The following is a 56,748-nucleotide window of genomic DNA, read 5'->3' as shown; positions in this document are numbered from 1 at the left end:
AGAAGAGCAAGCACGTCAACCTGCCCAACACGGTCGGCCGCGTGTTCTTCACGCTGCCCAAGGCCGACCCGCGCAACCCGAAGAACTGGCGCTACTGCTCGGCCAGTTCGGTGCAGAGCAAGTACCGCAACCTCGTGGCGACCTCCGCCCACTGCGTGTACGACACCAAGAAGAACACCTTCTACGACAACTGGATCTTCATCCCGTCCTACTGGGACGGCGACAAGGTCTGGGACGGCAAGGCTCCCTACGGCATCTACGCCGCCAAGACGTTCAACGCGCACGACGACTTCGTGGTGAAGGAGGACTACGACTACGACTACGCGTTCGTCAACGTCTTCAACGGCATCAAGGTCAAGTGGGAGAAGGTCGGCGGCAAGTGGAAGTGGACGGTCAAGAACGTCGGCCGGCTCGGTGACAACGTCGGTGGCCAGGGCTTCACCTGGAACCGGAGCACCAAGCTGAACGTGTTCTCCTTCGGCTACCCGGCGGGCGAGCACCCCGACGGCGACAAGCCGTTCACCGGCCGCACCATGAAGTACTGCTACGGCAAGACCAAGCCGATGCCCGAGGCCAGGAAGTACAACCTGCAGGAGCACATCGGCTTCAAGTGCTCCTTCACCGCCGGCGCGAGCGGCGGGCCGTTCATCTACAACTACAAGAGCGCGTCGCGCACCGGCTACCTGGTGGGCGTCAACAGCGTCGCGTGGGACACCGACGGCAACGACCGCTACGACCACATCTCGTCGCCGTACTTCAACACCGACACCTACAAGGTCTACAAGGCCGCCGCCAACCGCTGGACCGGCAACTGGCGCTGATCGAGCCTGAGCGAGCCTGCACCCGGGCCCCGGTTCCCCAGTGGATCCGGGGCCTTCCCTTGGGCCGGGAATGGGGCAGCGGCAACACAGCGGCAACGCGGCGGCGTCGCGGCGGCAACGTGGTGTGCGCCACTGGAACGATCCTGATCATGGCCGTGAATGCGCGCAATAGCGCGCCCGGACATACACTCAGCAACCCCGTCTGACCTGCTGTTATGCCAACTTGCTAATGATCATTAACGCGTATCGGGAGTGTTCGGCTGACAGTGTCCTTATAGTTCACGATGCACCCTTGATCAGGTAACGAATCTCTATCCAAGCTGCAATACCGTCTGTACATCTGGAAAAATCCACCCTTACGACCCCAAGAAAGGCGTATTTCATGATCCCCCGGGCCCGGCACCTGGCAGCGGCTGCGCTCAGCAGCGCGCTGCTGATGCTGCCCGCCCTCACGGGGACCGCCCACGCCGCCGCGTGGAACGCTCACAGCGCCACAGCAAGCGCCACGGCAAGCGCCGCCGCGCCCACCAGCAAGGTGTACGCCGTCCCGCTGGCCAGGACGCTCGCGGACGTGAAGCGGGTCGCGAACTACTGGAAGCCCGACCGCCTGAAGAAGAGCGACAGCTACACCCCGGCCACTCCCGGCGCCGCGGCCCCGGTGAGCACGTCCGGCGGCGCGGCCGCCCCGGCCACGCCCGTGGCCACCGTGCGGCGCTCGCTCGCCGCCCAGAGCGTCCCGCCCGTGCCGCCGCGCAAGGGCGCCGCGATGACCATGGGCAAGGTCTTCTTCCGGATCGGCGACAAGGAGTACTGGTGCTCCGCCAGCTCGATCGCCGCCAAGAACCGCAGCGTCGTCGCCACGGCCGCGCACTGCGCGTACGACTCGCGCCAGGCCAAGCCGGCCGACTACTGGATCTTCGTCCCCAACCCCGACGCCAACGGCGAGACGCCCGACGGCATCTACGTGGGCGCCTCGATCAGCCTGCACGAAGACTGGATCGGCAAGGCCGACTACGACTACGACTACGCGTTCGTGACCGTGAACCGCGGGTTCACCTGGGTCGCCAAGAACGGCGGCTACGTCATGCAGGACGTCGGCCGGCTCCAGGACAACGTGGGCGGGCTGGGGATCGAGCTGAACAGGAAGCCGGGCTCGTACACGGCCAGGCCCTTCGGCTACCCGGCGGGGGCGCAGCCCGACGGCACGCGCCCGTTCGACGGCAAGACGCTGCTGGAGTGCCCGGAGCGGAGCACCCGCTACACCGTGGCTCCGGGGCTCGACCTGCAGAAGGGCGTCGAGCTCCAGCCGTGCGACTTCAGCCACGGCGCCAGCGGCGGCCCCTGGGTGATCGGCTACGACAAGAACCGCAAGCTCGGCAGTCTGAACGGCGTCAACAGCCTGACCTGGAACAGGGACGCCAGGGACCGCTACGACGCGGTGTCGTCGCCCTACTTCGACACCACGACCGGTGAGGTCTACCGGCGGGCGGCGGCGCAGGCCACCGTGCCAAAAGTGACGTAAGTCATAGCAACCGGCTGATCACTTGGGGTGATCAGCGGCTTCTCCCTCTCGGCGGGATCACGGCCCACGCTCCCACTACTGACACGATCTCCCCGTTTGTCACACGAACCCCAACAACGCTGTAGGTTCCGGGCTGTCCATTTGCTGAATTCCGGAGGTGCACGAGGCGCCTCATGTCAGCGCAACCTGGAGTCACCTTGAAGCGAACCCTTCTTCCCGCCGGCGGCGCCCTCCTGGCGACCGGCCTGCTCGCCGCCGGTCTGTCCGGCACGGCGCAGGCCGGCGGCGGCGTCGCCCACGACCCGATGGCCCGCAACTCCTCCGACGCCGTCTCCGTCGCCTCCTTCTGGCTGGCCTCGAACGGCAAGGCGCTCCGGTCCGCGACGCAGTACACGTGGGACTCGAAAGAAGTGCGGAAGGTCGTCTCCAAGGGCGGCTACACCCCCGACGGCAAGCCCGGCCTCACGGCGCCGACCGGCGAGTCCAGATCCACCGGCTCGGCCCAGAACGTGAACCTGCCCAAGACCGTCGGCAAGGTCTTCTTCGTCGACAGCCACGGCAAGTACCGCTGGTGCTCGGCCACCTCCATCCAGTCGAACTACCGCAACCTGGTCGCCACGGCCGGCCACTGCGTGTACGACACCGACAGCAACGCCTCCACGCTGGACAAGTGGGTCTTCGTCCCCGGTTACTTCCAGGGCAAGACGCCGTGGGGCATCTACGTGGGCAAGCAGGCCTTCACCCACTACGACTTCGACACCTACGAGGACTACGACCGCGACTACGCGTTCGTCACCGTCTACAACGGCATCCAGTTCAACGGCGTCAAGCAGGTGAACCGCAAGGACTACCAGCGGTTCACCGGCCCGAAGCGGTCGTGGGGCGGCCGCCACTACATCCTGCTGTCCAAGGACGCGGGGCGGCTGGGCGACAACGTCGGCGGTCAGGGCTTCGCCTGGAACCAGCCCACGGGCAAGGCGGTGCGCGCGTTCGGCTACCCGTCGGCGCCGCACCCTGACGGCAACCGGCCCTACAGCGGCGTGACGCCGAAGCACTGCTACGGCAAGACCACGGCCAAGGCGGTGGGCGCGTCCTGGCTGAAGATCGAGGAGCACATCGGCCTCAAGTGCGCGGTGACCCCCGGCTTCGACGGCGGGCCCTGGCTGCTCGACTACAGCAACGCCAAGCGCCTCGGTTACGTGAACGGCGTCACGAGCACGTTCGCCGACCAGGACGGCAACGACCGGATCGACTACATCACCTCGCCGTACTTCGACGGTGAGACGGCCGGCGTCTACAACGCGGCCAAGAACGTCTGGTCGGGCAAGATCGTCGGCCCGAACGGGGAGCTGTACAAGTAAGTCACGCGCGCGAGCAGACGAGGGTCTCGGGTCTCACCGAGGCCCTCGTTCGCGTTTCCGGGGGTCCTGGAAGTCCGTGCGGGCCGACGAAAAGCGGCCGCCGGAGCCTGAATCTGAGCGTCTCCGACCGGTTCCTGAAGATCACCTGTGAGGATCGGGCCAACTTAGACGGGGCAGGCCCAAATCTGGTTCCTGTGATCTGAGTCACATACAAGCGATCACGCTGTGCGACGTCCGATTAACGGAACTTTCGTGCCGTAAGCGATAACCCGCTCACACCCTGCGTAAACGTAACTTTCGCATCACAGCGCGCGAAGATCTCTGACTGGTAACGGAAAGGTCACGGCGGTAAGGGGTCCTGCCGGATCCGCCAAAGCGGGTTCCACCTGCGGAGATCACCACGCTATGTTCCTTGCTATCCCTTTACTGACGCATGGGACGCATGTTGCGACCCACGACAGAGCAAGGAGCAGTTCCCTTGAAGCGCATCCTCATCCCCGCCGGTGGCGTGGTTCTGGCCACCGGCCTCCTGGCCGCCGGCCTCGCCGGTACGGCTTCGGCTGACACCGACGTCGCCAAGGACAACATGGCGACGACCGCTGCGAACGCGAAGGCCATCGCGGACTTCTGGGCGGAGAACAACGGCGCTGCCCTCAAGGCCGCCAAGGAGTCCAACGTCTGGGACAGCAAGACCGACGTCGCCAGGCTGCAGAGCAAGGGCGGCTACAGCTCTGACACCAAGCCCGGCACCACGGCGCCGATCGGCGAGGAGAAGAAGAGCACCGCCAAGACGCAGAACGTCAACATGCCGAAGACCATCGGCAAGGTGTTCTTCGTCAACAGCAAGGGCGAGAAGCGGTGGTGCTCCGCCACTTCGATCCAGTCGCAGTACCGCAACCTGGTCGCCACGGCCGGGCACTGCGTCTACGACACCGCCACCAACTCGGACGTCATGTCCAAGTGGGTCTTCGTCCCCGGTTACTACCAGGGCCGTGCTCCTTGGGGCATCTACGTCGGCAAGCAGGCCTTCACCCACTACGACTTCGACGTCTACGAGGACTACGACCGCGACTACGCGTTCGTCACCGTCTACAACGGCGTCAAGGTCGAGGGTGGCAAGGCCAAGCAGGTCTCCAAGGCCGAGTGGGACAAGTACCAGGGCATCAAGGACGCCAAGGACGTCGAGATCAGCCGCGAGGAGTTCCGCGCGGGCAAGCTCGACCCCACCCGGACCGAGGCCTACTGGGCCAAGCGCGGCTCGGCGCCTGAGGCGACCGGTCCCGACTACCCCGGCGCCGTCGTCGGCAAGGTCGAGGTCTCCGAGGGCCGCTACCAGCGCGCTCGCGTCGGCCAGGGCAACGGCCGCAAGTTCGGTGAGCCCATCACCGAGATCGTGACCGCCAACGAGGCCGCCGCCTACAAGGCCAAGCAGCGGGCGGACCGGAAGGAATACCCGGCGAAGGTCGAGAAGGACCGTCGCGGCAACTGGACGATCACCCACTTCTTCGTCCAGCAGTGGTACAAGCCCGGCACGGACACGAAGTTCTTCAAGACCGTCTTCTTCATCGTCGACGGTGCCTCCCTCGACGCTGGTCGCCTCGGCGACAACGTCGGCGGTCAGGGCTTCGCGTACAACCAGCCGACCGGCAAGGACGTCCGCGTGTTCGGCTACCCGGCCGGCGCGCACCCCGACGGCAACAAGAACTACACCGGCATCACGCCCAAGTGGTGCTACGGCAAGACCTCGAAGAAGCTTGTCGGCTCCGCCGCCAAGAAGATCGAGGAGCACGTCGCTCTCAAGTGCGCCATGACCGAGGGCGCCGACGGTGGCCCGTGGCTGTTCAAGTACAGCAACGCCAAGCGTCTCGGCTACGTGAACGGTGTCACCAGCACCTTCAACGACCAGGACAAGAACGGCCGCGTGGACTACATCTCGTCGCCGTACTTCGACGGCGAGACCAACACCGTCTACAAGGCCGCGGCCGCTTCGTGGTCCGGCAAGATCGTCTAAGTAGCGGTTCCGCGACCGGTCCCTGACCGTCCGTATAACTGTTGCGAGCGTGGGGCCCGGCATCCTGCCGGGCCCTTCTGCTTTTCTCCGGCGAAGTGAAGGCGTTTGGACGCATGGGGCGCCCATACGGTGCCATCAACTCGATGTGATCTGCGTCACACCGCTCAGCCGGGACGGATCAACGGGACGTCTCCGCACCCATGGTCACTTTGACAACATCCTTATGTTGATCAGGCCAAATGGTGACAACTGAAGCTTCACCCAGCTCCTGCGCATCAGCCTTTTAAACATCACAGAACGATCACGCCCGGCTTGTCGCGACTTTTCCTTTCAGATCGGCTACCCGAGCTCAAGATCGACACTGTATGTTCCTGGCTATCCCTTTACTGACGCATGGGACGCAAGAGGCGTTCCACGACAGCGCAAGGAGTTACCTTGAAGCGCATCCTCCTCCCGGCCGGTGGCGCCATTCTGGCCACTGGTCTCCTCGCTGCCGGTCTCGCCGGCACGGCGCAGGCTGACAACGTCATCGAGAACGCCGATCTCGCCAAGACGCAGGCCCAGGCCGAAGAGGTCGTGGAGTTCTGGACCAAGTCCAACAACGCCGCCCTCAAGGGCGCCGTGGCTTTCAGCCCCGACGTTCTCGAGGTCGAGAAGATCTCCCGCGGTGGTGGCTACAGCGCGGACACCAAGCCGGGGGTCACCGCGCCCATCGGCGAGGAGAAGAAGACCGCCGCCAAGACCCAGAACGTGAACCTGCCGAAGTCCATCGGTAAGGTCTTCTTCGAGGGTCGTGACGGCAAGCTCTACTGGTGCTCCGGCACCTCCATCCAGTCGCAGTACCGCAACCTGGTCGCCACCGCCGGCCACTGCGTCTACGACATCGCGGCGAACAAGGAAGTCGTGTCCCGCTGGGTCTTCGTGCCCGGCTACTACCAGGGCAAGACCCCGTTCGGTCTGTACGTGGGCAAGCAGGCGTTCACCCACTACGACTTCGAGGTCTACGAGGACTTCGACCGCGACTACGCCTTCGTCACGGTGTACGACGCCCTCGGCGGCTCCCTCAAGGAGCCCAAGAAGGTGTACTGGGACGAGTTCAGGCAGTACCGCGGCGAGAAGTTCGTCAAGGAAGTCCCGGTCAGCCGGGAAGAGGCTCGCAAGCGTCTCGACCCGCACAACAAGGACGTCTACGTCCTCAAGGGTGCGGTTCCGGACGAGGCTGTCGGCCCGAACTACCCCGGCGCCGAGGTCACCAAGGCTGAGGTCACGGGGAGCAAGTACTTCCAGGCTCGTTCCGGCCAGGGCCAGGGCCGCAAGTTCGGCGCCCCCGAGGTCGAGCAGGTCACGTACACCGAGGCCGTCGAGTACCTCAAGGGCCAGGGCTTCGACCCCGAGAAGCCGCTGAGCGACACCAACAAGCCCGTGCCGAACGACAAGTTCCCCGGCACGGTCAAGCTGGACCGTCGCGGCAACTCCACCATCACCCACTACTTCGTGCAGCTGTGGGTGAAGAAGGGCACCGAGCGCGGGTGGATCCGTAAGGACTTCTACACCGTCGTCTCGGGCCTGAAGAGCGGTGGCCGTCTCGGCGACAACGTCGGTGGCCAGGGCTTCGCGTGGAACCAGCCGACCGGCAAGTACGTCCGCACCTTCGGTTACCCGCAGGGTGCGCACCCGGACGGCAACAAGCCCTACACCGGTGTCACGCCGAAGTGGTGCTACGGCAAGACTGGCAAGAACGTCACCAAGGCCCCCGAGTTCAAGGTCGAGGAGCACATCTCCCTGAAGTGCGCCGTGACCGGTGGCTACGCGGGTGGCCCGTGGCTGCTCAAGTACAGCAACGCCAAGCGCCTCGGCTACGTCAACGGTGTGACCAGCCTGGTCATGGACAGCGACAAGAACAAGCGCTACGACACGATCACCTCGCCGTACTTCGACGGTGAGACGGCCGCGATCTACAGCGCTGCGTCCAAGTCGTGGTCCGGCAAGCTCGTCAAGTAGTTCTCAGCAGGACCAGAACGACGACCTAGTCATCGTTCGCATGCTTCACCCGAAGGGCTCGGCTGCCAGCCGGGCCCTTCGGCCTTTCTGCTGGAAATTGCGTGAAACCCCTTACTAGAGTGACCAATGGGTCGATAGGGTTTTTACACCCTTTTTGACAACTGTGGAGTCCTTCCTTGAAGCGCCTGCTCATCCCCCTCGCCGCTGTCGGCCTGAGCGCCGCCGTCCTCGCCCCGCCCGCCAACGCCGCGCCCAACTGGGCGACGGACAACCTCCTTCCGAAGCCGGCCGACGCCTACGGAGCGGCCGCTTTCTGGCTCGACTCGAACGGGGCCGCGCTCAAGAAGGCAACCCAGTACAACCTGGACTCCAAGCAGGTTCCGAAGCTCGTCAGCAGCGGGAGCAAGGGCGCCCCCGACGGCAAGCCCGGCATGACCGGCCCCACCACCACCGCCAAGGCCGGCGCCTCGAAGAACGTCAACCTGCCCAAGACCATCGGCAAGGTCTTCTTCCTCGACTCGAAGGGCCAGTACCGCTGGTGCTCGGCCACCTCGATCCAGTCGCGTAACCGCAACCTGGTGGCCACCGCCGGCCACTGCGTGTACGAGCACGGCGACGACGTCTACCAGAAGTGGATCTTCATCCCCGGCTACTACCAGGGCCGGGCCCCCTGGGGCGTCTATGTCGGCGCCTACGCCTTCACCGCCTACGACCTCGACACCTACGACGACTACGACGGCGACTACGCCTTCGTCGCGGTGCACAACGGCTTCATGCTGGGCGCCGAGAAGGAGGTCTCCTTCAAGGAGTTCAAGGACTTCGCCGGCGACAAGTGGGTCAAGCCGGGCGAGATCAGCGCGAGCGAGTTCCGCAAGTGCGTGCTCAACCTGGGCCAGTGCTGGTCCGTGGGCGCCAAGGACGCGCAGCTGGCCGGGCCCGACCACCCGGACGCCGTGGTGGAGAAGGTCGAGGTCTCCAAGCAGGCCTACGCCGCCGCCAGGACCGGCAGGGGGCAGGGCTTCAAGTTCGGCGAGCCGATCGTGGAGCACCTCACCAAGACGCAGTGGCAGGCTTACAAGGGCCCGGGCGACAAGGGCACCGGCCCTGACAAGCGCGGTAACTACACCGTCATCCACTACTACACCCAGAAGTGGGTGAAGCCGGGCACCGAGCGCAAGTACTACCAGGCTCACTACATCCTCGGCATCGCCAAGGACATGGGCCGGCTCGGCGACGTCGTCGGCGGTCAGGGCTTCTCCTGGAACCAGCCGCTCAACCAGCCGGTCACGGTCTTCGGTTACCCGAGCGCCCCGCACCCCGACGGCGACCGTCCCTTCAGCGGCGTCACGCCGAAGTGGTGCGCGGGCAAGACCGGCACGAAGAGCTGGCAGGTCAACACGTTCAGGGTCGAGACGCACCAGGTGCTCAAGTGCTCGATGACCCCGGGCGCCGACGGCGGCCCGTGGCTGCTCAAGTACAACAACGGCAAGCGCACCGGCTACGTCAACGGCGTGACCAGCATGTTCTACGACAACGACGAGAACGGCCGGATCGACTACATCAGCTCGGCCATCTTCGACGGCGAGACCGCCGACGTCTACAACAAGGCCAACTACGCGGCGACCAAGTCCGTCGTGGGCCCGAACGGCGAACTGCTCAAGTAGAACCGGCAGCTCGCGAGCAAGACCGGCAGGCCCGGGCCATCACGGCCCGGGCCTTTCCGGTTCCCCAGATCGTCCCGTACCACAGGACGCCAAGCCCGATCAGAGACGGCGCTGAGCCCGGTCACACCGCGCTGAGCTGCCGGGCGCGCTCGCGCAGCGCCATCACGGGCCGCTCGTGCTTGTACGGCTCCAGCCGCCGCCGCAGGTCGGCCGCGTAAGACCGCGACCTGGCCGACTGCAGCTCGCCCCCCAGAGCCAGCGCATCGGCCGCGGCCGTGCACGCCTCCTCCAGTTCCCCGCACTGCAGCAGCCCGGCGGCCAGCAGCGACAGGTTGAACATCCGGCCCCGGACGTAACGGGCGTCCATGTCGAGCGAGCGCCGCGCCTGGCGGACCACCCGCTCGCCCTCCCCCAGGTCGCGGAAGCAGTGGGCGAACTTCGCCGACAGGTAGGCCTCGTCGAAGTAGCTGAGCCACTTGGGCTCGTCGTCGGGCCTGCGCACGTCGAAGGCGCGCTCGGCCTCGTGCAGGCTGGCCCCGCAGGAGCGGCCGTCGCCCAGGCCGGCGTGCGCGTGCGCCTCCAGGACGTGCGCGGAGGCGAGGAGGGTGCGCACGCCCGCCTTGCGGGCCGCCATCTGCGCGGCCCTGGCCAGGTCGAGGGCGTGGGCCGGCTGGCCGATGTAGATGGCCTGGTGGGCCATCCCGGCCAGGATCTCGCCGCCCAGGGTCTGGTCGTCGGCGCCTCTGGCCAGGCGCAGGGCCTGGATCAGATAGCGCTGGGCGAGGCCGTGCTGCTCCATGTCATAGGCCATCCAGCCGGCCAGGCGGGTCAGCTCAGCGGCCGCGGAGGCGAGCTGCCTGCCGGTGCTCTGCCCGTACGCGCCGTTCTTGAGCAGCGGGGAGACGGCGGTGTCGAGGTACTTGACCACGGACGACCTGACCCGGCCGCTGCCGAACCGATTGTCGAGCTCACCGAAGGATCGGGTGACCTCGTGGATGGCGGCGACGTCGGCACGGCCCACCCGCCGTGATCCGATACCGCTCGGGCGCCCTTCAGCGGGCGATGTCAGCCAGCGTACGGCTCCGACGGAGCCTGCTCCTATCGCGAACGTCGAATCGATCAGGAATCTGCGTCTCTCTACATCGGCCCGCCACAGCGCCGTCACGGTCGCGATCCCCTCCTGCCACGTGTGCGTGAACTCCTGTCCGAGATCGAGGGGTGTGATGACGGCCGGCATGCCGAGGTCCTCGGCGGAGACCGGCCTGCCCAGACGCAGTGCGAAGATCTCGGTGAGCAGGCATGGCACCGGATCGCGTGGCCTCTGACCTCCGATCCAGCGCAGGACGGAGCTGTGGTCGTATTTGAGGCCTGGCGCGCCGCGTGCGACACCCAGCTCGTTGAGGCGCCTGGCCAATCCCTTATGAGAGAAACCCGCCTCCGCGATGAGGTGCTGCAGCAGTCGATTCGGCTCGCGTTCCATCGCTCTCCTCGTCACAGGAGTCGGCGCCCACATCATTACAGAGAGCTACAGTTATAGCACCTTGCGTAAAGGATTTATGCCAGTTCTCAAAGTCCACCCCAACTCCGTCCCATGCCGCCCGCCGCGCCGAGTATGTACGCACGGCACCTGCGCCCCTGGACGGAGACGTCACCTACCCATGGCCGGGACGGGTATTCCGAAAGCCCCTCAGAGCTGCGGCGAAGCGCGGAAATGGAGGAGCGGAGGCCGAAAGGGCCCCCGCTCATCGGGTGGATCAGGCGCGTGGGATCAGACGCGCGCGACGCCGTCGGCCACGGCCTGGGCGGCCACGGCGGCGATCACGGCGGGCGCCACGCGCTCGTCGAACGGGCTCGGGATGATGTACGTCGGCGAGACGTCGTCACCCACCACGTCCGCGAGCGCGGCGGCCGCGGCCACCTTCATGTTCTCGGTGATCGTGCTCGCCCGCACGTCGAGGGCGCCGCGGAAGACGCCGGGGAAGGCCAGCACGTTGTTGATCTGGTTGGGGAAGTCGGAGCGGCCGGTGGCGACGACGGCGGCGTGCTTGGCGGCCACGTCGGGGTGCACCTCGGGGGTGGGGTTGGACAGCGCGAACACGATGGAGTCGGCCGCCATGGCGGCGATGGCCTCCTCCGACACGGTCGAGCCCGACAGCCCGAGGAACAGGTCGGCGCCGACCAGGGCCTCCTCGGTCGAGCCGGTGTGGCCGGCCCGGTTGGTGTCGCGGGCCAGCGCCTGCTTGACCGGGTTGAGCCCGTCTCTGCCGTCGTAGATCATGCCCTTGGAGTCGGCGACGGCGATGTCGCCGATGCCCGCCTCCAGCAGGATGCGGGTGACGGCGACGCCGGACGCGCCGGCCCCGGCCACGACGGCCCGCAGGTCGCCGAGCGAGCGGCCGGTCACCCGGGCCGCGTTCTGCAGGGCGGCCAGCGCCACGATGGCGGTGCCGTGCTGGTCGTCGTGGAAGACCGGGATGTCGAGCAGGCCGCGCAGCCGCTCCTCGACCTCGAAGCAGCGGGGCGCGCTGATGTCTTCCAGGTTGATGCCGCCGAACGAGGGCGCGAGCCGGACCACGGTCTCGACCAGCGCGTCGACGTCGGTGCAGTCGAGGCAGATGGGGACGGCGTCGACGTTCGCGAACTCCTTGAACAGCAGCGCCTTGCCCTCCATCACGGGCATGGCCGCCGCGGGACCGATGTCGCCGAGGCCGAGCACGGCGGTGCCGTCGGAGACGACGGCGATCACCCTGGAGGCCCAGGTGTAGTCGTCGGCCAGGGCGGGATTGTCGGCGATGGCGGAGCAGACCCGGGCGACGCCGGGCGTGTAGGCGAGGGACAGGTCGTCCGCGTCGCGGACCTGCACGGTGGAGCGGATCTCGATCTTGCCTCCGCGGTGCAGCGCGAAGGCCGGGTCCTGATCGAGCGAATCGACGGAAGCAGAAGCGGGCGTGGCAGCCACAGCGACCCCTGGAGTCATTGGTAGCGGGAAGTAAACCTTCGGCTGACGTGCGCGAGCGGGCTGGCTTCTGTAGCTGCCAGGAACCCCTCGCCGAGCGTCTCGTGAGGGGGTTCGGGGGTCACCCGTCTCCCCATAGTGCCACATGGTGAGATGGTGTCGGGATCGGTGCGGTGTCGGGGCCGACGCCGTTCTGTTGACGCATCGTTAAACGCCCGATGACGGACCGCAGCAAAAGCCATTTAAACTGCACAAAACGCAAGTTTCGTGGCATTTCACTTCGAGGAGGCCGTCCATGGCCCTCAGTCCCCAGGGCCGCCGGGGTTACGCCGTCGGCGCGCTCGCTCTGACGGCTGTTCTCGCCCTGTCCGCGTGCGGCGGCGAGTCCAGCTCCAGCTCCGGCTCCGGCACCACCAGTGCCAGCGCCTCCGCAGCCGGCGGCAGCGGCGCCAAGCTGGTGCAGCCGGGCAAGCTCACGGTCTGCACGAACATCCCGTACGAGCCGTTCCAGTTCAAGGACGCCGACGGCAAGATCGTCGGGTTCGACGTGGACATCGTCGACCTGGCCGCGAAGAAGCTCGGCGTCGAGCAGAACATCGTCGACATCGACTTCGCCGTGATCAAGAGCGGCGCCGCGATGGCGGCCGGCAAGTGCGACGTCGCCGCGGCCGGCATGACCATCACTCCCGACCGGCAGAAGAACATCGACTTCTCCGCCCCCTACTTCGACGCCACGCAGGCCCTGCTGGCCAAGAAGGGCACGGGCGCGTCGTCGCTCGAGGACGTGAAGGCCAAGGGGCTCAAGCTGGGCGCCCAGGCCAGCACGACCGGCCTCGACTACGTCAAGAAGAACGGGTTCGACCCCACCGAGTACGCCGACTCCTCCAAGGAGCTGCTGGCCCTCCAGGCCGGCCAGGCCGACGTGATCGTGCAGGACCTGCCCGTGGTGCTCACCTGGCTGAAGAAGCCCGAGGTCGCCGAGAAGTTCGAGCTGATCGGCAGCCTCGACACCGGCGAGCAGTACGGCATCGGCCTGAAGAAGGGCGCCGACCCCGTCCTGCTGAAGACGATCAACGACGAGATCGCCAAGGCCAAGGCGGACGGCACGTACGAGCAGATCTTCGTGAAGTGGTTCGGCAAGAAGCCAGGCGAGCTGAGCTGACGCATGGCCGACCAGCCGAAGACGGCTGAGCCTGGCCGCGCCAGGCTCAGCCCCCGGAAGAAGCAGCAGGTCACCCGCGGCGTCCAGTACGTCGTGCTGGCCTTGGCGCTCGTGGCCGTCGTCCTGTACGCCGACTGGGGCAGCCTCGCCGAGAACTTCGCCAAGATCGACGTGGCGAAGGAGGCGCTGCCCGACCTGTTCACCGTCGCGTTGCGCAACACGATCATCTACACGGTGGGCGGGTTCCTCTTCGCGTTCGTGTTCGGGCTGCTGCTGGCCCTCATGCGGCTCTCGCAGGTCCTGCCGTACCGGTGGATCGCGGTCGTCTACATCGAGATCTTCCGCGGCCTGCCCGCGCTGCTGATCTTCCTGATGATCACGTTCCTGCCGCTGGCGCTGCCGGGCTTCCAGGTGCCCGGCGGCACGTACGGACAGGGCATACTCGGGCTCGGCCTGGTCGGCGCCGCCTATCAGGCGGAGGTCTTCCGCGCGGGCCTGCAGGCCGTGCCCAAGGGGCAGACGGAGGCCGCCAGGTCCCTGGGCATGTCCGCCACCAGGGCCCAGGTCACCGTGGTGATCCCGCAGGCGATCCGCATGGTCATCCCGCCGACCACCAACCAGTTCGTGTCCCTGCTCAAGGACTCGTCGCTGGTGCTGTTCCTCGGGGTGTCCGGCGAGTACGTCGAGCTGGCCAAGTTCGGCAACGACCTGGCCTCCCAGTTCGCCAACGCCACGCCCATCATGGTCGCCGGCATCACGTACCTGATCGTCACCATCCCGCTGGGTTATCTCGCCTCCCGGCTGGAGGGGCGAAAGGGGAGGACGCGATGACACACGCCATCGAGCTGCGCGACCTGCACAAGTACTTCGGCCAGAACCAGGTGCTCAAGGGCATCGACATGACCGTCGATCCGGGCCAGGTGGTCTGCGTCATCGGCCCCTCGGGGTCGGGCAAGTCCACCCTGCTGCGCTGCGTGAACCTGCTGGAGGAGCCGACCAGGGGCAAGGTGTTCGTCGAGGGCGTCGAGGTCACCGACCCCGACGTGGACATCGACGCCGTACGCCGCCGCATCGGCATGGTCTTCCAGCAGTTCAACCTGTTCCCGCACATGACGGCGCTGGAGAACGTCATGATCGCCCAGCGGCGGGTGCTGAAGCGGGGCAAGAAGGAGTCCGAGGTCGTCGCCAGGGAGAACCTGGCCAAGGTCGGCGTCGGAGCCAAGTGCGACGCCCTGCCCGGCCAGCTCTCGGGCGGCCAGCAGCAGCGCGTGGCGATCGCCAGGGCGCTGGCCATGAACCCCGACCTCATGCTCTTCGACGAGCCCACCTCGGCGCTCGACCCCGAGCTGGTCGGGGACGTGCTCACCGTCATGCGCAAGCTGGCGGAGGAGGGGATGACCATGCTGGTGGTCACCCACGAGATGGGCTTCGCGCGGGAGGTGGCCGACCGGGTGGTGTTCATGGACGGCGGGGTGGTCGTCGAGGACGGCGTGCCCGCCCAGGTGATCGGCGACCCGCGGCATGAGCGCACCCGCGCCTTCCTGCACCGCGTCCTGCATCCCGAGGGCTGAGCGTTCGGCCGGGGCGCCCGCATCGAACGCGGGCGCCCCGGCCGCCGCTCACCGGTATGCCGGAGCCCCGGCCGCCGGTATGCGGGTGTCCCGAGCCTCTGCCGCCTGTTTCGCCGGGCCGCCCCGCCTCTGCTGTAATGGACCGGGATGGACCTCACCTCTTACGCCGAGTGGGCGGTCCGGCTGGCCAACGATCCCGAGCCGCCGCCCGAGCTCAGGCGGCTGCGTGACGAGCTGGCCGGCGTGTTCGACGCGGCCGGCGACGACCGGGCCGTGGCCGCGCTGCTCAACGCGCTGCTCGTGCGCTATCCCGTACGCCACCAGCTCTCCGACCACGACGGCCCCTGGCACCTGCACCTGGCCGACGACCCGGCCGCGACCGCGGTGATGGGCCTGGCCGCGGTCGTCGCCGAGCTGGGCGTGGACCGGCTGGGCCGCTGCCGGGAGCCGCACTGCGGCCTGGCCTTCCTCGACACCTCATCCAACCGTTCCCGCCGCTACTGCTCGGCCCGCTGCGCCAGCCGGGCGAACGTGGCCGCCTTCCGCGCCCGCCGCAGGAACGACGCCCCTTAGCCGGCCCCCTGACGCCCCTCAGCCGATCCTCTGACGCCCCTGGCCGGTCCCCTGACGGTCCGTGGACGATCTCCGGAACCCTCCTGGGCGGCTCCCCGAACGTCCGCACAGGCCGCTCAGCGCTTCTTCCCGCCCCGCCGCCGCAGCGGCCAGTAACGCAGCACCACGCGGCCCACGACGTCCTCGACGGGCCCGAAGTCCCAGCTGTCCCGGCGCCCGCCGGCCCGCTGGTTGTCGCTCTCCAGCCACCACCCCTCCGCCCCGTGCCACCGGGCCCGTTTCACGATGAGCCGATCGGGATCGCCGGGCAGCCGGGCCACCACGACGTCGCCGGGACGCACCGCGGCGCCCCTGCGTACGAGCAGCCAGTCGCCCGGCACCAGCGCCGGGCGCATCGAGTCGCCCTCGACACGCACTCTCATCGGCCGCTACCCCCTAGTCCGCAGGTGTTGAGACACGAGTAAGGTCGGTTGTGGACCAAGATGATTCAGCATCCAGGAAGGATTTTCTGATGCTCGCACGACTGCTACGACCCAAGCATGTCGCTTCCGCCCACTGCGACCTGCCCTGCGGCGTCTACGACCCCGCTCAGGCCCGCATCGAGGCCGAGTCGGTCAAGGCGATCATGGAGAAGTACGCCGGCAACGAGGACCCGGTCTTCCGCGCCCGCGCCATCACCATCAAGGAAGAGCGCGCCGAGCTCGTCAAGCACCACCTCTGGGTGCTGTGGACCGACTACTTCAAGCCGCCGCACCTGGAGCAGTACCCGCAGCTGCACCAGCTCTTCTGGGACGCCACGAAGCTGGCCGGCGCGGCGGGCGCCAAGGGCACCGTCGACGTGGCCAAGGCCGAGGACCTTCTGGGCAAGATCGACGAAATCTCGAAGATCTTCTGGGAGACCAAGGCCGCCTAAAACGGCACATAAGGCTCTGCGTGGCGGCAGGCCGCGCAGAGCCTTTTCCGTTGATGGCGAGTCTGATTAGTCCAAGCACCGCTCAGGGGCGGTAAGTTGCAGTCAGCGTCGGATTCGCGAGGAGGAACGTGACCGAGGAAACCGAGACGCGCGCGGAAGGCGTGGCCGGCATCCGTGACGTGGTGAGCATCAGGCTCCCCGCGGCGAGTGCCTACCTGTCTGTGCTGCGTACGGCTACCGCCGGCCTGGCGGCGCGGCTTGACTTCACCCTGGACGAGATCGAGGACCTGCGGATCGCGGTCGACGAGGCCTGCGCGATGCTGCTCAGCGAGGCGGTGCCCGGCACCGACCTGACCGCGGAGTTCGAGCTCACCGGGCAGGAGATGCAGGTCAGGGTCGAGGTTGCCACCGTCGGCAGCTCCGCGCCCAAGCGTGACGACTTCGCCTGGATGGTGCTGACCGCCCTGGCCGACGACGTGGACGCCGTGACCGACTCTCCTGATCGCATGGCGATCGTCCTGCGTAAGCGCCGAGGCGCGGCCCACAGTGCGGCGGGGCCGGCGTGACGGAAAGGACTGGAGCCATGGCCACGAGCGAACACGCCGTGCCCGACAGGGTTCGCGCCCGCATGCTCTTCGCCGAGCTGGCCGAGCTGGGCCCCGAGGAGCCGCGCCGCCAGCGCATCAGGGATGAGCTGGTCGAGCTTCACCTTCCGCTGGTCGAATACCTGGCTCGCCGCTTCCGCAACAGGGGCGAGTGGCTCGACGACCTCACCCAGGTCGCGACCATCGGCCTGATCAAGTCGATCGACCGGTTCGACCTGGCGCGCGGGGTGGAGTTCTCCACCTACGCCACGCCCACCATCGTCGGTGAGATCAAGCGGCACTTCCGCGACAAGGGCTGGGCGGTCCGCGTGCCGCGCCGGCTCCAGGAGCTGAAGCTCTCGCTGACGAAGGCGATCAGCGACCTCTCGCAGCGCGAGGGCCGCGCGCCGACCGTGTCCGAGCTGGCCGCCTACCTGAAGATGACCGAGGAGGAGGTGCTCGAAGGGCTCGAGTCGGCCAACGCCTACTCCACGGTCTCCCTCGACGCGCCCGACTCCGGCGACGACGACGCCCCCGCGGTGTCCGACTCCCTCGGCATCGTGGACGAGTCGCTCGAAGGCGTCGAATATCGCGAATCGCTCAAACCGCTGCTCGAACGGCTGCCGCCGCGCGAGAAGCGCATCCTGCTGCTGCGGTTCTTCGGCAACATGACGCAGTCGCAGATCGCCACCGAGCTGGGCATCTCGCAGATGCACGTCTCGCGGCTGCTCGCCCGCACGCTGGCCCAGCTGCGCGAGGGCCTGACCGCGGACGACTAACCGTCGCCGTAGAGAGCATGGGTGGTGGGGGGCGCCAGCAGCGTCGCGAGTCCCGCCAGTGCCACCACGATCAGCGGGATGCCGAGCTGCGGCAGGTCCGACGTGATGAGCGTCCCGCCGACGGGGAGCATGAAGATCTGGGTCACCACGGCCGGCGACCTCCCCCACCGCTCCATCATGAACAGCCCGCCCCACGCCACCCAGAGCAGGCCGGCGCCGATCAGCAGCCCGAACACCGCCTCCGCCACGGCGGAGGTCATGTCGTCGGGCGTCCCGGTCAGGGTCTCCACCGCGACGAAGACGCCGAGCCCGAGCGCGACCAGACCCTCCACGGCGACTACCGCGGCGGCGATGAGCAGGGTAAGCGGGCGACCGTTCACGATCCGTACCCTACTCCCCGGGCCTGGCGGCGCGAGAAACGGGACGTTCGGCCGATAAGCCGGACAAGCTCACCGGCTACGCTGGCGATATGCGCGCCATGCTGCTGGTCAACCCCAAGGCCACCACCACGAACGCCCGTACCCGGGACGTGCTGATCCGCGCGCTCGGCGCGGCGGTGCGGCTCGCCGTCGAGGAGACCCGCTACCGCGGCCACGCCGCGGCGCTGGCCGCGACCGCGCGGGCCAAGGGTTACGACGTCGTCGCCGTGCTCGGCGGCGACGGGACGATCAACGAGACCGTCAACGGCCTGCTGAACCCGGTGAACGGCGACGCGACCCCGCTCAGGAACGAGCACGCCGACGACCCGAGCGCGGGCCGGCCGGCGCTCGTGGTCATCCCCGGCGGCAGCGCGAACGTCTTCGCCCGCGCGCTCGGCCTGCCGAACGACCCGACGGAGTCCACCGGAGTCGTGCTGGAGGCGCTCAGGGAGGGCCGACGCAGGACGGTGGGTTTGGGGCAGGCCCTCTGGGAGGACCAGTCACGATATTTCACCTTCTGCTCCGGGATGGGATACGACGCAGAGGTTGTACGGGCCGTGGAGGGCCTGCGGGGCACCGGCCGTAAAGCTACCCCCGCACGGTATGTGAACACGGCCCTGAGGCACTATCTGGCCACGGACAAGCGGCATCCCGCGATGACGGTGACCGGCCCCGGCATCCCGGCGGCCAGAGGCGTCTTCATGGCGATCATCTCCAACACCTCACCGTGGACGTACGTGGGCAGCAAGCCCGTCCGCCCCACCCCCTGGGCCAGCTTCGAGACCGGCCTCGACCTCCTGGGGCTGCGCCGGATGGGCCCGATGACCCTCGCCGGAGTCATCCGTCATATCCTTACGGAGAGTGACATTCTTCCGTCCGGCCGGAACCTCGTGCAGCTCCACGACGAGGCCGAGTTCACGCTCACCGCGGAGCGCCCGGTGGCCTTCCAGCTGGACGGCGACTACCTGGGCGAACGCGAGTCGGTAACTTTCCGGTCTACCCCGAACGCGTTACAAGTGCTGGTCTAGCTGGTTACATTCGGTCATTGTGTGACGCATCCGACATCCATAACCGCCAAAACTTCCCGTCAACCCCCTTGCGTGCACTCTCCGTGGCTGAAAAGCTCAGGGATGTCGGAAGGTAGGACCTTTAACACCCCGAGGTTCGCACCTGACCGTCCACGGGCAAGCCCGGTCCACACACGGAGCCGGGTCATTGTTCGCGCAAGTTAGTGAAACTCTTCACAAAGTAGCCGCGCGGAGCCGACCAGAGGCTCCATCTACTAAGGAGTGGACGCATGGACTGGCGCCACCGAGCTGCCTGCCGTGACGTGGACCCCGAGTTGTTCTTCCCGATCGGCAACACCGGCCCGGCACTCATGCAGATCGACGAGGCCAAGCAGGTCTGTCGTTCCTGCCCGGCCGTGGAAGCCTGCCTCAAGTGGGCGCTGGAGTCCGGTCAGGACGCCGGCGTCTGGGGCGGTCTGAGCGAGGACGAGCGTCGCGCGCTCAAGCGCCGCACCGCTCGCACCCGCGCCCGTCTCACGGCCTGATCCAACCACAACCGAACCGACGCGGGCGCACCGACCAGGCTGAACCGGCCCGGCCGGACGAGCAGCCCGGATCAACCTCTCCCCCGACGTACGGCGGCCCCGCGCGCGTGCGGCGCCGTCAGCCGGCCGGGAGCGGGATCGACAGCACGACCTCCGTGCCGCCCTCCAGGCGCGGCTCAATGGTGAGCCGCCCGGACAGCTCTCCCTCCACCAGCGTCCGCACGATCTGCAGCCCCAGGCTGGTCGAACTGTCGAGGTCGAAGCCGCTGGGCAGGCCGAGCCCGTCGTCCCAGACGGTCACGGTGAGCCGCTCAGCCGTGGGCTCCACCACCACCTCCAGCCGTTTGGGCCGCCCATGCTGCAACGCGTTCTGCAACAGCTCGGTCAGCGCCATCGCCAGCGGTGTGGCGATGAGCGAAGGCAGCACACCGAACACCCCCACCCGCCTGGGCGTCACGGCCACCTCGGGCGACGACACCTCACCGGCCATCGCGATCACGCGGTCGGCGATCTCGTCGAAGTCCACGAACTCCTCGGGCGCGTGAGACAGGGTCTCGTGCACGATGGCGATCGACCCCACCCGGCGTACCGCCTCCTCCAGCGCCTCGCGGCCCTCGGGCACCTGCAGCCGTCTGGCCTGCAGCCTGAGCAGGGCGGCGACGGTCTGCAGGTTGTTCTTGACCCGGTGGTGGATCTCGCGGATCGTGGCGTCCTTCGTCATCAGCTCGCGCTCGCGCCGGCGCAGCTCGGTCACGTCCCTGATGAGCACCAGCGCGCCGATCCGGCCGCCGCCGACGATCAGCGGGATGGCTCTGAGCTGCACGATCGTGCCGCCGGACTCGACCTCGGTCTCCTTGGCCGCGCGGCCACTCGCCACGATCATCAGGTCTTCGTTGATCGGCTCGTCCGAATAGCACAGCGCGGCGGTGACCCGGCCCAGCTCGGCGCCGACCAGGTCGGCGTGCAGTCCGAGCCGCCGGTACGCGGACAGCGCGTTGGGGGAGGCGTACGTCACCCGGCCGGCCCGGTCGAGCCTGAGCAGCCCGTCGCCGACGCGCGGCGAGCGCACCAGGATCGGCTCCTCGCCGGAGAACGGGAAGCGCCCCTCGGCCACCATCTGCGCCAGGTCCGAGGCGCTCTGCAGGTAGGTCAGCTCCAGCCGGGACGGGGTGCGGGCCGAGGACAGGTTGGTGGAGCGCTGGATGACCGCGAGGAAACGGGCCTCGCCGCCCTCGACGGCCCGGCGCACGGGGATCGTCTCCTCCCTGACGGGGACGCCGGTGGACCAGTCGGGATCGCCCTCGCGGCAGATGCGCCGCTCGTTCCAGGCCGTGTCGATGAGCTGGCGCTCGCCCTTGGCGGCCACGCTGCCGACGATGTCGTCGTGGTAGACGGTGGGGCCGGTCGTGGGGCGCATCTGGGCGATCGCGATCCAGCCGTTCTCGCCCAGCAGCGGCGCCCACAGGACGAGGTCGGCGAAGGACAGGTCGGCCAGCAACTGCCAGTCGGAGACCAGCGAGTGCAACCAGTCGAGATCCGCCTCGTCGAGCGCGGTGTGGCGGGCTACGAGGTCGCTGAGAGTCGGCACGACTGCATCATGCGTGCTTTTCCCCGCAACAACCAAACCGGCCCGCGCGTGGACCCCTCTCACCAGGGACGACGCGATCGTCCGGCGTCGCACACCGGCGCGGTGGCATGGTGAGCGCAGATACGACACTGTCCCACCTAGCTGGACTTTTCCCGAAATCTCATAATGTGAGAACCGTCACATCGCCAACGCCGTTCCGCGTCCGGGACGTGACTCTGAGCGGCGAGCCGGAGGTGATCCACACGGGCAGGTGGCCAAGCCGCGACACGACGCGCGAACCGGCCTCGGTTGCGATCGCGCACGCTGCTGTGGATATCCTTCACCATCAACCTGAGCTGCCCGGATCCGCGCGTGCCCGCACCCGTACGCGCACGGCGCCGGTCGGCTGTGCAAGCCCGCGGTTGACCACTCGGGCCAAAGTGAGTTCCGATGATCTCGCGGTGACCAGACACGCCCTCACCGCCGTGGCAGAAGTGAAGGTGAGAGCGTGAGCGACGACAGCCCCCGCGTACCGAAGTACTACGACGTGAAACGGGCCCTGCTCGAACTCACCAAGACCCTTCCGGCCGGCACGGCGCTGCCGCCCGAGCGCACGCTGGCCGTCCGGTTCGAGACCTCGCGCACCACCGTGCGGCAGGCGCTGACCGAGCTCGTGGTCGAGGGGCGGCTGCTGCGCATCCAGGGCAAGGGCACCTTCGTGGCGCAGCCCAAGGTCGCGCAGGTGCTGCAGCTGACGTCGTACATCGGGGATCTGCGCACGGCCGGCCTGGAGCCGGACACCAAGATACTGGAGATCGGCTACCTCACCGCGGACGAGGCGCTGGCGCGCCGCCTGGCCATCAACCCCGGCGGCCGCGTGCTGCGCATCCACCGCCTCAGGCTCGCCAACGGCGAGCCGGTCTCGATCGACACCACCCATCTGTCCGCCCGCCGCTTCCCCCGCCTGCGGCGCGAGCTGGAGGTGCACGCGTCCCTGTACGAGACGCTGCACAACGCCTACAACGTACGGCTGACGGACGCCGAGGAGATCATCGAGACCGTCCTGGCCACCCCCTACGACGCCAAGGCCCTGGGCGTGGACGTGGGCCTGCCGATGCTGCTGCTCACCCGGCATGCCTTCGACGCCGACGGCAACCCCGTCGAGTGGGCCCAGTCGCTCTACCGCGGCGACCGCTACAAGTTCGTCACCCGCCTTCGCCGTCCCTGACCGATCATGCTCCTACGCTGGGCACATGAGCATCATCGTGGTCACGGGCACCGGCGCGGGCGTGGGCAAGACCGTGGTCGCGGCCGCGCTGGCCGCCCTCACGCGGGCCCGCGGGTCCGCGGCGGCCGTGGTCAAACCCGCCCAGACCGGGGCGGCGGCCGGCGCGCCCGGTGACGTGGACGAGGTGATCCGGCTCTCCGGCATCGGCACCACCTTCGAGCTCGGCCGCTTCCCCGGCGCGCTCCCGCCCGCGGCGGCGGCCCGCGTCGCGGGGATCCCGCCGGTCTCGCTCGACGGAGCCGCCGAGCTGGTGCGGGAGCTGGCCGACAGCAACCGCCTGGTGGTCGTGGAGGGCACCGGCGGGCTGCTGGAACGTTACGACGACGACGGCGCCACCGTGGCCGACCTGGCCCGTACGCTGCGGGCGCAGGTGCTGGTCGTGGTGCGCGCGGGCGGCGACACCGTCGGCCACACCGCGCTCACCCTGGAGGCGCTCGCGCACCGGGGGCTCGACCTGGCCGGGATCGTCATCGGGAGCTGGCCTGACACGCCGGGGACGGCCGAGCGCAGCAGCCTGGCCGACCTGGAGATGCTGGCCGCGCGGCCGCTGGCGGGGGCGCTGCGGGAAGGGGCGGGCGGGCTGCGCGACCGGCAGGCGTTCGCCGAGGCGGCCCGCGAGGGGCTGGGGGCCACGCTCGGCGGCGCGTTCGACCCGGCGGCGTTCCGATCCCGCCACAGCCTCTGACCCGACCCCGACCCCGACCTCAACCCCGGAACCCGGAACCCGGAACCCAGAACCCGGAACCCGGAACCCGCGACCCGGAACCCGCGACCCGCGACCCGCGACCCGCGAGGATGGTAGGGCTAGCCCCACCATGGACCAGCACACCAGGCCCATTTCCCGTCCGCGCCCCCGGTCAATACCGTTGACGCCATGAAGGTCCCCCGCCCGTGGTCGGCGCGGGCGTGGCTCGACACGGCCCACGTGATGATCGGCTTCCCGGTCGGCGTGCTGCTCGGCGGGCTGACGCTCATCCTGGCCCCGGTCCCGCCCGTGCTGAAGCGGGCCGTGCCGGTGTTCACCGGCGTGCAGCGTTCCCGGTTCGACGCCTTCCAGCGCGCGCACATCCCGCCCGTGCGCTCCCCCAGGAGCTGGCGCAGCCCGGCCACGTGGCGGCAGATCGGCTACCACCTGCTGTCGCCGTTCGTGAGCCTGGCGGGGGCGTTCCTGGTGGCGGTGGTGTGGGGCGGCGCGATCGTGGGGCTGCTGGCGTTCCTGCCGGCGAAGGTGCAGCGGCCGCCGCTGGAATTCCTCTTCGACCTCAGGGACAACCGGGTCGTGGCCGTCTTCATGGCGATCGGGCTCTTCCTGCTGCTGCTCGCCCCGGTGCTGGCCCGCGGCATGGCGGCGCTCGACCTGTCGGTCGCCCGTACACTGCTCGGTCCCAGCCGCTCCGAGCTGGGGCAGCGGATCGAGACGCTGACCGAGAGCCGGGCCGGCGTCATCGACGCGGCCGACGCCGAACGCCGCAGGATCGAGCGCGACCTGCACGACGGCGCCCAGCAGCGGCTGGTCTCCCTGGCCATGAACCTGGGCCTGGCCAGGGCCACCCTGACCGACCTGCCCGACCCGGCCCGCGAGGCCATCGAGCAGGCCCACGAGGAGGCCAAGCAGGCGCTCAAGGAGCTGCGTGACTTCGTCCGCGGCCTGCATCCCGCCGTACTCAACGACCAGGGCCTGGACGCGGCGCTGTCCGGCGTCGCCGCCCGCGCCCCGTTCCCCGTCAGGCTCCGCGTCGACATCGAGCGGCGGACCACGCCGACCATCGAGGCGGTGGCGTTCTTCACCGTGTCGGAAGCCCTGACCAACATCGCCAAGCACGCGGCGGCCACGAAGGCGGAAGTGAGCGTGCGGCGCGAGCGCGACCGGCTGCACGTGCTCGTCTACGACGACGGCTGCGGCGGGGCCAGAATGGAGGGCGGCACCGGGCTGCGCGGCCTGGCCCAGCGGATCGACGCCGTCGACGGGTCGCTGCGCCTCTCCAGCCCGCTGGGCGGACCGACGACGATCGAGGTGGACTTGCCGTGCGAGTAGTGCTCGCCGAGGATTCCGTGCTGCTGCGCGAGGGCCTGATCCGGCTCCTGGACGCCGCCGGCATGGAGGTGGTCGCGGCCGTGGACGAGGCCGAGGGGCTGCTGAGAGCGGCCGAGGAGCACCGGCCCGAGCTGGTCGTCACCGACGTCAGGATGCCGCCCACGCACACCGACGAGGGCCTGCGGGCCGCGCTCGTGCTGCGCCGCCAGCAGCCGAAGCTGGCCGTCCTCGTGCTCTCCCAGTACGTCGAGGAACGCTACGCGGCCCAGCTGCTCGCCTCGGCCGCCACGGGCGGCGTGGGCTACCTGCTCAAGGACCGGGTGGCCGACGTGGCCGAGTTCATCGACGCGCTGCGCCGGGTGGCCTCGGGCGGCACCGCGCTCGATCCCGAGGTCGTGGCCCAGCTTCTGCTGCGCGGCAACAGCGACCCGCTCGAACGCCTGACGCCGCGGGAGCACGAGGTGCTCAGGCTGATGGCCGAGGGCCGCTCCAACGCCGGCATCGGGCAGGCCCTGGTGCTCAGCGAGGGCGCCGTGGGCAAGCACATCGGCAACATCTTCACCAAGCTCGACCTCCCGCCCGCCGAAGGCGATCACCGGCGGGTCCTGGCCGTGCTGCAGTTCCTCAAGATCAGGAGCCTGCCGTGAGAGCCGCGTGGCTGGCCGGCGGCGCCGTGGCGACCGTGATCGCGCTGGCCGTCTCCACGATCGGCATCTGGAACGGATTCGCCAGGGCCAGGGTGCCGACGGACTTCACCAGCAGGTCCATCCCGTTCGCCGACGGCCAGGTGCACATCAGCACGGGCCGGGGCCAGGTCAACCTGGACATCGTGGCGGGCCAGGCGGGCGAGCTGCGCATCGATCGGGAGCTGCACTGGTCGCGCGAACGGCCGACGGTCAGCGAGGAATGGGACGCGGTGACGGCGACGCTGCGGCTCGACGCCGTCTGCCCCGGCTCCGACCAGCCGGACGGCCCGCTGTGCGTGGCGAACTACATGCTGTCGGTGCCGCCGGAGACCGACGTGGAGGCCCGCACGGCCGGCGGCAGGCTCTCGGTCGACGAGCTGTTCTCCGACGTCCGGGTCACCTCGGTGGCCGGCGACGTCCGGCTCAACGCCATCTCCGGCGACGTCTGGGCCAGGACCGGCACGGGCGACGTCGAGGGCTCCGAGCTGTCCGGCAACACCGCCGACGTGGAGGTCGGCTCGGGCGACGTGCGGCTGATGTTCACCGCCGCGCCGTCGGAGGTCAAGGCCGTGGTGCGGACGAGCGGCGACGTCGCCCTCGACGTGCCCGGAGGCGTCTACGACGTGCAGGCCACCGGCGTCAACACCACGGTCGGCGTCAGGCGGAACCCCGCCGCCAAGAAGAAGATCGTCGCCGGCACGAGCGACGGCATGGTGACCATCTGCTGCCGTAGATGATCTTTACGGTGCTGAAGGTCTGTTTACTCTTGTGACTCATTGGTAAGTTCCCCGGCATGGAGTCTGCGAAGCACGCCGGTGACGCCGCCGTCGCCGTGTCCAAGGCCTATGGCGTCGAGACCATGTTCACCCTGTCGGGAGGGCATGTCTTCCCGCTCTACGACGGCGCGGTGCACGAGGACATGCGCATCCTCGACGTACGCCACGAGCAGAGTGCGGTCTTCGCCGCCGAGGCGACGGCCCGGCTGACCAGGAAACCCGGTCTGGCCGTGCTGACCGCCGGCCCCGGCATCACCAACGGCGTCAGCGGTGTCGCGACCGCCCACTTCAACGGCTCGCCCGTGGTCGTGCTCGGCGGCCGGGCGCCGCAGTCCCGCTGGGGCAGCGGCGCGCTGCAGGAGATGGACCATCCGCCGCTGCTCGACCCGATCACCAAGCTGGCGTTCACGGCGTCCGACGCCGAGTCGGTCGGCCAGGAGGTCGAGGTGGCCTTCCGCACGGCGACCGCCCCCCACCGCGGCCCGGTCTTCCTCGACGTCTACATGGACCACCTGTTCTCGCCGTCGCCGGCGCACGAGGTGCGTACGCAGAGCCCTTCCCCGCTCGAACCCGACCCCGAGTCCCTGGCGAGCATCGCGCGCCTGCTGGCCGAGGCCGAGCGGCCGGTGCTCGTCTACGGCTCCGACGTGTGGATGGACCGCGCCGAGGAGGCCGCCCGCGACTTCGCCGAGACGTGGCGGCTGCCGGTCATCCCCAACGGCCAGGGCCGCGGCATCCTGCCCTCGGGCCACGAGCTGCTCGTCACCAGGGCCCGCGGGCAGGCGTTCGCCCAGGCCGACCTGGTCATCGTGGTCGGCACGCCGCTCGACTTCCGGCTCGGCTACGGCTGGTTCGGCGGCAAGGAGGGCGCGCCGCTGGCCAGGGTGGTGCACATCGCCGACGCGCCCTCGCAGCTGACCACCCACATGCAGCCGGTCGCCTCCGCCGCCGGCGACCTGTCGGTGGTGTTCTGGAGTCTCGGCACGGCCTGCGGCGAGGCCGGGGTCAAGCCCGACGCGTACGCGTCCTGGGTGACGAAGCTGTCCGAGAGCGCGGCCGCGGCCATCGCCGGCGACGCCGACCTGCTCGCAGCCGACACCGACCCGATCCACCCCATGCGGATCTACGGCGAGCTGGGCAAGATCCTGGCCGAGGACGCCGTGGTGATCGGCGACGGCGGCGACTTCGTCTCCTACGCGGGCAAGTACGTCGAGCCGAAGCAGCCGGGCAACTGGCTCGACCCGGGCCCCTACGGCTGCCTCGGCACCGGCCTCGGCTACTCCATCGCCGCCCGCCTGGCCCGGCCGTCCTCGCAGGTGGTGCTGCTGCTCGGCGACGGCGCGGCCGGATTCTCGCTGATGGACGTCGACACCCTCGTCCGCCACCGGCTCCCCGTCGTGATGATCTGCGGCAACAACGGCATGTGGGGCCTGGAGAAGCACCCCATGCAGATGCTGTACGGCTACGACGTCGCGGCCGAGCTGCAGCCCCAGTGCCGCTACGACCAGGTCGTCACGGCCCTGGGCGGCGGGGGCGAGCTGGTCACCAAGCCGTCGGAGATCGGTCCCGCCCTGCGCAGGGCGTTCGACTCTGGCCTGCCGTACATGGTGAACATCGCCACCGACCCGCAGGTCGCCTACCCCCGCAACACGACGGGGGTCTGAGCCGGCCCTACTTGTTGGTGGTGGGCTTCGTCGTGGGCGTCGGGGTGGAGGTCTCCGGGGGCTCGTCCTCGGGGCAGGCGCTGTCGACGAGGAGGATCTCCACCGTCTTGCCCTCCTCCAGCGACACTCCGGCGTTCGGCGTGGTCTTCTGGATCCTGCCGCAGCGCCGGCCGTCGACGGTGGTGGTGCGGTCGTCGGTCCTCGACACGAAGCCCGCCGCCTCGATCATGCTCTGCGCCTCCAGGAAGCGCCTGCCGATCACGTTCGGCACCAGGATCTTCTTGACCGTCGGCGTGGCGCTGGGCGACTTGGAGGGCGACGGGCTGTTCGTCGGCGTCTTCGTCGGCGTCTTCGTCGGCGTCCTGGTCGGCTTGTCGGGCGTCGGCGTGGACCTCGGCGGGGTGCTGTGCCTGATCCGCGTCGGCGTGGGCTCGGGCTCTTCGGTGGGGGGCTTGCTGGGCTTCGGCGACCTGGTGGAGGGCTTCGGGTTGGCGATGTCGATGGTGCTGACGGTCGGCTCGGGAAGCCCCATGTTGGTGATGCCGGTCAGGGCCACCGCGGTGGCGCCGGCGCCGAGCACCACCGCCGCGGCGATGCCCGCGATGAGCCCGGTCCTGCGTGAGCCCTTGACCGCGGCGCGCCTGCTTCCGCCGCGCCGCTCGCTCAGGGTGGTGTCCTCGTGGGCCATCCTGGCGCCGGTCTGGTAGGCCGGATCGTGCGACCGGTCCCCGTGCTGCTGGTGATGCTGCTGGGAGTGCTGGTAGCCGTCGCGGGGCTGCGCCATGGTGGCGCCGGTGGCCGGCGGGGCGGCCGGCAGGTCGGGCACGGCGGGCATCTGCCCGTTGGCGATGGCCCGGGCGGCCTCGCTCATCGCCCTGGCGCTCGGGTAGCGCCTGGCCGGGTCCTTCGACAGGGCGATCTCCACCAGGCCGCGCACCGGCGGCGGGATGTCCTGCGGCAGGGGTGGCGGCGCCTCGCGGATGTGCTTCAGCGCGATCGTGACGGCGCTGTCACCGTCGAAGGGCCGCTGCCCCACGAGGCACTCGTACGCGACCACGCCGAGCGCGTAGATGTCCACCGCGGGCGTCACGGGGGCGCCCTCGGCCTGCTCGGGAGCGCAGTAGGCGGCGGTGCCGAGCACCATGCCGGCGTCCGTGAGCCGGTTGGCCACGTCGGAGCGGGCGATGCCGAAGTCGGTGAGCACGAGCGTGCCGTCGCGCTGCACGAGCAGGTTGCCCGGCTTGACGTCGCGGTGCACGATGCCCTGGTCGTGCACGGCCTGCAGCGCCGACGCGGCCTGCGCGATCAGCTCCATGGCCGGTTGCGGCGGGATGCGGCCGAGCCGGCCGAGCAGCCGGTCGAGCGGTTCGCCGTCGACGAACTTCATCACCAGGTAGACGGTGTCGCCGCTGACGCCGTAGTCGTAGACGTCGACCACGCCGGAGTGGTTGATCGTGGCCATCGCCCGCGCCTCCCCCTGGAAGCGAGCGACGAACCCGGGGTCCTCCATACGGCCTGGGAGCAGCACTTTGACGGCGACGGTGCGCGCGAGCACGATGTCCTCGCCGCGCCACACCTCACCCATGCCACCGGCGCCGATGCGGGTATCCAGTCGATACCGCCCCGCCAGCGTCGTCCCTTGGGCCACCATGATTCCCCCGCTACCCCCCTACGTCCGAAACCTCTCCCACCCCGCCGTTCTCAACAAAGCGAACTTGTGTCGCGGTGAGGTAACACAGTGGTCACGGAACTCAGAGAGTGTACGACTCACCTGTCCCACATGCCACTTAAATGCCTCAAGCCGTACAAAGCCTATCCTGGGGCCTTGGTGCCACACTTGTCCGCGTTTCCGATAAGTCAGCACCCGCCGGATCCGACGGCCCGCACCCTGTCGCCACCATAGGCTGATCCCATGACGCTCGTTCCCGGCCTGCGTGCCCAGCTGCTCATCATGGTCGAGATGGAGGACACCGCCAAGAAGCTCGGCAGCGGCGACGTGCCCGTGCTGGCCACGCCCCGGCTGCTCGCGCTGGCCGAGGCCGCCACCCTGCGGGCGATCGAGCGGCACCTCGCCCCGGGCGAGACGTCCGTCGGCACCCGGGTCGAGCTGGAGCACACCGCCGCCAGCCCGCTCGGCACCCACGTCCAGGTCGGCGTGGAGCTCACGGAGGTCGACGGCCGGCGGCTCGTCTTCGCCTTCGAGGCCCACGACCGGCGGACCGTGGTCGGCAAGGGCACGATGGAACGCGTCGTGGTCGACCGCGCCAGGTTCATGGCCCGCGCTACTCGATGACGGCGATCAGATCACCCTCCTGGATGACATCGCCCTCCGCCACCTTGAGCTGCGCCACCACACCGTCGTCCTCGGCGAGCACCGGGATCTCCATCTTCATGGACTCGAGGATGACCAGCGTGTCGCCGTCGGAGACGGTGTCTCCCTCCTTGACGACGACCTTCCAGACGTTCGCCACCATCTCAGCGCGTACCTCAGCCACCGGGACTCCCCTTCTTTCCGTGGTTCAACGGTCTCATGCGGTCCGGGCGCGCATCCGCGCGACCAGGCCGGTGTCGTAGTCGCCGGTGGTGAACTCCGCGTTCTCCAGCAGCTCGGCGCAGAACGGCAGATTGTTCTTCGGCCCCTCCACCGTGAACTCCGCCACAGCCTTGCGGCCCAGCTCCAGCGCCTCGGCCCGGTCGGAGCCGTAGACGCAGAGCTTGGCCATCAGCGGGTCGTAGAACGGCGTGACGGTGTTACCCGCCACGTAGCCCGAGTCGACCCGCACCCCGTCGCCGGACGGCTCGTCCCAGGCCGTGATCGTGCCCGGCCCCGGGAAGAACCGCTTCGGGTCCTCAGCGTAGACCCGGAACTCGATCGCGTGCCCGCTGGGTTCGGCCCGCACCTCGGGGCTCTCCCCCGCGGCGACCCGCAACTGCAGCTCGACCAGGTCGAGCCCGGTGACCAGCTCCGTGACCGGGTGCTCCACCTGCAGCCTGGTGTTCATCTCCAGGAACACGAAGTCCTGCTTGTCGGCGTCGACCAGGCACTCGACCGTGCCCGCGCCCAGGTAGCCGACGGCCTCGCCGACCCGCACCGCGGCGGCCAGCATGCGCTCGCGCAGCTCGGGGCTGATGCCGGGCGAAGGGGACTCCTCGACGACCTTCTGATGGCGGCGCTGCACCGAGCAGTCACGCTCGCCCAGCGCCACGACCCGGCCGCCGGGCAGGCCGAGGATCTGCACCTCGACGTGGCGGGCTCGCTCGATGTAGCGCTCGAGCAGCACCGCGGGGCCGTCCAGCGCGTCGCCGGAGAACCGCGCCGCCGCCCTGGCCGCCTGCTCGTACGCCTTCTGCAGCCCGTCGTCGTCGTGCGCCACGCTCATCCCGATGCCACCGCCGCCGCCCGCGGTCTTGACCATGACCGGGTAGCCGATGTTCTCGGCGGCCTTCAGCGCCAGCGACAGATCGGTGACCGGCTCGCGGGTGCCCGCGGCGACCGGCACGCCTGCGGCCTCCATCAGGTTCCTGGCGTTGATCTTGTCGCCCATCTTGTCGATGGCCTCGGGCGCCGGCCCGATCCAGACCATCCCGGCGTCGATCACGGCCCTGGCGAACGCGGCGTTCTCGGCGAGGAAGCCGTAACCGGGGTGGATCGCCCGCGCGCCGGTCGCGCGGGCCGCCTCCAGCACCTTCGCGACGTCGAGGTAGCTCTGCGCGGGGTTGGCCGGGCCGATCAGCACGGCCTCGTCGGCCTCGCGCACGAACGGCAGGTCGGCGTCGGCCTCGGAGTGAACCGCGATGGCACGCAGGCCCAGCCGCTTGACCGTACGGATGATCCGCCGCGCGATCTCCCCTCGGTTGGCGATCAGAACGGATCCGAGCGTCTCAGTAAGCACGCCGACCACCCTATGGCCGCCGGAGGCTTGACCCCTTTCCCCCGAAACCACCGATCCGGCGAGTTCGATCTGTAGAAACCCTACAAAGGTGAGCGTCCGTAAACACGACTGTCGCCCCCCGGACTGTAGGACCGGAACGCGCCCACCCCAGCACCGGGCCCGCTTGCGCCGTGGCTCCCGGAGTGTCGGCACCTGTGGTCCCGGGACGCCCGTTGCGCGTCCCGGTGCGCGGGCGTACCTCTCGTACGGCTTCAGACGTACTCGTACAGCCTCAGACTTACTCGTGCGGTCTCAGACGCGACCGCGGTCGATCACCCGGGCGAGCGCCTCGACCGCATGAGCATCGTACGCGCTGCCGGACGACAACCGGATCCGCTCCAGCGCCGCACCCCCGCGGTCGCGGTCGGTCGACGGCCCCACCAGGTCGTCGTAGGCGTTGGCCACCCGGATGATGCGGCTGGACAGCGGCGGGTCGTCGCTGATCGGGTCGCACTGCCGGCTGACCACCTCGGCCACCCGGTCCAGCACCCCGGTCTGCCTGATCACCTCGGCGCCCAGCTCGGCGATGCGGCGGGCCTGCTCGGGGTCGGTCAGCACGGTCGCGCCGCCCGGGATCGGGTCGCGCAGCGAGAGCTGGCCGATGTCGTGCATGAGCGCGGCGTACTCGAGTTCGAGCAGCTCGGGCTCGGCCATGCCCAGCTCTCTGCCGATGGCCACGGCCAGGCGGCTGACCCGGCGCGAGTGCCCCGGCTCGACGTAGCCGCCGACCTCGGTCACCCGCGACAGGGCGCGCACGGTCTGCAGGTAGGTGGCCCTGATGCCGGCGTATTTACGGAAGGCCACCTGCGTGACCAGCAGCGGCGCGGCGAACACCAGCAGCGCCACCAGGTCCATGCTGTGCGTGGCCAGCGCCAGCAGCACGCCGGACGAGGCCACCGCGGCCCCCAGCGGGAAGGCCATGTTGAGCTCGTCGCGTACGGCCACCCTGAACGCCGTGCGCACCTGCTCGGCCCGCAGCAGCGCGGCGATCAGCACGTCGATCAGCAGGGTGACCGCGATGAGCGACACCATCACCGCGAGCGCCGGCCACCACGTGCTGGTCGGCGGCTTGGTCAGCTCGTACAGGGTGCCGGCCAGCGGCCGGAAGGCGAAGGCGAGCAGCGAGCCGGTGAGCAGCCGCCTGGCCATCGCGTCGAGGCGGGGCGGCCGGCCCACCGCCAGGTGCGGCAGGGCGCCCGCGACCATGCCGACCGCGATCACGGCGACGACCTGCAACGCGGGGTGGGTGAGCGGATTCTGGCTGAGGTCGAGCAGCAGCGTGTAGCCGAGCGCGGCGGCGGCGCCGATCGGCGCCACCTCCCTGTTGCCCGGCATGGTGAGCCTGGCCAGCTCGCCGACGGCGATGAGCGCCCCGAACCCGACCGCGATCTGCGGGCGCTGCAGCCCGACGGCCGCGGTGTAGGTGACGCCGGCGAGCGCGACGAGGCCCGCCGCGCAGATGAGCAGCAGCTGGCCGGAGTCGAGCCGGCGCAGGACCGGGTGCCTGGATCGTTCGGCGCGCCTGACGCGCTCTGTGGTGATCATGGCCCGGTCACGACCTGGATGGGCATGGTCGGGTCGTCGTGGTCCTTGATCGGCGTCTCGGCGGCCTCGGGCGGCGGCGGATCGACCCGGCGCGGCGGCTGCCACGGCTCGTGCTCGAGCGCCCGGATGAAGGCCGCCACCATCACCGGGTCGAAGTGGGTGCCCGCGCTCTTGCGCAACTCGTCCACGGCCACCGGCACCGGCCGCGCGCCCCGGTAGGAGCGGTCGGAGGTCATCGAGTCGAACGCGTCGGCCACCGCGATCACCTTGGCGAACTCGGGGATCTCGTCACCGGCCAGCCCCATCGGGTAGCCGGTGCCGTCGTGGCGCTCGTGGTGGTGCATGATCCCGGCGTACGCCTCGTCGAGGAAGCCGATGCCGCGCACGATCTCCAGCCCGCGCATCGGATGGAGCTGGATCGCGGCGAACTCCTCCTCGGTGAGCGGCCCGTCCTTCTGCAGCACCTTGGTGGGCACGCCGAGCTTGCCGACGTCGTGCAGCATGCCCGCGTAGCGGATGGCGCGCACCCGTTCGAGCCCCATCCCGATCTCCTGCGCGATCATGGAGGAGGCGTGCGAGACGCGCGTGCAGTGGCCCCTGGTGTAGTAGTCCTTCGTCTCCACCGCCTGGCAGAGCGCCGCGATGGTGGCGTCGTAGGAGCGCTGCTGGGCGTGATACTGCCCGAACGCCCACCGCGCCACGAACAGCGGCAGCAGCACCAGCACCGCCGAGATCGACGCCACGGTGGCCCACAACCCGGCCACGAGCAGCCCGAACGTCCCGTATCCGAGGTAGGACAGCAGGAACTGGGCCATGCCCCGCACCGGCATCTCGGTGGCCCGCACGTGGGTGGCCAGCCCGATCATGGTCAGCGTGAGCGCGATGTTGAGCGGCACGAAGACGGCGGTGGCCGCAGCGTAGGGGCCGATGAGGTCGTCGAACGCGTTGACCTCGGGCACCCCGACCCGGCCGTCCAGCGCCTCGTAGACCCGCCCCGCGACGTAGCCGCAGATGGCGAACTGGGCCCCGTTGAACAGCCGCTTCACCAGCGGCAGCCCGGGCCGCACGCTGAAGACGGCGGTGAAGCCCACCAGCGCCGCGCCTTCCGGCCCGATCAGCACCACGGCCGCCAGCGAGGCGGAGAAGCTGACCGACACCGCGAACTGCTCCACGTTGAGCAGCGTCGGCATCGACTCGCACACCAGGAACAGCAGGGCGAGCACCAGGAGGATGTCGAGATCCTCCACGGCCACGGGCGTGCCGGAGACGAGCACGCCGCGTCCGATGAGAGCGGCCGCCGCACCGATCACGGCGACCAGATAGACCCTTGCGGGCCACGGCAGTTCACGCATTGCGGCCCCCCACGGTGTTCAGGTCCAGGACACCCCAGGAGGCACCGCTCCGCCGACCACCATGATCACCGGGGTGATCAGCACGATGGCCGTGAGCAGCCGGGCGACCATAACCTTCAACATCCACATGCCTCCACGTCGACTTGTGAGGTTCACGCTACAGAAGTCGGCGTGGACGCAAGGGCGGAGTCGGAAATCGCAAGCAAAGCGTAATCAAGCCACTACGTCATGCGACGATTCGCGGCCCATTCGACTGTTTTCTTCACTCCGGTCGGCAGGTCCGTACGCGGCTGCCAGCGCAGCCCGTCGTGGGCCGGCACCGGATCGACCGCCATCGCCGGCAGATCGCCGGGTCGCGGCGGCGCGAAGCCCGGTTTGTCCTGGGCGCCGGCCGCGTCGGCGATGAGCGAGTGCAGCCGCCGGTCGGTGGTCTGGATGCCGGTGCCGAGGTTGAACCTGCGGCCGTTGCCCTCCGCGCCGCACGCCCTGACGAAGCCGTCGACCACGTCGTCGATGAAGACGTAGTCCCGGGTCTGGGTGCCGTCGCCGTAGAGGACCGTGGGCGTGCCGTTGAGCAGCGCGTCGGTGAAGATCGCCACGACGCCCGCCTCGCCGTCGGGCGACTGCCGCGGGCCGTAGACGTTGGAGAGCACCAGCGTGGTGTATTCGAGACCGTAGAGCGCGCGGAAGGTGGCCAGGTAGATCTCGCCGCTGAGCTTCGAGGCCGCGTACGGCGAACGCGGGTCGGTCGCGGCGTCGGCCGGCACCGGAATGGTCGCGGGCCGCCCGTAGACGGCCACGGACGAGGCGAACACCACCTTGCGCGTACGCCCCTCGTGGGCCGCGGTCAACACCGCCGCGATGCCCTCCACGTTGAGCCTGGCGTCGTGCACCGGATCGGCCACGCTCTTGCGCACGCTGATCTGCGCGGCCAGGTGGCAGACCACCTCAGGCTGCAGCTCCGTCGCCAGCGCGACCAGCGCGGGATCGCGGATGTCCATCTCGTGCAGCGTGAAACGGTCCTGGCCCGCCGCGCCGGCCAGGTTTTCCCGCTTGCCGGTGGACAGGTCGTCGACCACGTGCACCTCGTGCCCGTCCGCCAGCAGACGATCGACGAGATTCGACCCGATGAACCCGGCACCCCCGGTGACCAACACGCGCATGGGGTGAATCTTAGTCGGCCAGCTCCGAACGCACTCGCGCGATGCGGGCCAGCACCTTGGAGCGCAGGTCCGCGGGAACGGGGTCGCAGCCGCAGTGTTTGGCCACCAGCGCCTTGACCGCCTTGTCCAGGTCGTATTCCTTCAGGCACGGGCTGCACTCGTCGAGATGAACCCGGATGTCGGTGACATCACCCTCGGTCAGCTCGCCGTCGAGATAGGCGTAGACCTTGTCGAGCACTTCGCGACAGTCGGTGTCGTGCGCGTTGCCACAGCTCATTTCGATCCCTCCGCCGGGACCAGGCCACGCTCGCGAGCATAATCCTCAAGGAGGCCCCGCAGCTGCCTGCGTCCCCTGTGCAACCTCGACATCACGGTCCCGATGGGGGTGCCCATGATGTCGGCGATCTCCTTATAGGGGAAGCCTTCGACGTCGGCCAGGTAGACCGCGATCCTGAACTCCTCGGGCAGAGCCGCCAGAGCCTGCTTGATGTCGCCGTCGGGAAGGTGCTCGAGCGCCTCCACCTCGGCCGACTTCAGGCCGCTCGACGTGTGGGACTCGGCCCTGGCGAGCTGCCAGTCCTCGATCTCCTCCGTGCCCGACTGCTTCGGCTCCCGCTGCTTCTTGCGGTAGCTGTTGATGAAGGTGTTGGTCAGGATCCGGTAGAGCCACGCCTTGAGATTCGTGCCCTGCTGGAACTGGTGGAAAGAAGCGAACGCCTTGGCGAAGGTCTCCTGGAGCAGGTCCTCCGCGTCCGCTGGATTTCGGGTCATCCGGAGCGCGGCGGAGTAGAGCTGCTCGAGATACGGCATGACGTCGCGCTCGAATCGCTCGCTTCGCTGCTCCAGCGTCTCCGCGCCTGTCGCGGGCACCGGACCCACCCCCCTAAGATCACCGGTGGCCGGCTGTGGCGGAACACCGTACTCAGGGGAGGATACCCGCTGGCCCGCGACCGGTCGGTCAGCGGGCTGGGGTTCGACCAATGTGAGCATGCTCGTCGCAACACGCCCGCGCCCTTGTCTGTTCCCGCAAGATAGAAGGTACGAAGGACCCGGTGCGGGGAACGTCATACGTACCGGCTGGTAGCCCTTTTTCCGGAACCCAGGAGTCGCGTGTGCTGCCCATTCCGGCCGAGGAACTGAACGGCTCAGGGACGCTCGGGCCGTACTGGACCTTCTACCGTGCCGTAGCCGCCGAACAACTCAACCGATGGCTCCCCGCCGACCCCTCCGTGATCCTCGACCTCTCCGGCGGACGCGGGCGCTGGTCCGGCCAGGCCGCCAGGGCGGGACACCGGGTGATCGAGGTGCTCGACTTCCGCAGGACCCTCGACGGCTCCCGGCTGCGCGACGCCGACCGGGTCCGCCACGTACGCGCCGACGACCTGTCCTTCCTGCCCGACGCGAGCGTGGACGCGGTGCTCGCGGAGGAGCGGGTGATGTCGATCGAGCTCATGGCCGAGTCGGCGATGAGCGACGTGGCCCGCGTGCTGCGCCCCGGCGGGCGGGCGCTCGTGTGCGTCGACTCGCTGGTGCTGGGCATGGCGATCCTGGCCGAGCAGGGGCAGTGGCAGCACCTGCGGCAGACCGGCGAGGTCATGCTCGTGCCGTGGCCCGACGGCAGCATCACGCGCTGCTTCAGCAGCGGCCAGCTGCGCGAGCTGCTGGCGGGCGCCGGGCTGGAGGTCGAGTGGATGCGGCCGCGCACGGTCCTGTCGCCGTCCACGGTGGACCACGTGCTCGGGTCGGACTCGCGCGCGCTCAACTACCTGGTGCGCACGGAGCTCGACGCCCACCCCGACGACGACGACACGGTCGGCATCCACCTGGTCGCCAGCGCCCGCAAAACCTGACCACCCACGCCGAACACCCACCACCCAACATGGCCGCCCTTCGGGCGCGCCCGTACTTTCGGGCGCGCCCGTACTTTCGAGCACGGCCGTACTTCGAGCACGGCCGGAGTTTGCACGTCCGCTCCCGAGCACTCATCCACCCGAGCCCAAGTGCCGTGCCGCCGTTCTTCGTGTCCGGCGGCTCGCACTTCGCGCTGGGCGGCTCGTGCGCCCTGGCCGCAGCGACCCTTGCCATCAGCCATCAAGCGCCAGGGGAGCCATCGGCCGTCAGCCGTTCGGCGTCAGGCGTCAGGCGTCAGGCGTCAGGGGAGCCATCGGTCGTCAGGCGTCAGGCGTCAGGCGTCGAACATCGGCCATCAGGCGTCGAGCATCAGCCATCGGGTCAAGCATCAGCGGCGGCGTTCCCGCTTGCCCTGGCACTGCACGCAGCGCGCGGCCTCAGGACGGGCCTCCAGGCGCCCCTCCGGCACCTGCCGGGCGCAGTCGACACATCTGCCGTACACCCCCTCCTCCACGCGCTTGATGGCCTCGACGACCGCCTGCCGCTGCGCCGTGGCCACGGTCAGCATGGCTTGCGCGCGGTCGTTGTCGGTCAGGTCGGAGCCGGCGTCCGCCGCGGAGTATTCGCGTACGGCGACGGGGTCGCCCCGCAGGACCCCAATCGAGCGGTCCAGCTCCACGAGCATGTCTTCCAGCCGCTCACGAGCGGTCGTGACGTCCACGAATCCGCACCTCCGGGTGAATGAGGGCAGCCCGCGGCAAGGACTCCCCGGATGTCCCGCCCGGTGCAATTAGGGGGCATTTTGGCGGTGACACCGAGTAAACGGATGCATCGCTTTCCTCACCGAATGCCCACTTAAAGCGCCTCTTACACCTTTAGAAAAGCGCGGTTTCCTCCTCCTCAGGTAGAGGTTTGATGAGGTCGGGGCCATTGTTCCGGACGTTGTTCACATCCGTGGAGACCGCGTACGCGGTGAGCCGCCCCGTTTCGGCCGGCACCAGCAGCCCGGCGGCCTGGGAGGTGTCGGTGAGCTTGGGGTCGAGCCACTCCGACCAGCGCTCACGCTCGATCATCATGGGCATCCTGTCGTGGATGCGGCCGAGCTGGTCCTCCGCGTCCGTGGTGATGACGGTGCAGGTGACCAGCCACTTGAGCGGGTCGTCGTCCTCGCGCGAGGGGTCCTTCCAGAACTCGTACAGACCCGCCATAGCCAGCACCCCGCCGTCGGCGGGATGGATGAAGTACGGCTGCTTCTTCTTCTTTTCTCCCTCGACGGGCATCCACTCGAAGTAGCCGTCCGCCGGCAGCAGGCACCTGCGCTTGGCGAACGCCTGCCGGAACGACGGTTTCTCCGCCAGCGTCTCGGCCCTGGCGTTGATCAACCGCGAGCCGATCGACGGGTCCTTGGCCCAGACCGGCACCAGCCCCCACTTCACCACCCGGAGCTGCCGCACCGCCCGCTCGGCCTCCTTGGGCACACGGCTCAGGACGGCGTAGACGTTCTTGGTCGGGGCGACGTTGTAGTCGGCGCCGAGCTCCTTGTCGGGCTCGGCGTCCTGCTCGACCTCGAACTCCTCAAGCAACTCGTGCTTCTTACGCGCCGACGCGTATCTACCGCACATGACCCCACACTGCCACGTCCAGCTTTCGATCGCATGTTTGGGCACGCCCCACCCGGTACGACGGAACGATGCCCACCTGGCGTATCGGACGACGTTCCGCCCTGCGTATTTGGACGACACCCTGCCCTGCGTATTTGGACGACATCCTGCCCTGCGCGCCGGACCGGGTCCCACCAGGCATACCGGACAACGCCCCTCCCGGTGCACCCAGGCGACGTCCCTCCCGGCGTACCGGACAACGCCCCACCCGGCATATCGGACGGCGTCCTACCAGGCGCGCCGAGCGACGTCCCTCCCGACGTACCGGACAACGTCACACCAGCCGCGCCGGCCCGGGGCACCCCGAGCACCCCGAGCACCCCGAGCACCCCGAGCACCCCGAGCACCCCGAGCACCCCGAGCACCCCGAGCACCGGAAGATGGTCCATTGACCCACCAGACGGCGCCCATCCGCCCTCTACCAACCGGCGGTCCACAGGCCGCAACAGCGCGGCAGTCGTTATCCACAGGCTGTGACCCCCGCACCGCCACGGCCAGTACTCTTTCACCATGCCCGCTCCGCACTGGCCCGCACCGGTGGCGGCCACTCCGGTCACCGCCACCGTCCCGCTGCCCGGCTCCAAGTCGGTGACCAACCGCGCGCTCCTCCTCGCGGCGCTCGCCGACGGCCCGGGGATCGTGCGCCAGGCGCTGCGCAGCCGCGACGCGGACCTCATGGCGTCGGCGCTGCGCTCGTTGGGCACGACGCTGACCCCGACCAGGGAGAGCGCGGCGGGGGTCGACTGGCACGTAACCCCCGGCCCGATCCGCGGCGGCGCCCACGTCGACGTCGGCCTCGCGGGCACGGTCATGCGCTTCGTCCCGCCGATGGCCGCGCTCGCCGACGGCCCCATCTCGTTCGACGGCGACCCGCATGCCCGCAAGCGCCCGATGGGCCCCATCCTCGACGCCCTGCGCGCGCTCGGAGCACGCATCGACAACGACGCCCTGCCGTTCACGATCAGCGGCCCGTTGACGGGCGGCGAGGTCGTCCTCGACGCGTCCGGCTCGTCGCAGTTCGTCTCGGGCCTGCTGCTGACGGCGGCCCGGTTCGAGAAGGGCGTCGAGATCCGCCATGTGGGCCCACCGGTCCCCTCCCAGCCTCACATCGAGATGACGATCGAGATGCTCAGAGCGGCCGGCGTGGCGGTCGACGACAGCGAGCCCGACGTGTGGCGGGTGGCGCCCGGCCCGATCGCGGCCAGAGACATGACGGTGGAGCCCGACCTGTCCAACGCGGCCCCGTTCCTGGCGGCGGCCCTGGTCACGAGCGGCACGGTGACGATCCCCGGCTGGCCCCTCACCACCACGCAAGCAGGCGACGCCCTCCGCGACCTCCTCACCCAGATGGGCGCCGAGGTAACCCGCGCCACCCCCACCCCGAGCCCGGAACCCACCGGCTCTTCCGACACGCCGACCCCGAAGATCACCCGCTCCACCGACACGCCGACCCCGGAGACCACCCCCTCCACCGGCACTCCAGACCCAAAGGTCACCCGCTTCACCGACACGCCGAGCCCGGAGGCCACCCGCTCCGCTGACTCGCCGTCCGCCATCGCGACCGGTCCGAGCCCGTCTTCTCCCGCCTCCCCCCATTCCTCCGCCGGTTCCAACACGGGTACGACTGCGGCCACCGGCTCCGGCGTCACCGACCTGGTGGTCAGGGGGACGGGCGTGATCACGGGCATCGACGCCGACCTGCACGAGGTGGGCGAGCTGACCCCGACGATCGCCGCCCTCGCCGCACTGGCGAGCACGCCCAGCCGCATCCGGGGCGTCGGTCACCTGCGCGGCCACGAGACCGACCGGCTGGCCGCGCTGGCCACGGAGATCAACCGACTCGGCGGCGACGCGGAGGAGACCGAGGACGGCCTGATCATCCGCCCCCGCCCCCTGCACGGCGGCACTTTCCACAGCTACGACGATCACCGCATGGCCACGGCCGGAGCGGTGATCGGCCTGGCCGTGCCCGGCGTCGAGGTGGAGAACATCGCGACCACCGCCAAGACCCTGCCGGAATTCGTCCAGATGTGGACGGCGATGCTGGACGCCCGATGAGTACCGCCTGCCCACGCCCGACCAGGGCCGACACCCGCCGGCCCACGAGCGCTGGTTTCACCCCGTACACGCCGGGCACAGCGGAAGAGGGCGGCGGCGCGTGAGACGGCGCTGCCCGCATGACGATGAAGAAACACACCAGCACGACACGGCCAGCACCGGCTCCGCGACTCGGCGATGTTCTGGGCGGGGAGAGCCCATCGAGAACTCTCTTCGCGGGCGCATGCCTGCGGAGCAGTCCGTGCCCAGCGCACCAGCCGAGCCTCCCCGTACACCACTATCGCCACCAGCGGGGGCATCACCCCCGCACCACCCATCACCCCCGGCGAACCATCGCTCCGCACCGCGACAGCGGCGACTCACTCTGCACCGCAACCGGCAGGGAGAGCGCACACCGCATCACGATCACCACCACCACCGCGGACTCGCCCCGCCCACCAACCAGCACCACCAAGGCAGGCTTTGCCCCGCCCACCAACCAGCACCACCAAGGCCGGTTCGCCGGGCCTACAGCCCAGCTCCACCACGGCCGGCTTGCCCCGCCTACAGGCCAGCGCCACCAACATGGACTGGCTCCGCCGCACAATCCATCACCACCACTGGCAAGGCTTGCCGCACCGGAGATCATCATCATCAGTGGCGTTGGCTTCATCCCGGCACCACCACTGATCACCACATAGACCGACTAATCACCACACAGAACGGCCAATCTCCCCATAGACCGGGCATAAGTCGACCACCGCCACCACTGAGTCGGTCATGACAGAGTCGGTCATCACGGGCCAACCAGCACCGAACCGGCCAGCACACTGAGAGGAAGCGAGCGCATGGGAGCAGACCGCTGAGCAAGCGGGAATACGACGAGGACGACGTACGGGTCAGGCCGGGCAAGGGCTCCAGGCCCCGGACCCGGATTCGTCCTGCGCACGAGGATGCCGTCGAGGGGTTCGTGGTGGCCGTCGACCGGGGCCGCTACACGACGCTGATCGAGCCGGAACGCCCGAAGGGCTCGGCCCAGAAGCGCAAGCCGCCCCAGCGCCGGCTCGTGGTCGCCATGAAGGCCCGCGAGCTCGGCCGTAAGGGCATCGTCGTGGGTGACAGGGTGGCGCTGGTAGGAGACGTCTCCGGGCGCCCCGACACCCTGGCCCGGGTAGTGAGGGTGGAGCCGCGCACGTCCATGCTGCGCCGCTCGGCCGACGACACCGAGGACACCGACGGCATCGAGCGCCCGGTCGTGGCCAACGCCGACCAGCTCGTCATCGTGACCGCCCTGGCCGACCCGCCGCCCAGGCCCCGGATGATCGACCGGATCCTGGTGGCCGCGTTCGACGCCGAAATCGACACCCTGCTCTGTCTCACCAAGTCCGACCTCGCTCCGCCCGACGAACTGGTGGCGCTGTACGAGCCGCTGGGCGTGGCACATGTGGTGGTGCACAAGGGCGGCTCGCTCGACGAGCTGCGCGACCACCTGACCGGGCACATCAGCGTTCTGGTCGGCCATTCGGGAGTCGGCAAGTCGACCCTGGTCAACGCCCTGGTCCCCGACGCGAACCGGGCCGTCTCCCAGGTCAACGCGGTCACCGGCCGCGGCCGCCACACGTCCACCTCGGCTGTGGCGCTGGAGCTGCCGGAAGGCGGATGGATCATCGACACCCCCGGCGTACGCAGCTTCGGCCTGGCCCACGTTTCGGTGGAGACGGTGCTGGCGGCGTTCCCCGACCTGAACGAGGGCACGGTCAACTGCCCGAAGGGCTGCACCCACCTGGGCGACGGCTGCGCACTGGACACACTGGTAGCGGAAGGCAAGGCCGACCCCACCCGCCTCAGGTCCCTACGCCGCCTCCTGTCCAGCCGCGACGGCACCCCGGACGACTCACCCACAACCCGCCGCGAGGCTGTATCAGACGAGATCTCCTGACCCTCCTCACGGACCGATCCGCCCCGAAGCGCCACGTGGTCATCCGCATAGCCCTACAGCCCGCTGACGCCGCCCGGCGAGACCTTCAGACGGGCCAGACAGCATGATGCGGTAGCGGCCGCAACCCCGCCACGCGCCACCCCGGTCCGGGGCGGATCCCCTGCCATCGCCACGTCCGCCCCGCAATCGGACGCCCGAGGATCGGCAGTCCGAAGCCGGCGGCTCGACGGTCGGTGATCGACGGCGATGATCGCGACGGTCGGTGGTCTCACGATCGAAGACTCCACAGTCGGCTGCCCATGATCGAGCCAGTGCTCCACGCTCGCACCAACTACCCCGCGATCGGATACCCCTCAGCCGGACACACACGCGAGCGATCCGGTACGCCACCGGCAGACACACAAAGCAGTCGATCCGCACCGGCCCACGAACCACGACAGGCGATCGGGGAGCACCGCTCGCAGACAACGCAGGCCCGCCAGACCGCGCCCACAGACGCGCAAAGCACTCGATCAGCACTGCCCGCAACCAGTGGGACGATCAAGTCACGCCTCCCCCAAACCGCGCAACGCGGTCAGGCCGCACCGCCGGCAGACCACGCAAGACGACCAGATCGCGCCGCCCACAGACGACGCAAGACGACCAAATCGCGCCACCCACAGACGACGCAAGACGACCAAATCGCGCCACCCACAGACGACGCAAGACGACCAAATCGCGCCACCCACAGACCACAGTGAGGCATTCAGGTCACGCCGCCCGACACCACCCAACGCGACCAACCCGCACCACCACCACCCACAAACCACGCGAGACGATCACGTAGCACCGCTCACACACCATGCAACGCGATCAGGTCGTCCCACCAGCAGCCGACCAGGTCACGCCGTCGGCGGACGGTTCGGGCGCAGGGTCCAGGTGACCGTCAGGTCCGCGACCAAGACCCCGTCCTCGTTCGTCAGCGACACCGCCACGTCGAACTCCGGCCGCTCCCCCGCATCCAACCTGCCCACAACCTCGTCCCGTTCCGCGAGCAGCCGGGCCTCGGCCCGGATTTCACCCGTGGCCACCTTCCGGTACGCGATGGTGGCCGTGGTGGGCAGTGGTGTGGCCCGGTTCAGCTGGTCGCCGAACAGGGACAGCACGGCGGCCCCGGACGCGGACTCGGCGAGGGTGAAGAGCACCCCGGCGTGCGGTCCACCCACGTGGTTACGCAGGTCCTCGCGGTCAGGAACGCGGCAAATCGCCCCACCTTCTCCCACCGAATCGAAAACCAGCCCCAAAGTGCGGGCAAAGGGGACCGTCTGCAGCAGGAGATCACCGATATCTGACGACATGCTGGACATGCTACTGGCCAGTAACTGGAAGGGGAGTTACCAGAAAAGGGGCGTCTGCGACTGATGCTCTGTATATCCGACACGGTAGCGTGGGCGATCGTGCAGGGTTACTCGGATGATCTTCGACTCGCTCACGTCATGGCGGACGCCGCCGATGACCTGACCATGCGACGGTTCAAGGCGGTCGACCTCAAGGTCGAGACCAAGCCGGACCTGACGCCGGTCAGCGACGCCGACCGCGCGGTGGAGGAGGCCATCCGGGGCACGCTGCGCCGCGCCCGGCCGCGTGACGCGGTCGTGGGCGAGGAGTTCGGCAAGACCGGATGGGGCGCCAGGTCATGGATCATCGACCCCATCGACGGGACCAAGAACTACGTCCGCGGCGTGCCCGTCTGGGCGACGCTGATCGCGCTCATGGAGTACGGCAAGGTCGTCGTCGGCCTGGTGTCGGCCCCCGCCCTCGGCCGGCGTTGGTGGGCGGCGGCCGAGGGCGGCGCGTGGACCGGCAAGAGCCTGACCAAGGCCACCCGCATGCGGGTCTCGTCCGTGTCGGACCTGGAGAACGCCTCGTTCTCGTACTCGAGCTTCGGCGGCTGGGAGAAGACCGGCAAGCTCGACAATTTCCTCGACCTGAGCCGCTCATGCTGGCGTACGCGGGCCTACGGCGACTTCTGGTCGCACATGATGGTCGCGGAGGGCTCGGTCGACCTGTCGGCCGAACCCGAGCTCTCCCCCTGGGACATGGCGGCTCTCACGGTCATCGTCGAGGAGGCCGGCGGCATCTGGACCGACGTCGCCGGCGTGAAGGGCCTGGAGGGCGGCAGCCTCGTCTGCACGAACGGCAGCCTGCACACCGAGGTCATCGACCGCCTCAACGGCACCATCGTCAAAAGCTAGCCACACGGGGGTGGAGTCGGTCACCCGTGCAGTACGTGACATGCGCTCAGCCGACGACCCACCACCGTGGCGGAACGCGGCCCGTGGTCAGTCACCGACCGACGGCCGCGCCCCCTCCGCGGTGGAACGACGGCCGGCCCGGGCCCGGATCTCCTTCGTGGCGGCGTTCAGCCGGCCCTCGTCCTTGATCGTCATGTTCCCCTCGTACGTCACCCCCTCCGGCGGATTCTCGTGCCCCACGGGATCGGCGTCCCAGATGTTCCCCCGAAAGACCACGTTCTCCAGCGGCGGCGCGACGTGCAGCACGGCCGTGTTGTCGGCCCGTACGACGACGTTCTCCTCCAGCGTCACCCAGCTGGCCCCGTAGTCGGCGTACAGCCCGAAGTTGTACGGCGTCCGCGTGTCCTCGATGACGTTCCCGAGCACCACGGCTCCCCCGGCCGCCGACTCCCCCTGCGGCCCGGACAGGTAGACGCCCCCGCCGTCGGCCAGCACCTCCATGGTGCTCACGGTCAGGTTGCGCAGGATCCGCGTCCCCTCGCCCGGCCCGGCCACGATCCCGCAGTGCGGCACCTTCGTGATCTCGTTGTGCTCGATGACACAACCGCGGGTCCCGGTGACGGCGATCCCCGGCGACCCGCTGTACTCCAGCCCCACCTCCCGCACCAGATTGCCCACGATCGCGGTCCCCCGGCTGCCGCTCACCACGACGCCTCCCGCGGACAGCGTGTCGAACGAACAGCCGCGCACCGTGAGCCCGTCACCTCCCGTGACCCCCAGCCCCGAGGCCCCGAGGCGGGTGAACCGGCAGCCCTCGATCCGCACGTCAGCGGTGTCCTCGAACGTCACACAGGCAGGGATCGTGACGGAAGCCGAAGGATACGTAACGGAAGCGCCCTCTCCGAGGTGTGCCGTCTCGACGCCGCCGCCCTCGTAAAAGCCGCTGCCGTGGTAGTGCGGGAAGCCCTCGGGCCGGCCCGGCCGCAACCATGTGGCGTCGGCGAACACCAGCCCCTCGAACGCCACCCCGCGCGCCCCCGCCACGCTCATCAGCGTCTCCAGGGCCGGCGCCACCACCCGCGTGCGCCCCGGATCCTCACCGGGAAGGGGCAGGTACAGCAGCACGTGCGCGCCCGGCCGCGACCGGTCGAGCACGAAGGTGCCCGGCTCGCGCAGGAAGGCGGGGTCGTTCTCGATCCGCGTGGGCAGGCCGGGCCCGGCGGAGGTGACGCCCTCCCAGGTGGAGTTGTACAGCTCGGCCGCCAGGCCGAAACCGGGCTGGGCCATGGTGATCACCGTCGAGTCCCCGTCGGCCGACGCCTCGGCCATGTTCAGGCGCGCCTCCGTCCAGGGGTAGACGCCCCGGTAGACGAACTCGGCGCCGCGCCAGGCGCGCGGCTCCGCGCTGTCGGTGACGTAGCCGGTCCCGGTCGCCACCGCCTCCCCGGGCAGACCGGGGACGGAGGCGCGCGGGACCCTGCGGCCGTCCGCGTAGAGCTGGCGGGTGTCCAAGTCGCCGACCTCCGCCCGCCAGACGCCGCCGCTCACCTGCCAGCCGGTGATGACCCGGCCGCCGCTGACGACGGCCTCCTCCTGCTCGGGCGTGCCGTATCCGTACGCACGATAGACGGTCCCGGAATCGGCCCCGGTGAGCTCGAACGGCCGGGCGAGCACGTGCGTCCCGCCTCTGAGGAGCACCACGGCCTCCCCACCCACCTGTCTGGCCGCGGCCCTGGCGCGTTCGAGCGTGGCGAACGGGCGCTCGGCGGAGCCGGGCCAGGAGTCGTCGCCCGCCGGCGCGACGTGGAAATGGAACAAGACAGCCACCCTTCCGTGTTTATGCCGTACACGAAGTAGTACACCATAAACTGAGACGGTGCCAATGACACGGGATCCGGACGACGGCGTCGAGCTGCTGTGGCGGGAGAAGGAGCACGAGCCCCGGCGCGGGCTGACCACGGGCCGGATCGTGCGCGCCGCGGTCGAGCTGGCCGACGCGGAAGGGCTGGAGGGCCTGTCCATGCGCAAGGTCGCCGACCGGCTCGGTTTCACCACCATGTCGCTCTACCGCCACGTACCCGGCCGTGAGCAGCTCATCGAGCTGATGCTCGACGAGGTGATGGGCGAGCATCCGCGGCCTCAGGAAGGGGAGGCCGGCTGGCGCACCCGGCTGGAGGCGGTCGCCAGGCAGGCCTGGGAGCTGCGCCGGCGACACCCCTGGATGGCCGAGGTACGCGGCACCCGCCACCTGCCGGGTCCCAACGGCGTCGCGCACTACGACCACATGCTCGCCGCTTTGGCCGGCACGTCGCTCAGGCCGCCGGAGGTGATCGCGGCGATCGCCCTGATCGGCCGCTTCGTGGACGCCGAGGCCCTGGTCCTGGTCGAGACCCAGCGTGAGGAGCGCCGCAGCGGCGTGTCCGAGCAGGAGTGGTGGGGCGCCCGCGAGTCCCTGTACGAGCGCCTCGACCGCTACCCCACCCTCACGCACCTGTGGGAGAACGGCGGCTGGGACCATCCGGAGGACTCCTTCGAGTTCGGCCTGGCCCGCGTCCTGGACGGCATCGAAGCCCTCGTGCACCAGCGTGACGAAACGCGTTACGAAATCTGCCAGGAATGCGGCACTCCACTGGAGCCCGCCCCCTCGGGCCGCCCCCGCGTCTACTGCTCGCGAGCCTGCCGCCAGCGCGCGTACCGCAACAGAAAAGGCTCCTGACCGCTCACAGCGCCAGCACCCGCCGCACCGCGTTCATCAAGCTCTCCCGATACCCGCCCCCGTACAGCACCACATGCACGAGCAGCGGATGCAGCTGATGCAGCGGCACCCGCTCCCGCCACCCCTCCGCCGGCGGCCACTCCTCGCGGTAGGCCCCCAGCATCCGATCCAGGTAGGGCAGCCCGAACAGGTCGAGCATGGCCAGGTCGGTCTCCCGGTGCCCGCCGTGCGCCGCGGGATCGATCAGCACCCCGCCCCCGCCCGACCACAGCACGTTCCCGCTCCACAGGTCACCGTGGATCCGGGCGGGCCCCTCCGCGGGCCCCGAGACCTCGGCCAGGCGGTCCACAACCCGCTCGACCAGCGCCACGTCCGCCGCGGGCAGCCGGGCCAGCCGCAGGAACGGCAGTACCCGCCGCTCCCCGTAGAAGGACGGCCAGTCAGAGGCGGGCGAATTGTCCATCGGCAGCTCGGCGATGAACCCCGGCCACGGCGCCCCGAAGCTCTCCGCCCCGGCACGATGCAACCGTGCCAGCGCCCGCCCGAACCGCTCGGCGGCCCCGGCGGACGGCGGCTCCTGGCGTACCCAGGACAGCACGAGCCGGTCGGGACCCACCTCGATCACCTCGGGCACGGCGATGGCCTCGCCCAGCCAGCGCAGCCCGGCGGCCTCCGCCGCGAAGACCTCGGACGCGGTCCCGTTCTTGGCGAACACCTCGCGCCCGTCGTCCAGCACGCCACGCCGGAGCCGCCACCCGTGCGACGCCCCGAGATCATCGGTGATCCGCATCAGCCGAGCTCCTCCGCGATGTGCTCGGCCACCCCCTCCGAGGCGTCCCGCACCAGCAAGAGCACCTCCTCGAACCCCTCACTGCCCCCGTAGTACGGATCCGGCACCTCGGCCCCCTCCTCCGCCGCCGGATCGAACGAGCGGAACAACCGCACCTCCACCCCGGCCGGAGCCAGCTTGCGCAGATTGGACAGGTTGTCCCGGTCCATCGCCAGAACGAGGTCGTACCGGTCGAACCAGTCCTTGGTGAACTGCCGGGCCCGGTGCGCCGACCCGTCGTAGCCGTTCCTGGTGAGGATCTCCAGAGCGCGCTCGTCCATGGGATCACCGGCGTGCCACCCGCCGGTCCCCGCGCTCTCGACGGTCACAAGCCCGCCCAGACCGCGGTTCTCGAGCGTCCGCCGCAGCACGACCTCGGCCATCGGCGAACGGCAGATGTTCCCCATGCACACCACGCATACGCGATAAGTCATAGCTCCCATCATGAGGGTGACCTGGTGCGTTCACCGAACGTTCACCCTCGTTGGGGGGTCTGAGTCACCTTCGCTGCATAGCTTTCGAGGCGACTAAGGACCAAGTGGGAGGACCCAACCGTGAAGTATGCAGGCCGGCTCGCCGCCGTCGCCGTCGTCGGCGCGCTCTCGCTCGCTGCGTGCGGCACAGACAACAATGCGGGAGCCGCGGGCACCAGCTCCGCCAGCGCGCCCGCCGCCGCGGGCAACGACAACGCTCTGAGCGGCTCGATCAACGCCGCGGGCTCCTCGGCCCAGGCCAACGCGATCACCGAGTGGACGAAGAACTTCACGGCCGCCAACCCCGGTGTCACCCTCAACTACCAGCCCAGCGGCTCGGGCGCGGGCGTGCAGGCGTTCATCCAGGGTACGGTCGCCTTCGCCGGCTCCGACTCGGCGCTGAAGGACGACGAGCCCGCGCAGGCCGACGCCCGGTGCAAGACCGGCAAGGCGATCAACATCCCCATGGTGACCGGCCCCGTCGCGGTCGTCTACAACCTGCCCGGCGTCGAAGGGCTGCAGCTGTCGCCCAAGACGCTCGGCGGCATCTTCAACAGCACGATCACCAAGTGGGACGACGCCGCCATCAAGGCCGACAACCCCGACGCGAAGCTGCCCGCCACCCCGATCCAGGCCTTCCACCGCTCGGACGAGTCGGGCACCAGCGACAACTTCACCAAGTTCCTCAAGGCCACCGCCGAGTGGCCGCACGAGCCGGCGAAGGCGTGGCCGGCCGAGGCCAAGGGCCAGGGCGCCAAGGGCTCCGACGGCATCGCCTCCTCGGTCAAGGACACCGAGGGCGCGATCAGCTACGTCGAGCTCTCCTACGCCGAGAACTCCTCGCTGCAGAAGGCGAAGGTGGCCAACGGCGCCGGCGAGTTCGTCGAGCTCACCCCGGAGAGCGCGGCCAAGACGGTCGAGTCCGCCGAGATCAAGGGCACCGGCAACGACCTCGCCCTGTCGATCGACTACGCCACCAAGACCGCGGGCGCCTACCCGATCGTCCTGGTGACGTACGAGATCACCTGCGAGAAGGGCCTGCCCGCCGAGGAGCAGCAGATCGTCAAGAGCTTCCTCACCTACACCGCCAGCGACGAGGGCCAGGCAGCGCTCAAGGAGCTGGGCTACGCCCCGCTCGCGGGCACACTGCTGACGAAGGTCCGGACCGCCGTCGAGGCGATCTCCTGACCACCCATGGCGACCAACGTACGCACCCGTGACGGCGGGCCGGCCACGAGCCGGTCCGCCTCGCGGCGCAGCCACGGTGAAGGCCTGTTCCGCTTCCTGGCCACGGGAGCGGGCGTCGTCCTGCTGGCGATCATGGCGGCCATCGCCGTGTTCCTCATCGGCGAGGCGATCCCGGCCCTGCGGGCCAACCAGGCGAACTTCTTCACGGAGCTCACCTGGGACCCCAACGGGCAACAGGTCTTCGGCATCGCCGCCCTGGCCTTCGGCACCGTGCTCAGCTCCGCGCTCGCGCTCGTCATCGCCACCCCGATCGCCGTCGGCGTGGCCCTGTTCATCTCGCACTACGCGCCGCGCAAACTGGCCGCGCCGCTCGGCTACCTGATCGACCTGCTCGCCGCCGTGCCCAGCGTCGTGTACGGACTGTGGGGCCTCGCGTTCCTGGTCCCGCTGATCAGGACGCCGTCGCAGTGGCTCAACGAGCACCTCGGCTGGTTCCCGCTGTTCGCCGGCGAAGGCGCCATCGGCGGCAAGACCATGGTCGCCGGATCGATCGTGCTGGCCATCATGATCCTGCCGATCATCGCCGCCATCTCCCGCGAGGTGTTCCTCCAAGCTCCCAAGATGAACGAGGAGGCGGCGCTCGCCCTCGGCGCCACCCGCTGGGAGATGATCAGGATGGCCGTGCTGCCGTTCGGCCGGCCGGGCGTCATCAGCGCCGCCATGCTCGGCCTCGGCCGCGCCATGGGCGAGACCATCGCGGTCGCGCTGATCTTCCCCGCCACGTTCGACATCACCTTCGAGATCCTCACCCCGCACGCCAACAGCATCGCCGCGAACATCGCCAACGGTTTCGGCGAGGCCACCCAGATCGGCCGGGGCGCGCTGATCGCCTCCGGCCTGGTGCTGTTCGTCATCACCCTGCTGGTCAACATGGGCGCGCGGCTGATCATCAACCGCCGCAAGGAGTACGCGAGGGCCGGCGCATGACCGCGATCCAACACATCTCCACCAGCCGCCGGATCAAGGACCGGGTCGTCCAGGGCCTGGTCTATCTGGCGTTCGCACTCGCCGTGGTGCCGCTCGTCTCGGTGCTCTGGCTGGTGATCTCCAATGGAATGTCCCGGTTCGACGTGGAGTTCCTCACCCACTCCATGAACGGCATCGGCGCCAGGGACGTCGGCGGCGGCGCCTACCACGCCATCGTCGGCACCCTCGAACAGGTCCTGCTCGCCTCGGTCATCTCGGTGCCGATCGGCCTGTTCACCGCCATCTACCTGGTCGAATACGGCAACAACGGCCGGCTCAGCCGAGCCATCAGCTTCTTCGTGGACGTCATGACCGGCGTCCCCTCCGTCGTCGCCGGCCTGTTCGTGCTGGCGTTCTGGATCCTGTTCCTCGGCTTCTCCTACTCCGGCTGGGCGGGCGCGCTCGCGCTGTCGATCCTGATGATGCCGACCGTGGTCAGGTCGGCCGAGGAGATGCTCCGGCTGGTGCCGGTCGACCTGCGCGAGGCCTCGTACGCGCTGGGCGTGCCCAAGTGGCGCACCATCCTGCGGGTGGTGCTGCCGACCGCGTTCACCGGCATCGTCACCGGCGTCATGCTGGCCGTGGCCCGCGTCGCGGGCGAGACGGCGCCGCTGCTGATGACGGTGTTCTTCACCAACTCCATCAACAACGACCCGTTCACCGGGCCGCAGATGGGCCTGCCGCTGTTCGTCTTCGACCAGGCGGCCCGCCCCAACGACACCGCCGTCGACCGGGCGTGGACCGGCGCCCTCACACTCATCCTGATCGTCATGCTGCTCAACCTGGTGGCGCGCCTGATCGCCTGGTGGCGCTCGCCCGCCAGGGGCCGATAGGGGGTTATCAGCACAATGTCCAAGCAGATCCAGGTCTCGGGTCTCGACGCGTACTACGGCTCGCACAAGGCGATCGAGGACGTGTCCATGACCATCGAACCCCGCTCGATCACCGCGTTCATCGGCCCGTCCGGATGCGGCAAGTCGACGTTCCTGCGCACGCTCAACCGCATGCACGAGGTGATCCCCGGCGCCCGCGTGGACGGCAAGGTGCTGCTCGACGGCGAGGACCTGTACGCCGGCACCGTCGAGCCCGTCTCCGTCCGCCGGATGATCGGCATGGTCTTCCAGCGCCCCAACCCGTTCCCGACGATGTCCATCTACGAGAACGTGGCCGCGGGCCTGCGCCTCAACGGCCGCGTCAGCAAGGCACAGACGGACGCCATCGTCGAGGAGTCGCTCAAGGGCGCCAACCTCTGGAACGAGGTCAAGGACCGCCTCAACAAGCCCGGCGCCGGCCTGTCCGGCGGACAGCAGCAGCGGCTCTGCATCGCCCGCGCCATCGCGGTCAAACCGCAGGTCCTGCTGATGGACGAGCCGTGCTCGGCCCTCGACCCCATCTCCACCCTGGCCATCGAGGACCTGATGGCCAAGCTCAAGGACGAGTTCACCATCGTCATCGTCACCCACAACATGCAGCAGGCGGCCCGCGTCAGCGACAGGACCGCGTTCTTCAACCTGGCCGAGCAGGGCAAACCCGGCAAGGTCATCGAGATGGACGAGACCTCCCGCATGTTCACCAACCCCTCGGAGAAGGCCACGGAGGACTACATCACGGGGCGCTTCGGCTGATGACCCGACAGCAGGCGGCATCCACGATGAACGGGGACACGAGGACCAAGCCCGTGCTGCTCATCGCCGACCCGGACAACTCGGTCGTGGAAGACGTGGCCACGGCTCTCGAACTGGAGGGCGTGGCCGTCACAGGGGCGCCCGACGGCGCACAAGGGCTGCTGCAGGCTGGAGCCCTCAGCCCGGACGTGGTACTCGTCTCGGCCATGCTGCCGGTCATCGACGCGGTCGAGTTCGTCCGCGCGGTACGGCTGGCGCGCGCCGTACCGGTGCTGCTCGGCGTCGGCGAGGGGCACGCCGAGCAGGCACTGCGCGCCCTCGCCGCCGGGGCGGCCGCCTGCGTCGCCAGGCCCTACCGGGCGCCGGAACTGCTGCCGTTCATCCAGGCCGCCTCCCCCGAGTCACGCAAGGTCCTGGCCGTCGGCGGGGTCGAGCTGGACATCCAGGCCTACCAGGTACGCGTGGCCGGGCGCGCCGTACACCTGCCGCTGCGCGAATTCGAGCTGCTCCAGTACCTGATGCGCAACGCCGACCGCACGGTCACCCGCGAACAGATCATGCGCCACGTCTGGCACGCCGCCGCCAACACCTCGACGAACACCATCGCCGTGCACGTCAAACGCCTGCGCGCACGCCTGGGCGACGAGGACGACCAGCTCATCCAGACCGTACGCGGCGTCGGCTACCGGCTGGTCACGCCGGGCAGTCACGGAAGTCACGCATGATCCGCTCCACCACGCCCTCGACCGTCGCTATGCCGGCCTCCACCTCGGGGCTGCCCTCGGTGAGCACGGCGAGCGCGTAGTCGCGCCCGTCGCCGTCCCTGATCAGCCCCACGCTGATCGTGGCCCAGCGCTTGGTGGAGACCCGCTTGAGCCAGCCGTTCTTCAACGCCGCCCGCTCCCCGTCGCAGGCGGCGGCGCTGACGCCCCAGTTCTGCCCGTCGACCACCTCGCCCATGAGCTTGCGCACGTGCGCGCGGTCACCCGCCCTGAGCGGGCTCTTACCGGACACCAGCGCCGTCATGAGCCTGACCTGGTCGTCGACGGACGTCCTGGTGATCCCCCAGCAGTAGAGATCGACGCACTGCCCCGGCACGCCCACCGTGTCCTTCAACCCGAGCCGCCTGCCCGCCCGGTTGAACCCCTCCGCCCCGCCGATCCGCGTCCACAACCGGTCCGCGGCGTGGTTGTCGCTGTAGCGGATCATCCTCTCCGCGTCCCGCTTCACCTCCGCCGGCAACCTCTTCCACGGGGTACGCAGCAGCAACGCCATGAGGATCTGTACCTTGGCCGTGCTGGCGGTGATCAGCCGTTCGCCGGCGTGATACCGGTACACCCGCCCGGTCGCCAGATCCTTCACCATGGCGCTGACCGGCCCCGGCCGTCCCCGCAGAAAGCGATCCAACCGCGCCGAGACCCGCTTGGCCGACACAGGCGACACGGCCTCCCTGCCGACACTCGCCACGACCGCATTGCCCTGACCGCCCGCATAAGCGTCGCCCAGGCCACCCACGCCAACCCTGCCCAGACCGCCCACGCCGATCTCGGCGAGGCTGCTGACGCCCAGCCCGGCGAGACCGCTCGCACCAAACCTGGCGAGACTTCCCGTACCCAACCTGGCGACCCCATTCCCGGCTGCCTTGCCTGGGCCCAGCTCTGACTTCTGTGCCGGACCCAGCTCGGATCCCGTCCCCGGACCCAGCTCGGATCCCGGTACCGCATGACGCGCCGCACCCGCCCTCTCGGGCCCCGACACCGCACCTCGCGTAGTTCTGGCCGCGCGAGGCATCGCTCTGGCCGTCTCGGACGCCGCACCAGGCGACGCTCCGGCTCTCTCGGGCGCCCCACCAGGCGGCGCTCCAACCTCGGCCACCGACCCTTGCGTGGCCCCAGCCCTGGGCACGGCGGCGACGCTGATCCCGGCCGGCTCCTGCGACCTGTTCCCCAGCGCCAGCGCCAGCGGCAGGACAAAGGCGAGCACGACGACCAGCCGCAGTACCGCCTTCGCCACAACCGTGACCACGTGATCATTATCACGACATCCACTGACACGCCGCTAGTGCGACGACAGCCCGTTCTCCCCAGCGAGCTGCCTCGGCCGAGGTCACCCCCACCCCTCGGAACAAATTCGTTGCACCGCGGGGCAGGCGCGATCACTGTGATGCCAAGCCGGCAATCGACGCCATGGACGGGCACCGGCTGGCTGTCGACGAGTTCGACACGCGGAGCTTCAACCTGCTCGTCGAGGTGAAGTCCCTCGACCTGGCGGCACGATCGCTCACCGAGTCCGGGCTGCCACTGCACGGTGTCCAGGAGAACCCCCTGATCGTCCAGGGCCTCATGCGAGCGCTGCGCGTCACCACGCTCGCACTGGAGTGGCCGGAGCAGCTCAAACCGGAACTCAACGCGTACCTCACGACACAGGGAGGGCTCGACCATCCGCTGTGATGGACAGGTGACGGCAGGATCACCGCCCGGCACTTCGCGGTGCTCAAAGCCAGGAAGGGGGTGCAAATCATCTGTTCGACGGGCCGGCGACCACATCCGACTGGTCGCAGCGAGACGCCGCGATGGCACGGAGGATCCTGGACGCGCACAGCGATCCGACGCTGATCCTCACGGGCAACCCGCATACCCAGACCTCAGTCACCGACTGGAACGCCGATGGGGGCGTACCTGGCGGCGGCGCGACCGGCGATGCGGAGCATCCAGATCGCCTACGGGACCGGAACCTTCTACAACTTCACGCCACGGCGCTCCGGCGGCCACATGGGAGGCCCAGGTCTCCGCAGCACCGAGAACGGCGAGTGATCGTGGGATTGCCCGTGTTCTCCGAAGCAACAGTGCCGCACCTGCTACGCGAGCGACACGACCACCAATCGGCCCCAGTTATCGGGCTCCGGGCTCCGGGCTCCGGGCTCCGGGCTCCGGGCTCCGGGCTCCGGGCTCCGGGCTCCGGGCTCCGGGCTCCGGGCTCCGGGCTCCGGGCTCCGGGCTCCGGGCTCCGGGCTCCGGGCTCCGACCAAGCTGCGTCATCGCCCGACTCTTCGTCAAGGTTCTGGCCGAGACCATGACCGGCCGACACAACGACCACACCGGCTATTGATCCCACAGCCATTGTCCGGAAATGCAAGAAGAGGGCCCCGACGCTGTGAAGCGTCGGAACCCTCTCCATGAAAGATTGTCCGGCGGTGACCTACTCTCCCACACCCTCCCGAGTGCAGTACCATCGGCGCAGAGAAGCTTAACTTCCGGGTTCGGAATGTAACC

Annotated in this window: 54 protein-coding genes and 1 rRNA gene (1 of these 55 only partly in view); 34 read left to right on the top strand and 21 right to left on the bottom strand. The window is 69.3% G+C overall.

Going from position 1 to position 56,748, the window contains the following annotated elements; all coding sequences use genetic code 11:
• The 6 genes from B0I32_RS51080 to B0I32_RS51055 all read left to right on the top strand — a co-directional run.
• A protein-coding gene (locus B0I32_RS51080) for a trypsin-like serine peptidase (RefSeq protein WP_106252206.1) crosses the window boundary here: on the top strand, positions 1–821 show its 3' portion. 301 nt of this gene lie to the left of the window's left edge; the window shows 821 of its 1,122 coding nt (coding positions 302–1,122); its start codon lies off the left edge, out of view; it ends in the stop codon at positions 819–821.
• Positions 822–1,203: 382 nt separating this feature from the next.
• Complete coding sequence (locus tag B0I32_RS51075) at positions 1,204–2,343, top strand: trypsin-like serine peptidase (protein WP_106252205.1); 1,140 nt, start codon at positions 1,204–1,206, stop codon at positions 2,341–2,343.
• A 197-nt stretch (positions 2,344–2,540) separates the two neighbouring features.
• Positions 2,541–3,704, top strand: a complete 1,164-nt coding sequence (locus B0I32_RS51070) for a trypsin-like serine peptidase (RefSeq protein ID WP_106252203.1) — start codon at positions 2,541–2,543, stop codon at positions 3,702–3,704.
• Between the two features lie 478 nt (positions 3,705–4,182).
• Positions 4,183–5,715 carry a trypsin-like serine peptidase gene (locus B0I32_RS51065; RefSeq protein ID WP_106252202.1) on the top strand — a complete coding sequence of 511 codons (1,533 nt, stop codon included), beginning with the start codon at positions 4,183–4,185 and terminating at the stop codon, positions 5,713–5,715.
• A 435-nt stretch (positions 5,716–6,150) separates the two neighbouring features.
• The gene (locus B0I32_RS51060; RefSeq protein ID WP_106252200.1) at positions 6,151–7,716 is read left to right on the top strand and encodes a trypsin-like serine peptidase; all 1,566 of its coding nucleotides are present in this window, start codon (positions 6,151–6,153) and stop codon (positions 7,714–7,716) included.
• 176 nt (positions 7,717–7,892) lie between these two features.
• Positions 7,893–9,380, top strand: coding sequence for a trypsin-like serine peptidase (locus tag B0I32_RS51055; RefSeq protein WP_106252198.1), 1,488 nt, complete (start codon positions 7,893–7,895; stop codon positions 9,378–9,380).
• Positions 9,381–9,501: 121 nt separating this feature from the next.
• Here the strand turns inward: B0I32_RS51055 and B0I32_RS51050 are convergent, their stop codons facing one another.
• Positions 9,502–10,860: an NsdA family TPR-like regulatory protein gene (locus tag B0I32_RS51050; protein ID WP_106252197.1), complete on the bottom strand. Its 1,359-nt coding sequence runs from the start codon at positions 10,858–10,860 to the stop codon at positions 9,502–9,504.
• Between the two features lie 288 nt (positions 10,861–11,148).
• Complete coding sequence (locus B0I32_RS51045; RefSeq protein WP_106252195.1) at positions 11,149–12,357, bottom strand: NAD(P)-dependent malic enzyme; 1,209 nt, start codon at positions 12,355–12,357, stop codon at positions 11,149–11,151.
• A 274-nt stretch (positions 12,358–12,631) separates the two neighbouring features.
• Here B0I32_RS51045 and B0I32_RS51040 point away from each other — a divergent pair, with 274 nt between their 5' ends.
• From B0I32_RS51040 to B0I32_RS51025, 4 genes are all read left to right on the top strand, one after another.
• On the top strand, positions 12,632–13,498 hold the full coding sequence (locus tag B0I32_RS51040) for an ABC transporter substrate-binding protein (protein ID WP_106252193.1): 867 nt from the start codon (positions 12,632–12,634) through the stop codon (positions 13,496–13,498).
• 3 nt (positions 13,499–13,501) lie between these two features.
• Complete coding sequence (locus tag B0I32_RS51035; protein ID WP_106252192.1) at positions 13,502–14,329, top strand: amino acid ABC transporter permease; 828 nt, start codon at positions 13,502–13,504, stop codon at positions 14,327–14,329.
• On the top strand, positions 14,326–15,069 hold the full coding sequence (locus B0I32_RS51030; protein ID WP_106252190.1) for an amino acid ABC transporter ATP-binding protein: 744 nt from the start codon (positions 14,326–14,328) through the stop codon (positions 15,067–15,069). The genes B0I32_RS51035 and B0I32_RS51030 overlap by 4 nt, the downstream gene beginning before the upstream one ends.
• A gap of 147 nt (positions 15,070–15,216) precedes the next feature.
• Positions 15,217–15,642 (top strand): CGNR zinc finger domain-containing protein, encoded by a 426-nt coding sequence (locus B0I32_RS51025; protein WP_106252188.1) that lies wholly within the window; start codon positions 15,217–15,219, stop codon positions 15,640–15,642.
• A gap of 116 nt (positions 15,643–15,758) precedes the next feature.
• On the opposite strand, the gene B0I32_RS51020 is transcribed toward B0I32_RS51025, so the two are convergent.
• Entirely contained in the window at positions 15,759–16,064 is a 306-nt protein-coding gene (locus tag B0I32_RS51020) for a S24 family peptidase (protein ID WP_106252187.1), read from the bottom strand.
• An 89-nt stretch (positions 16,065–16,153) separates the two neighbouring features.
• Here B0I32_RS51020 and sodN point away from each other — a divergent pair, with 89 nt between their 5' ends.
• The 3 genes from sodN to B0I32_RS51005 all read left to right on the top strand — a co-directional run bounded on the left by sodN (position 16,154) and on the right by B0I32_RS51005 (position 17,918).
• Complete coding sequence (gene sodN / locus B0I32_RS51015; RefSeq protein ID WP_106252185.1) at positions 16,154–16,555, top strand: superoxide dismutase, Ni; 402 nt, start codon at positions 16,154–16,156, stop codon at positions 16,553–16,555.
• Between the two features lie 128 nt (positions 16,556–16,683).
• Entirely contained in the window at positions 16,684–17,121 is a 438-nt protein-coding gene (locus tag B0I32_RS51010; protein ID WP_106252184.1) for an ATP-binding protein, read from the top strand.
• 17 nt (positions 17,122–17,138) lie between these two features.
• Positions 17,139–17,918, top strand: a complete 780-nt coding sequence (locus B0I32_RS51005; protein WP_181308701.1) for an RNA polymerase sigma factor SigF — start codon at positions 17,139–17,141, stop codon at positions 17,916–17,918.
• Here the strand turns inward: B0I32_RS51005 and B0I32_RS51000 are convergent.
• Complete coding sequence (locus B0I32_RS51000) at positions 17,915–18,298, bottom strand: hypothetical protein (protein ID WP_106252182.1); 384 nt, start codon at positions 18,296–18,298, stop codon at positions 17,915–17,917. The two genes, B0I32_RS51005 and B0I32_RS51000, sit on opposite strands and share 4 nt — an antisense overlap.
• Before the next feature lie 89 nt (positions 18,299–18,387).
• On the opposite strand from B0I32_RS51000, the gene B0I32_RS50995 reads away from it, so the two are divergent.
• Both B0I32_RS50995 and B0I32_RS50990 read left to right on the top strand, forming a co-directional pair.
• Positions 18,388–19,365 (top strand): diacylglycerol/lipid kinase family protein, encoded by a 978-nt coding sequence (locus tag B0I32_RS50995; protein ID WP_106252180.1) that lies wholly within the window; start codon positions 18,388–18,390, stop codon positions 19,363–19,365.
• Positions 19,366–19,634: 269 nt separating this feature from the next.
• The gene (locus B0I32_RS50990; protein WP_106252178.1) at positions 19,635–19,889 is read left to right on the top strand and encodes a WhiB family transcriptional regulator; all 255 of its coding nucleotides are present in this window, start codon (positions 19,635–19,637) and stop codon (positions 19,887–19,889) included.
• Positions 19,890–20,007: 118 nt separating this feature from the next.
• On the opposite strand, the gene B0I32_RS50985 is transcribed toward B0I32_RS50990, so the two are convergent.
• Positions 20,008–21,477: a PAS domain-containing sensor histidine kinase gene (locus tag B0I32_RS50985; protein ID WP_106252176.1), complete on the bottom strand. Its 1,470-nt coding sequence runs from the start codon at positions 21,475–21,477 to the stop codon at positions 20,008–20,010.
• 487 nt (positions 21,478–21,964) lie between these two features.
• Here B0I32_RS50985 and B0I32_RS50980 point away from each other — a divergent pair, with 487 nt between their 5' ends.
• The 6 genes from B0I32_RS50980 (at position 21,965) to B0I32_RS50955 (ending at position 27,905) form a co-directional block, all read left to right on the top strand.
• The gene (locus B0I32_RS50980) at positions 21,965–22,684 is read left to right on the top strand and encodes a GntR family transcriptional regulator (RefSeq protein ID WP_106252174.1); all 720 of its coding nucleotides are present in this window, start codon (positions 21,965–21,967) and stop codon (positions 22,682–22,684) included.
• Between the two features lie 25 nt (positions 22,685–22,709).
• Positions 22,710–23,429, top strand: coding sequence for an ATP-dependent dethiobiotin synthetase BioD (bioD, locus tag B0I32_RS50975; RefSeq protein WP_106252172.1), 720 nt, complete (start codon positions 22,710–22,712; stop codon positions 23,427–23,429).
• Between the two features lie 189 nt (positions 23,430–23,618).
• Positions 23,619–24,779, top strand: coding sequence for a sensor histidine kinase (locus tag B0I32_RS50970; RefSeq protein WP_106252171.1), 1,161 nt, complete (start codon positions 23,619–23,621; stop codon positions 24,777–24,779).
• The gene (locus B0I32_RS50965; RefSeq protein WP_106252169.1) at positions 24,770–25,426 is read left to right on the top strand and encodes a response regulator transcription factor; all 657 of its coding nucleotides are present in this window, start codon (positions 24,770–24,772) and stop codon (positions 25,424–25,426) included. Before B0I32_RS50970 ends, B0I32_RS50965 begins: the two co-directional genes overlap by 10 nt.
• Positions 25,423–26,202: a DUF4097 family beta strand repeat-containing protein gene (locus B0I32_RS50960; protein ID WP_106252167.1), complete on the top strand. Its 780-nt coding sequence runs from the start codon at positions 25,423–25,425 to the stop codon at positions 26,200–26,202. The genes B0I32_RS50965 and B0I32_RS50960 overlap by 4 nt, the downstream gene beginning before the upstream one ends.
• A gap of 56 nt (positions 26,203–26,258) precedes the next feature.
• A complete protein-coding gene (locus B0I32_RS50955) occupies positions 26,259–27,905 on the top strand; it encodes an acetolactate synthase (RefSeq protein WP_106252165.1) in 1,647 nt (548 codons plus the stop codon).
• Between the two features lie 7 nt (positions 27,906–27,912).
• On the opposite strand, the gene B0I32_RS50950 is transcribed toward B0I32_RS50955, so the two are convergent.
• A complete protein-coding gene (locus B0I32_RS50950; protein ID WP_106252163.1) occupies positions 27,913–29,556 on the bottom strand; it encodes a serine/threonine-protein kinase in 1,644 nt (547 codons plus the stop codon).
• 261 nt (positions 29,557–29,817) lie between these two features.
• Here B0I32_RS50950 and B0I32_RS50945 point away from each other — a divergent pair, with 261 nt between their 5' ends.
• The gene (locus B0I32_RS50945) at positions 29,818–30,198 is read left to right on the top strand and encodes a thioesterase family protein (protein ID WP_106252162.1); all 381 of its coding nucleotides are present in this window, start codon (positions 29,818–29,820) and stop codon (positions 30,196–30,198) included.
• Here B0I32_RS50945 and B0I32_RS50940 read toward each other — a convergent pair.
• The 7 genes from B0I32_RS50940 to B0I32_RS50910 all read right to left on the bottom strand — a co-directional run bounded on the left by B0I32_RS50940 (position 30,188) and on the right by B0I32_RS50910 (position 36,776).
• Positions 30,188–30,400 (bottom strand): biotin/lipoyl-binding carrier protein, encoded by a 213-nt coding sequence (locus B0I32_RS50940; protein ID WP_146178623.1) that lies wholly within the window; start codon positions 30,398–30,400, stop codon positions 30,188–30,190. The two genes, B0I32_RS50945 and B0I32_RS50940, sit on opposite strands and share 11 nt — an antisense overlap.
• A 33-nt stretch (positions 30,401–30,433) precedes the next feature.
• The gene (locus B0I32_RS50935) at positions 30,434–31,798 is read right to left on the bottom strand and encodes an acetyl-CoA carboxylase biotin carboxylase subunit (protein WP_245956659.1); all 1,365 of its coding nucleotides are present in this window, start codon (positions 31,796–31,798) and stop codon (positions 30,434–30,436) included.
• A 291-nt stretch (positions 31,799–32,089) separates the two neighbouring features.
• On the bottom strand, positions 32,090–33,382 hold the full coding sequence (locus B0I32_RS50930; protein ID WP_106252159.1) for an HD-GYP domain-containing protein: 1,293 nt from the start codon (positions 33,380–33,382) through the stop codon (positions 32,090–32,092).
• On the bottom strand, positions 33,379–34,734 hold the full coding sequence (locus tag B0I32_RS50925; protein ID WP_106252157.1) for an HD-GYP domain-containing protein: 1,356 nt from the start codon (positions 34,732–34,734) through the stop codon (positions 33,379–33,381). Before B0I32_RS50925 ends, B0I32_RS50930 begins: the two co-directional genes overlap by 4 nt.
• Positions 34,735–34,955: 221 nt before the next feature.
• Positions 34,956–35,897, bottom strand: a complete 942-nt coding sequence (locus B0I32_RS50920) for an NAD-dependent epimerase/dehydratase family protein (RefSeq protein ID WP_106252155.1) — start codon at positions 35,895–35,897, stop codon at positions 34,956–34,958.
• A 10-nt stretch (positions 35,898–35,907) separates the two neighbouring features.
• Positions 35,908–36,174, bottom strand: coding sequence for a mycothiol system anti-sigma-R factor (rsrA, locus tag B0I32_RS50915; RefSeq protein WP_106252154.1), 267 nt, complete (start codon positions 36,172–36,174; stop codon positions 35,908–35,910).
• Positions 36,171–36,776, bottom strand: coding sequence for a sigma-70 family RNA polymerase sigma factor (locus B0I32_RS50910; protein ID WP_043624264.1), 606 nt, complete (start codon positions 36,774–36,776; stop codon positions 36,171–36,173). Before B0I32_RS50910 ends, rsrA begins: the two co-directional genes overlap by 4 nt.
• Positions 36,777–37,009: 233 nt before the next feature.
• On the opposite strand from B0I32_RS50910, the gene B0I32_RS50905 reads away from it, so the two are divergent.
• Positions 37,010–37,747 carry a class I SAM-dependent methyltransferase gene (locus B0I32_RS50905; RefSeq protein WP_106252152.1) on the top strand — a complete coding sequence of 246 codons (738 nt, stop codon included), beginning with the start codon at positions 37,010–37,012 and terminating at the stop codon, positions 37,745–37,747.
• A 389-nt stretch (positions 37,748–38,136) separates the two neighbouring features.
• On the opposite strand, the gene B0I32_RS50900 is transcribed toward B0I32_RS50905, so the two are convergent.
• Entirely contained in the window at positions 38,137–38,469 is a 333-nt protein-coding gene (locus B0I32_RS50900) for a TraR/DksA family transcriptional regulator (protein WP_106252150.1), read from the bottom strand.
• A 154-nt stretch (positions 38,470–38,623) separates the two neighbouring features.
• On the bottom strand, positions 38,624–39,370 hold the full coding sequence (locus tag B0I32_RS50895) for an SOS response-associated peptidase (RefSeq protein WP_106252149.1): 747 nt from the start codon (positions 39,368–39,370) through the stop codon (positions 38,624–38,626).
• Positions 39,371–39,919: 549 nt separating this feature from the next.
• On the opposite strand from B0I32_RS50895, the gene B0I32_RS50885 reads away from it, so the two are divergent.
• Both B0I32_RS50885 and rsgA read left to right on the top strand, forming a co-directional pair.
• Positions 39,920–41,467, top strand: a complete 1,548-nt coding sequence (locus tag B0I32_RS50885; RefSeq protein WP_106252145.1) for a 3-phosphoshikimate 1-carboxyvinyltransferase — start codon at positions 39,920–39,922, stop codon at positions 41,465–41,467.
• 841 nt (positions 41,468–42,308) lie between these two features.
• Positions 42,309–43,385, top strand: coding sequence for a ribosome small subunit-dependent GTPase A (gene rsgA, locus B0I32_RS50880; protein ID WP_106252143.1), 1,077 nt, complete (start codon positions 42,309–42,311; stop codon positions 43,383–43,385).
• Positions 43,386–44,266: 881 nt separating this feature from the next.
• On the opposite strand, the gene B0I32_RS50875 is transcribed toward rsgA, so the two are convergent.
• Positions 44,267–44,722, bottom strand: a complete 456-nt coding sequence (locus tag B0I32_RS50875) for a DUF4442 domain-containing protein (RefSeq protein ID WP_425438154.1) — start codon at positions 44,720–44,722, stop codon at positions 44,267–44,269.
• A 99-nt stretch (positions 44,723–44,821) separates the two neighbouring features.
• Here B0I32_RS50875 and hisN point away from each other — a divergent pair, with 99 nt between their 5' ends.
• The gene (gene hisN, locus B0I32_RS50870; RefSeq protein ID WP_106252140.1) at positions 44,822–45,619 is read left to right on the top strand and encodes a histidinol-phosphatase; all 798 of its coding nucleotides are present in this window, start codon (positions 44,822–44,824) and stop codon (positions 45,617–45,619) included.
• 87 nt (positions 45,620–45,706) lie between these two features.
• On the opposite strand, the gene B0I32_RS50865 is transcribed toward hisN, so the two are convergent.
• Positions 45,707–47,446, bottom strand: a complete 1,740-nt coding sequence (locus B0I32_RS50865) for a right-handed parallel beta-helix repeat-containing protein (RefSeq protein ID WP_219912440.1) — start codon at positions 47,444–47,446, stop codon at positions 45,707–45,709.
• A gap of 55 nt (positions 47,447–47,501) precedes the next feature.
• Between B0I32_RS50865 and B0I32_RS50860 the strand changes: the two genes are divergently transcribed.
• The gene (locus B0I32_RS50860) at positions 47,502–48,335 is read left to right on the top strand and encodes a TetR/AcrR family transcriptional regulator (protein WP_106252137.1); all 834 of its coding nucleotides are present in this window, start codon (positions 47,502–47,504) and stop codon (positions 48,333–48,335) included.
• A 4-nt stretch (positions 48,336–48,339) separates the two neighbouring features.
• Here B0I32_RS50860 and B0I32_RS50855 read toward each other — a convergent pair whose 3' ends face one another.
• Both B0I32_RS50855 and B0I32_RS50850 read right to left on the bottom strand, forming a co-directional pair.
• Complete coding sequence (locus B0I32_RS50855; protein WP_106252135.1) at positions 48,340–49,125, bottom strand: fructosamine kinase family protein; 786 nt, start codon at positions 49,123–49,125, stop codon at positions 48,340–48,342.
• Positions 49,125–49,598: a low molecular weight protein-tyrosine-phosphatase gene (locus B0I32_RS50850; RefSeq protein ID WP_106252133.1), complete on the bottom strand. Its 474-nt coding sequence runs from the start codon at positions 49,596–49,598 to the stop codon at positions 49,125–49,127. Before B0I32_RS50850 ends, B0I32_RS50855 begins: the two co-directional genes overlap by 1 nt.
• A gap of 120 nt (positions 49,599–49,718) precedes the next feature.
• Here B0I32_RS50850 and pstS point away from each other — a divergent pair, with 120 nt between their 5' ends.
• The 5 genes from pstS to B0I32_RS50825 are packed head-to-tail and all read left to right on the top strand — an operon-like array spanning position 49,719 to position 54,201.
• On the top strand, positions 49,719–50,825 hold the full coding sequence (pstS, locus tag B0I32_RS50845) for a phosphate ABC transporter substrate-binding protein PstS (RefSeq protein ID WP_106252131.1): 1,107 nt from the start codon (positions 49,719–49,721) through the stop codon (positions 50,823–50,825).
• A gap of 6 nt (positions 50,826–50,831) precedes the next feature.
• On the top strand, positions 50,832–51,812 hold the full coding sequence (gene pstC / locus B0I32_RS50840; protein WP_106252130.1) for a phosphate ABC transporter permease subunit PstC: 981 nt from the start codon (positions 50,832–50,834) through the stop codon (positions 51,810–51,812).
• Complete coding sequence (gene pstA / locus B0I32_RS50835) at positions 51,809–52,684, top strand: phosphate ABC transporter permease PstA (protein ID WP_106252128.1); 876 nt, start codon at positions 51,809–51,811, stop codon at positions 52,682–52,684. The genes pstC and pstA overlap by 4 nt, the downstream gene beginning before the upstream one ends.
• 15 nt (positions 52,685–52,699) lie before the next feature.
• Positions 52,700–53,476, top strand: coding sequence for a phosphate ABC transporter ATP-binding protein PstB (gene pstB / locus B0I32_RS50830; RefSeq protein ID WP_106252127.1), 777 nt, complete (start codon positions 52,700–52,702; stop codon positions 53,474–53,476).
• Complete coding sequence (locus tag B0I32_RS50825; protein WP_106252125.1) at positions 53,476–54,201, top strand: response regulator transcription factor; 726 nt, start codon at positions 53,476–53,478, stop codon at positions 54,199–54,201. The genes pstB and B0I32_RS50825 overlap by 1 nt, the downstream gene beginning before the upstream one ends.
• Here B0I32_RS50825 and B0I32_RS50820 read toward each other — a convergent pair.
• Entirely contained in the window at positions 54,170–54,841 is a 672-nt protein-coding gene (locus B0I32_RS50820) for a serine hydrolase (protein WP_106252123.1), read from the bottom strand. The two genes, B0I32_RS50825 and B0I32_RS50820, sit on opposite strands and share 32 nt — an antisense overlap.
• Before the next feature lie 821 nt (positions 54,842–55,662).
• On the opposite strand from B0I32_RS50820, the gene B0I32_RS50815 reads away from it, so the two are divergent.
• Together B0I32_RS50815 and B0I32_RS58445 are read left to right on the top strand one after the other, a co-directional pair.
• On the top strand, positions 55,663–55,926 hold the full coding sequence (locus tag B0I32_RS50815) for a hypothetical protein (protein ID WP_106252121.1): 264 nt from the start codon (positions 55,663–55,665) through the stop codon (positions 55,924–55,926).
• A 216-nt stretch (positions 55,927–56,142) separates the two neighbouring features.
• Positions 56,143–56,289: a hypothetical protein gene (locus tag B0I32_RS58445; RefSeq protein WP_181308699.1), complete on the top strand. Its 147-nt coding sequence runs from the start codon at positions 56,143–56,145 to the stop codon at positions 56,287–56,289.
• Positions 56,290–56,661: 372 nt separating this feature from the next.
• Here B0I32_RS58445 and rrf read toward each other — a convergent pair.
• A 5S ribosomal RNA gene (gene rrf / locus B0I32_RS50805) occupies positions 56,662–56,748 on the bottom strand; the annotation flags it as partial.

The sequence above is a fragment of the Nonomuraea fuscirosea genome (genome assembly GCF_003001935.1).
GTDB lineage: Bacteria > Actinomycetota > Actinomycetes > Streptosporangiales > Streptosporangiaceae > Nonomuraea > Nonomuraea fuscirosea.
The sequence above is the reverse complement of the archived record's forward strand: the minus strand, read 5'-3'. Positions and strand labels throughout refer to the sequence as shown.

What these genes read in the sequence shown, in the direction of transcription:
- B0I32_RS51075 (WP_106252205.1), top strand. Translation starts at nt 1,204, where the DNA reads ATGATCCCCCGGGCCCGGCACCTGGCAGCGGCTGCGCTCAGCAGCGCG.
- B0I32_RS51050 (WP_106252197.1), bottom strand. Translation starts at nt 10,860, where the DNA reads ATGGAACGCGAGCCGAATCGACTGCTGCAGCACCTCATCGCGGAGGCG.
- B0I32_RS51045 (WP_106252195.1), bottom strand. Translation starts at nt 12,357, where the DNA reads ATGACTCCAGGGGTCGCTGTGGCTGCCACGCCCGCTTCTGCTTCCGTC.
- B0I32_RS51040 (WP_106252193.1), top strand. Translation starts at nt 12,632, where the DNA reads ATGGCCCTCAGTCCCCAGGGCCGCCGGGGTTACGCCGTCGGCGCGCTC.
- B0I32_RS51035 (WP_106252192.1), top strand. Translation starts at nt 13,502, where the DNA reads ATGGCCGACCAGCCGAAGACGGCTGAGCCTGGCCGCGCCAGGCTCAGC.
- B0I32_RS51030 (WP_106252190.1), top strand. Translation starts at nt 14,326, where the DNA reads ATGACACACGCCATCGAGCTGCGCGACCTGCACAAGTACTTCGGCCAG.
- B0I32_RS51025 (WP_106252188.1), top strand. Translation starts at nt 15,217, where the DNA reads ATGGACCTCACCTCTTACGCCGAGTGGGCGGTCCGGCTGGCCAACGAT.
- B0I32_RS51020 (WP_106252187.1), bottom strand. Translation starts at nt 16,064, where the DNA reads ATGAGAGTGCGTGTCGAGGGCGACTCGATGCGCCCGGCGCTGGTGCCG.
- sodN (WP_106252185.1), top strand. Translation starts at nt 16,154, where the DNA reads ATGCTCGCACGACTGCTACGACCCAAGCATGTCGCTTCCGCCCACTGC.
- B0I32_RS51005 (WP_181308701.1), top strand. Translation starts at nt 17,139, where the DNA reads ATGGCCACGAGCGAACACGCCGTGCCCGACAGGGTTCGCGCCCGCATG.
- B0I32_RS50995 (WP_106252180.1), top strand. Translation starts at nt 18,388, where the DNA reads ATGCGCGCCATGCTGCTGGTCAACCCCAAGGCCACCACCACGAACGCC.
- B0I32_RS50990 (WP_106252178.1), top strand. Translation starts at nt 19,635, where the DNA reads ATGGACTGGCGCCACCGAGCTGCCTGCCGTGACGTGGACCCCGAGTTG.
- bioD (WP_106252172.1), top strand. Translation starts at nt 22,710, where the DNA reads ATGAGCATCATCGTGGTCACGGGCACCGGCGCGGGCGTGGGCAAGACC.
- B0I32_RS50970 (WP_106252171.1), top strand. Translation starts at nt 23,619, where the DNA reads ATGAAGGTCCCCCGCCCGTGGTCGGCGCGGGCGTGGCTCGACACGGCC.
- B0I32_RS50955 (WP_106252165.1), top strand. Translation starts at nt 26,259, where the DNA reads ATGGAGTCTGCGAAGCACGCCGGTGACGCCGCCGTCGCCGTGTCCAAG.
- B0I32_RS50950 (WP_106252163.1), bottom strand. Translation starts at nt 29,556, where the DNA reads ATGGTGGCCCAAGGGACGACGCTGGCGGGGCGGTATCGACTGGATACC.
- B0I32_RS50945 (WP_106252162.1), top strand. Translation starts at nt 29,818, where the DNA reads ATGACGCTCGTTCCCGGCCTGCGTGCCCAGCTGCTCATCATGGTCGAG.
- B0I32_RS50930 (WP_106252159.1), bottom strand. Translation starts at nt 33,382, where the DNA reads ATGATCACCACAGAGCGCGTCAGGCGCGCCGAACGATCCAGGCACCCG.
- B0I32_RS50925 (WP_106252157.1), bottom strand. Translation starts at nt 34,734, where the DNA reads ATGCGTGAACTGCCGTGGCCCGCAAGGGTCTATCTGGTCGCCGTGATC.
- B0I32_RS50920 (WP_106252155.1), bottom strand. Translation starts at nt 35,897, where the DNA reads ATGCGCGTGTTGGTCACCGGGGGTGCCGGGTTCATCGGGTCGAATCTC.
- rsrA (WP_106252154.1), bottom strand. Translation starts at nt 36,174, where the DNA reads ATGAGCTGTGGCAACGCGCACGACACCGACTGTCGCGAAGTGCTCGAC.
- B0I32_RS50895 (WP_106252149.1), bottom strand. Translation starts at nt 39,370, where the DNA reads ATGTGCGGTAGATACGCGTCGGCGCGTAAGAAGCACGAGTTGCTTGAG.
- B0I32_RS50885 (WP_106252145.1), top strand. Translation starts at nt 39,920, where the DNA reads ATGCCCGCTCCGCACTGGCCCGCACCGGTGGCGGCCACTCCGGTCACC.
- B0I32_RS50875 (WP_425438154.1), bottom strand. Translation starts at nt 44,722, where the DNA reads ATGTCGTCAGATATCGGTGATCTCCTGCTGCAGACGGTCCCCTTTGCC.
- B0I32_RS50860 (WP_106252137.1), top strand. Translation starts at nt 47,502, where the DNA reads ATGACACGGGATCCGGACGACGGCGTCGAGCTGCTGTGGCGGGAGAAG.
- B0I32_RS50855 (WP_106252135.1), bottom strand. Translation starts at nt 49,125, where the DNA reads ATGCGGATCACCGATGATCTCGGGGCGTCGCACGGGTGGCGGCTCCGG.
- B0I32_RS50850 (WP_106252133.1), bottom strand. Translation starts at nt 49,598, where the DNA reads ATGACTTATCGCGTATGCGTGGTGTGCATGGGGAACATCTGCCGTTCG.
- pstC (WP_106252130.1), top strand. Translation starts at nt 50,832, where the DNA reads ATGGCGACCAACGTACGCACCCGTGACGGCGGGCCGGCCACGAGCCGG.
- pstA (WP_106252128.1), top strand. Translation starts at nt 51,809, where the DNA reads ATGACCGCGATCCAACACATCTCCACCAGCCGCCGGATCAAGGACCGG.
- pstB (WP_106252127.1), top strand. Translation starts at nt 52,700, where the DNA reads ATGTCCAAGCAGATCCAGGTCTCGGGTCTCGACGCGTACTACGGCTCG.
- B0I32_RS50825 (WP_106252125.1), top strand. Translation starts at nt 53,476, where the DNA reads ATGACCCGACAGCAGGCGGCATCCACGATGAACGGGGACACGAGGACC.
- B0I32_RS50820 (WP_106252123.1), bottom strand. Translation starts at nt 54,841, where the DNA reads ATGGTGAAGGATCTGGCGACCGGGCGGGTGTACCGGTATCACGCCGGC.
- B0I32_RS50815 (WP_106252121.1), top strand. Translation starts at nt 55,663, where the DNA reads ATGGACGGGCACCGGCTGGCTGTCGACGAGTTCGACACGCGGAGCTTC.
- B0I32_RS58445 (WP_181308699.1), top strand. Translation starts at nt 56,143, where the DNA reads ATGGGGGCGTACCTGGCGGCGGCGCGACCGGCGATGCGGAGCATCCAG.